Origin of the sequence: Nodosilinea sp. FACHB-141 (genome assembly GCF_014696135.1) — a bacterium.
Taxonomy (GTDB): Bacteria; Cyanobacteriota; Cyanobacteriia; order Phormidesmidales; family Phormidesmidaceae; genus Nodosilinea.
The window spans coordinates 287,895-330,150 of record NZ_JACJPP010000012.1 but is presented as its reverse complement, the minus strand read 5'-3'; the positions used below and the strand labels follow the sequence as shown (position 1 = coordinate 330,150).

Sequence of the window (42,256 nt, the reverse complement as noted above, 5' to 3'; positions counted from 1 at the left end):
ATGGCGGTGTCAGAGAACATGTCCTGGGGACGGCCCAGGGCGCGCATGGTGTCGTTGTGGACGTATAGACCAAAGCTGTGGAAGCCGAGGAAAATACACACCCAGTTGAGGTGAGAGATGATCGCATCTCGCGATCGCAGCATGCGGTCCAGAGCGTTGTTTTGGTTCACCACCGGATCGTAGTCACGCACCATAAAGATGGAGGCGTGGGCCCCAGCACCCACAATCAAGAAGGCGCCAATCCACATGTGGTGGGTAAACAGCGACAGCTGAGTGGGGTAATCGGTAGCCAGGTACGGGTAGGGAGGCATGGCGTACATGTGGTGCGCCACGATAATCGTGATCGACCCCAAGATGGCCAGGTTGACCGCCAACTGAGCGTGCCAGGAGGTGGTCAGATCTTCAAACAGACCCTGGTGACCCCGACCGCCAAACAGCAGCGGGTCGCCCTGGTGGTTGTCTAGAATCTCCTTCATGCTGTGGCCGATGCCCCAGTTGGTGCGGTACATGTGGCCCGCAACAATGAAGAGCACAGCTAGCGCCAGGTGGTGGTGAGCCGTATCCGACAGCCAGAGGCCACCGGTCACGGGGTTCAGACCACCCTTGAAGGTGAGGAAGTCAGAATAGACATTCCAGTTCAGGGTGAAGAACGGTTTTATACCCTCGACAAAGCTGGGGTATAGGTCGGCCATTAAAGCCTTGTTGAGGATCCACTCGTGGGGCAAGGGAATCGCCCCTATTGAGTCGATTACCCGACCACCAATGGTTAACGGCCGCCCCGCATCGATCGCATCCATACAGGCGTTGATGGGCAACGACACGTGGATCTGCTGACCGGCATAGCCCAAACAGCCCAGGCCCAATAGCCCGGCCAGGTGGTGGTTCATCATCGATTCCACGTTCTGGAACCACTCCAGCTTGGGAGCGCGCTTGTGGTAGTGGAACCAGCCGGCAAACAGCATCAAAGCCGCCATTACGAGCGCCCCAATGGCGGTGACGTAGAGCTGGAAGCTGTTAGTAATGCCGTTGGCCCGCCACCATTGGAATAAGCCAGAGGTGATTTGAATACCGTGGAAACCACCGCCCACATCGCCATTCAAAATTTCTTGACCAAAGATGGGCCAAACCACCTGGGCACTGGGCTTAATACCGGTGGGATTAGTTAGCCAAGCTTCATAGTTTGAGAACTTGGCACCGTGGAAGTACATGCCGCTGAGCCAGATAAAAATAACGGCTAAGTGGCCAAAGTGAGCGCTGAAGATCTTCCGTGAAATATCTTCTAGGTCACTGGTGTGAGTGTCAAAGTCATGGGCGTCAGCGTGCAGGTTCCAAATCCAGGTGGTGGTTTTGGGCCCCTTGGCTAACGTGCGGTCGAAGTGGCCGGGCTTGCCCCATCGCTCAAATGAGACGGGTACCGGATCTTTATCAACCACGACCCTGACTTTTTGTCCCGGTTCAGGGGGACTTATCGTCATGGGACTCTCCTCTCTTCTACTCGAAAATACAGAGCGGATAAAGGCGCTTCCTACTCAATAGACGGATAAACCTGAGTCTATAGAAAGCTTAAATAAGCCGTTTCAGGCATTACAAGCCCCTGAGACACAAACGCTCTCCACTGGACGGCCAAGGGAGAGGCCTAAGAATCAGGTTTACAGCGCTTAACAGCCTAGTCCCTAGAAAGTTTCAAGCCAGCCTGGGAACGACCCCATAGGGCTTTAGATTTGCAGGGCTATGACAGGTTAAGTAACAAACTACAGAATCACCGCCGCTCTTGGTAAGGGAAGTTTTCACAAGTTAATAACTCTGAGAAAATTAAATTAGACTGTCGTTCAAGCTTAGGAAAAGGGTAACTTGAGCCCCTTTATTTCTTGTATTCAGAGAATTTTTTAGGGGCGATCGCAGCCCACCTTTTTCGCTAGCCAATACATTAATGATTCAAACCAAAGTGCAGGTTAAGCGACAATCGCGCCCCAGGCCAGCTCAAACCTTTTCTGCGGCTAGCCTGCCTATGTATAAGGAAATGCCTCACTTATTAGCGATTACCTAGCGATCGCTTTGCAAGTCATCTTGGGGGTCGCCATAACCAGCTCTGGGGCCACAGCAATCTGATCATTTCGTTAACTGCGGCCAGGGACAGACACCCAAAGAGACAATGGCTGTGGAGATGCCATTGGGGCCCGACAAGGCAGCGGTTCAGGCAATCTTGACGCCCTTAAGGGGGTCAGCTTTAGTTTAGATTGAGAAATCTCTCGGCCTGCGATCGCCCCATGTGGTGTACATTATGAGAAAATTGTGACAAGTGTTTAAGTAAAACTAGTTTAGGAGGGCATGCCCTATGGATTGGCGAGTCGTTGTTGTTTTACTGCCGATTGCTGTGGCCGCAAGCTGGGCTGTGTTTAACATTGGCCGGGCTGCTCTGGGGCAACTGCAAGATTTCCTCAATCGAGAAGCTTAGGATTTGCCTGCGAGGCTAGTGCGCGATGGTCAAAGACTGGTCCCACTGGGGCGATAGTTCAAGACCCGCCCATGGGGGCGAACGCACACCAGTTTCCAATCGACCCTAGGATGACCTAACCGTGGTTGGGTCATCCTAGGGTTAACTGCTTTAAATGGGGCATTAGTTGACCAAAGGCAATGCTCCGATGGCTGTTGGCGTCTTTTTGCTCGGCCGACATTTCAGCAAAGCTTTTGTCCAGGGCAGGCATATAGAAAATTGGGTCGTAGCCGAAGCCGCCAGCGCCACGGGGGGCCCGCAAGATCTCGCCGGGGCAGATGCCTTCTGTTTCAAGCACAATGTCGCCCTGGGGGTTGGCGAGGGCCAGGGCGCAGATGAACTGGGCGCTGCGATCGCGATCGCCAGATTTTTCTAGCTCCTGAAGCAAGCGATCGATTCTGGCTGCGTCGCTGTCGGCGTAGCGGGCTGAGTAAATGCCGGGGGCACCGCCGAGGGCGTGAACCTCTAAGCCCGAGTCGTCGGCGATCGCCCACTGGCCCAGGGCTTTGGCTACCCCTGCCGCCTTGAGCCGCGCATTCTCTAAAAACGTGGTGCCGGTTTCTTCTATATCGATCGCGTCGGGCTTGAGCTGCAGCTCCCAGCCAAGATCGCCTAAATACACCTGCATCTCTTTCAGCTTGCCGGGGTTTCCGGTGGCAACAATAACCGTGGGCATCGGCAACACATCCCTCAAACATAGGCCATGGGTCAATTGTAGTGCCTTGCCCGTTAGGCAAAATGGCACGCTCCCAGCAGATTGGGCTTAAGACGGTTCCAGCTAATTCCGATTAAAAATTTCAATAGGAGGGCGTACCTGCCCTCAGCCAGGACGGTCTAGCCAAATCCCTGGATACGACATTACCTGGAACACTCCAAACCTGGTAGCGTGGTGAACAGTATGCCATTGCGAAGGTTTTGCCCTTGAACCCCGAGCGCTCCGCTGAAGGCTCCAAATATTGGACGCTTGCCCCCTACGTACGGCGCGAGTGGCCCACGATCTTGCAAGCGTTGTTTGGCACCGTCATTTTTGTCTCTTTTTGGCCCATTTTGGCCTGGCTATCAGGGAATATTTTGGAGCAGTTGGCGGCAGGCAACGTGCCTGTGGTGTCACGCTTTATTGCCATCACCATGGCCGGGTTTGCGCTGCAAAAGATTGGTCAATACATTCAAGACTCGCTGATGGCCAAGGCCGCCTTAGAGGTGGCCTTTAATCTGCGCAGAGATGTGTACACCCACATTCATCGGCTCAGCCTCACCTATTTTGAGCGCAGCCAAACCGGCGACCTGTCATACCGCCTGACTGAAGACATCGATCGCATCGGCGAGGTGGTGCAAAAGCTGTTCCACGACTTCTTGCCCTCGGTGCTGCAGCTGGTAGTGGTGCTGGGCTATATGGTCTACCTCAACTGGCAGCTAACCCTAACGGCGGTGGTCTTAGTCCCCATTCTGGCGGTGCTAGCTGGGTGGTTTGGGGAGCAAATGCTGAAGTTTTCGCGGCGCAGCCAAAACCTGGTCTCTGACCTATCGTCGCTGGTCACTGAAGTGTTTAGCGGCATTCGCCTAGTGCGAGCCTTTGCGGCTGAAGACTACGAAGTCGAGCGCTTTACTCACGAGGCCGAGAAAAACCGCCAGGCCAAGTACAAGGCGGCCTGGCTTCAGGCGGTGCAGTACCCGGTGGTGGGCTTTACCTATGCCGTGGTGGTAATGCTGATTTTGCTGGTGGGCACCTGGCAAATTTCCCAGGAGAATCTCACTGGGGCCTCCTTTGGCAGCTACGTAGTTGCCGCGCTAATGCTGATTGACCCGGTGAACCACGTCATCATCAACTATGGCGAGTTTAAGCAAGGTGAGGCTTCCGTTGACCGCGTGATCGAGCTGCTCGAGATTGAGTCAGCGGTGCGCGAGCTGCCCACAGCTGCCGAACTGCCCAAAGTCACCGGGCGGGTCGAGTACCGCAACGTCACCTTCGGCTACGAGACTGATGAGCCCGTGCTGCGCAATCTCGATCTGCTAGCTCTTCCCGGCGAAAAAATTGCTCTAGTAGGATCCTCAGGGGCGGGGAAATCGACTCTGGTCAACCTGCTGCCCCGGTTCTACGACCCTCAGTCGGGCCAGATTTTCATCGATGATGTGGATGTGGCCACCGTCACCCTGCGCAGCCTGCGGCGACAGATTGGCATTGTGCCCCAGGAAACGACGCTGTTTTCGGGCACGATCGCCCAAAATATAGCCTTTGGCCAAAAAGATTTTGACATTGAAGCGGTGGAAGCCGCCGCCCGCATTGCCAACGCCCACGACTTCATCAGCCAGTTTTCCCAGGGCTACTACACCTGGATGGGCGAGCGCGGCGTGAATCTGTCGGGGGGGCAGCGGCAGCGGGTAGCGATCGCCCGGGCCGTGCTGCTCAACCCCCGCATTCTGATTTTGGATGAAGCCACCTCTGCCCTAGATGCTGAGTCTGAGGCGTTAGTGCAGGAGGCGCTGGAGCGGCTGATGAGCGATCGCACCGTCTTCATCATTGCTCACCGGCTGGCCACCGTGCGCGACGCCGATCGCATTTTGGTGATGGAAAAGGGTCAGGTAATTGAAGCGGGCACCCACAGCGAACTATTGGCCAACCAGAGTCGCTACGCCCAGTTCTATGCCCAGCAGTTTGCCGGCAGCAGCCTGGGGTAGAGATTTTGCCCCCCGCTGTCACCTCGCCCGCTCAAGTATTAATCTGGAGTAAGTAATTATTCCTGGTTTACTATGGCATCGCCCCCGGCCACGGGCCTTGGCCCCACCTCAGAAAAAGCAACCTATCAAGATGGTGTGGGCGATCGCCTGTTCATTTGGCTGTTTAGCCGCAAGATGGCCAAAGCCGTGGGCAAAGACACCGCTCACAGCGGCTACGACGGCGTTGTCGATTTATCTACCCAGATTATGCAGGGGCGCAATGCCCAGCAGCAGCAGGCACTCGTCGCCGTAGTGCTCAAGTCTCTGGTGCCATCTCCAGTGCTGTGGCTAATTCGCAACCTGTTTTCGCCAACCCAGCTAGTCTGCGAACTCAACGCCTGGTTTGCCGCGCGGCTATTCGAGTGGCTGGTCGGCCCCTGCGAAGTCAAAACTGTAGAATTCACCGACGAACAGGGGCGAATTAGAGAGCAGCGCAGCGGCGTCCAAATCAAGAAGTGCCGCTACCTGGATGAAAGCCGCTGTGTCGGCATGTGCGTCAATATGTGCAAGCTGCCCACCCAACGCTTTTTCACCGAAGACTTCGGCATTCCCCTCACGATGGTGCCAAACTTCGAAGACTTTAGCTGCGAAATGATCTTCGGCCAGACTCCGCCGCCTTTGGAAACTGAGGATGCCTACAAACAGCCCTGCTTGATTGATCACTGCTCGATCGCGACCCGCGATCCGCAACCCTGTCCTAAAGTTAGGAACTGAGAGCTTCGTTCAGGGTCTGCTCATACTCTTCAAGCGCTGCCATTACCGATTTCAGCTCTTGTCGGTTCGACTCACCAGGGTCTAATTGGTGTCGGATTTGGGCTTTACGGTAGCGTACTTCTTGTCGATCTCTAAGAGCCGCCTGTTGATCTCTTCGAGCTTCTTCTCTCTCTCGGCGAGTCTCGCGTTCTCCTGCTTCAGCCTCGCGGTTTCCTTCTCGATTTCGACGGTTCCACTCAACGCCGAAATTAGCCAGTGCAGCCAGGAGGGCTGCCACAGTGAGTCGGTTGCTCCAGGTTTGGGGCTGGGCGACGATGCTGAGGAATTGGAAGTCTTGTTCGTCATAGAACCTCAGGAACGCGATAGCAATCACTAATATTGTGACCAAGCTGCCGGGCAACAATCCCAGAAAGTTGATCCACATCTGGCGCTTAAATAGATCCATTCTAAGCTACGGTCTCTGGTCCAATAGACCTGGCCATTGTAGTAGAGGGTAGCTAGCGAGAGATGAGGAAGGTGGGGCGATGAGGGGGTTGACCAGATTTGGCGACTTAAACGCAATGGGAGGAAAAATCGCTACTGTAATCAGCAGTACAATATCCACTGGTTTGCTGGCGGTTCTACACCCATGATTGAAGTTGAGCACCTGAGTAAGACCTACGGGTCTACCACGGCCATTCGAGACATCACCTTTGGGGCACAGCCTGGGGAAATTCTCGGTTTTTTGGGGCCGAACGGGGCAGGTAAAACTACCACCATGCGAATTTTGGCGGGGTATCTCCCAGCGTCTGAAGGTACGGCCCGAGTGGCGGGGTACGACGTGCACAGCGACTCCATGGCAGTGCGGCAGCGGATTGGTTACCTGCCCGAGTCGCCGCCGCTGTATCCCGATATGACGGTGCAGGGCTTTCTCAACTTTGTCGCCAAAATCAAGGGCGTGCCCGCTGATCTACGCCAAAAGCGAGCCGATATTGCAATGGATCACTGCGGTCTGATCGACAAGCGCAAAGTGCTGATTCGCAAGCTGTCAAAAGGTTATCGACAGCGGGTAGGCATTGCTCAAGCCATCATCCACGACCCGCCGGTGATTATTTTGGACGAGCCGACGGTAGGGTTGGATCCTCGCCAGATTAATGAAGTGCGGCAGTTGATTAAAGGGCTAGCGGGTAGCCACACCATCATTCTCTCCACCCACATTTTGCCGGAGGTGAGCATGACCTGCGATCGCGTCACCATTATCAACCGCGGCCAGGTCGTCGCCACCGACACCCCCGACAATCTCACCACTCGCCTCTCTGGCGAATCGGCCTACGAACTCGAGATCAAGGGGGATGTGGATAGAGCCCAGCGCCTGTTGCGCGAGCTGTCTCCCGTGCGCCAGGTGACCCTACTAGGACTAGAGCACCTGCCAGAGTATCATCACCGTCTGCGAGTGAGTGCCGAAGCCGATCGGGGTTTAGGGGGTGCGATCGCCGCCGCCCTCGTTAACGCCGGCCTCGAACTCCACGAGCTGCGCCGCCAGCAGGCCACCCTCGAAGACGTCTTCCTCAACCTCACCACCACCGAACCCGCTACGGGGCCAACAGCACCCCCCGAAGCCTTCGCCGAGCTCCCCACCATCGAGCCAGCGCCAGATGAATCCGAGGCTTAGCCATTTGGCTTTTATATTTTGAATTTCCCCCTCATCCTCACCCCCTACCCATCCACCCTCCCACTCACCCACCCTCCCACTCCCCGCCCATGACCCTTCTCTTCAAAAACATCCTCGCCATCTACCAGCGCGAGCTGCAAAGCTACTTCGCCTCGCCTCTGCCCTACATTATCGCCGCCGTGTTTTGGCTGCTGGGGGGCTTCTTCTTAGTGGCAATTTTGCTGGGGCCACAGGGCATTTTGGCGCAGGCGGCGATGGCCGATCAGGCGGTGCAGATGGGCATGCCTCCGTCGCCGCCCTTTGATGTGGCCTACGAGTTCAACAAAGCCTACGTGGGGCTGCTGGGGTCGCTGTCGATGTTTGTGCTGCCCATGCTGTCGATGGGGCTCTACGCCGACGAGCGCAAGCAGGGCACGCTGGAACTGCTGGCGACTTCACCGGTAACTAACTGGGCGGTGGCCCTGGGCAAGCTGCTGGCGGTGGTGAGCTTTTACATTGCGATGGTGCTGCCGCTGATGGTGTGTCAGTCGATCGCCCTGGGGGCCGCCGAACCGTCTACGGGGTCAGGGGTATTCTTGCTGTCTCACCTAGGATTGGTGCTGATGGCAGCCAGCGTATTGGCCCTGGGCATGTTCATCTCGTCGCTGACGGAGAGCACGGTGCTGGCGGCGATCATGACCTTTGCGCTGATTTTGCTGCTGTGGCTGGTCGATGCGGTGGCCCAGGGGCTGCCAGGAGTGGTGGGTAGCGCGATCGCCCATCTGTCCCTGCTCAAGCACTTCACCGACTTTACCGAAGGCATTTTCGACACCGGTGGCCTGGTGCTGTTTCTCTCCTTTATTGGGCTGGGGCTGTATCTCACTGCTCAATCCATCGAGACCCTCCGGTTCCAGCGGTCCTAGTACCCAATCAATCCATTTGACGTCAGCAGGTTAGTAGTAGCGGGTAATGGCGATGAAATCGTTTGCGGCCTACCAAAAATATTTGAAATACCTGGCGTTGCCAGGGTTGGCCCTAGTAACGGCGGGGCTTATTGCGGGCATCGTCGCCGGATGGACTCTGCTGCCTGCGGGCCTACTGGTGGGAGGCATTGGTCTGCTCTTGCTCGGGCTAGTGCTAGGCAACCAGGGGCAGGGTCGGTTTTGGGCGCAGCGCTCCACCGAGGCGGGGGCCAATGCCCTGGTCTCTACCCTGGCGGTGCTGGCTATTTTGGGCTTGGTGAACTTCTTAGCCGTGCGCTATGCCAGCCGAGTAGACCTCACCGAGAACCAAATCTTCACCCTGGCCCCTCAGTCACAGCAGGTGGTACAGACCCTAGAAAATCCCACCCGCGTCGTCGTATTCGACCCGCTGCCGAACCCCCAAGATCGCCAGCTGCTCGAAAGCTACCGCCAGGCCGGACCGCAGTTTACCTTTGACTACGTTAACCCTTACAACGACCCTCGCCAGGCCCAGGATTTTGGCGCTACCCAAACGGGCATGGTGTTTGTGGAGAGTGGCGACAATCGCCGCTTTTTGCAGAATGTCGGCCCCAGCGAGCGGCTGTCGGAGCGTACGCTGACCAATGCTCTAGATCAGGTGGTGAGCGATCGCGCCCTCACCGTCTACTTCACTCAGGGTCACCAGGAGTTCACCATCGACGGCAGCGACACCGGCTTTTTGCAGGCGGCCACCGCCCTCGAAGATAAAAGCGCTGTGGTGCAGCCCCTTGACTTGTCTAAAACCAGCACCGTACCCGAAGACGCCAGCGTCGTAGTAGTGGCTGGCCCTGCCGCCGAATTCTTTGAGCCCGAAGTTAAGGCGCTGCAAACCTACCTCAACGGCGGCGGCAGCCTCATGCTGCTGATCGATCCGCGCACTAGCCCCGGCCTCGACACCCTGCTCGACCCGTGGGGCATCACCCTCGACGATCGCATTGTGCTCGATACTTCCGGTAGCGGTCAGCTCGTCGGCCTTGGCCCCGCCGCTCCGCTAGTCACCGACTTCGGCGACCACCCGATCACCCGCGACTTCACCGGCGGGCGATCGTTCTTCCCCTTGGTGCGGCCAGTCAATGTCGAAGAAGTGCCGGGGGTAACGGCAACGCCCATTCTCCAGAGCAACCCCCAGAGTCGGGCCGAAGCCCTCTCTACCGAGGGCGAGCTGCAATACGACGAAAACGCGCCGCCCTCTGGCCCCTACACCCTGGGGGTCGCCCTCAGTCGCCCCGTTGATGGGGCCGCTGCTGCCGAAGGTGAACCACCGCCGGAGTCGCGCCTAGTCGTGATTGGCAACGCCACCTTTGCCACCGATGGCCTATTTGAGCAGCAGCTCAATGGCGATGTCTTTCTCAATGCCGTCAGCTGGCTGGGTCAGCAAACCGACGCTACCCTCTCCATTCGCCCCCGCGAAGTCACCAACCGCCGCATTACCTTAACGGTGCAGCAGCAGATTGGTTTGGGAGTATTTGCCCTGCTGGTGCTGCCGGCAATCGGTCTTGGTTTAGCCGTGCTGATGTGGTTGCGGCGGCGATAGAACAGCCTGCCCAAGTCTGTTTGAGGGCACCAGAAACCGCCTTAGGGATAATTGAACGTTTGCGCCTGGGTATGTGAAACCTGTTGGGCAAAGCAGGCCACGGCATAAAGAATGATGGTTTCACCCAGAAGTTCTGCCAGTTCCTCTAGGGTGATGCGGAGATGCTCGATTAGAAGGACGGTTGCCGATGAGGAATGAGAGGGTAGCGCTGCCGCGATCGCATCCTTGGCCATCTCGGTTCCAAACCCGCCCAGCAAGAAAATCCCCAGCCCCGCCAGCACCCCCAGTACCGTGGGCCGGTGGGTACGCCACAGCCAGACTAAATCTCGAAACCCCAACACCGCGATCGCCACCAAGAGGCTGAGGTAGACCAATTTCCAGTCCACCTGCCGCAGGGTGAGATGGAACTTGAGCAACTCATCCGCAGCACCCAAGAAGCAGAGCAGCGCCACAGCACTAGGCAGCACCCAGGAGATCGGCCTAGCCATGTGCCGCCGAGACCGCAGCACACCCACACACAGCAGCCCAATCGTGCCCAGCAGGATCGCCTGTAGCCAAGAGGGCAGCGATCGCAACCCATTAAAGTCAAATAGCCCCGCCTCGCCCCGCCGATTGACTAGGGCCAAATAGGTCAAAGCCAGCCCCACCTCAAAACCAATCAGGGCAATCGCTGCCTGTTTCAAAAACTTTGGTGTGGGCATCGCAAATATCACTAAATCGCTAGGCTCAGCTTGCCTTTTGCACAGCGACAACAGCCATCGGATTTAGTCGGGTCTAGTCGGCAATACCCGTCGGCATGGGCAAATTGACCGCGATTAGTGGCCCTACAGCCAGTGAACCTGAGGTGAAGACAGCCAAAAAAAGCCAAAAGTTGAACCTATTAGGCATTTTTTCGTTTTTAAGCCTTTCTGTGTTCCTTGTTTTGCTACACGCGCCCTAGCCAAGCCGATCGCGATCGCACATCAGCAAATAACTCCTGAATTAAGAACAGAATTTTTCAGAAGTTTTTCCCCTCGCGCAACCAGGACATTTGTTCCATGCTGTTGGGGTGTTCTCTGCTGTTGAGCGAATCCTTCAGTCTGGTTTTTGAAGCAATTCAAACCTAGTCTGAGGTTCTCCTGGTTGCCCGTTTACCCATTAGGTGTGTAGCCATGACTGTATCTACCCTCACCCCACCCAGCGTACAGTGTCCCGAATGCGGCGTTCACAGCATTGTGGAATACAAGCCCACGGTGTACCACTGTCTCAAATGCGACTTTGAAAAAGACCTGAGCCTCTCCCCAGAACCTAAAAGCGACGGCCTAGGTTCAGTTATTTTAGGCATGCTCGGCTTTGGCGTAGGGCTGCTCATCCTGCTGTAGCGCTGACCAATGGCTTGATAGTGCAAATGCACCACAGTATTATGGGGGGGCCGCCCATTAGGCTCCCCCTATGGCCATTGTTTCTTCTCACACCGCCGACGATTCAGCTAAGCCCAAGCGAGCCCAGTCTAAACCGTCAGCACAGCCCTCCGAAGCGGTTGAATTGCAGCCGCTACTCTCCCTCGTCAAAGGTGGGGAGATGCAGCCAGAAGATTTAGGGGATGAAGTTACCGAGGCGGCACCATCCACGGCCCCAGAAGACACCCTGCGGCCCCAGCGATTGCAAGACTACATTGGCCAATCTTCCCTAAAGGAAGTGCTGGGCATTGCCATTCAGGCGGCTCAGTCGCGGCAAGAGCCGCTTGACCATCTGCTGTTGTATGGGCCGCCAGGGCTGGGCAAAACCACCATGGCGCTAATTTTGGCCCAGGAGATGGGGGTGACCTGCAAAATCACCACGGCCCCTGCCCTAGAGCGCCCCCGCGACATTGCTGGCCTGCTAGTCAATCTCAAGCCGGGGGATGTGCTGTTTATTGACGAAATCCACCGGCTGCCCCGGGTGACCGAAGAAATTCTCTACCCAGCCATGGAAGACTCACGGCTGGATATCACCATTGGCAAAGGGCAGTCGGCCCGCACTCGCAGCATTCCGCTGTGCCCGTTTACGTTGGTAGGGGCAACGACCAGGGTAGGAGCGCTGAGTTCTCCGCTGCGCGATCGCTTCGGTCTCATCCAGCGGCTGCGCTTCTACGAGATCGATGAGCTTCAGCCCATCGTGTTGCGCACCGCCGACGTCCTCAAAACCCCCATTGAACCCGCCGGAGCTGAAGAAATTGCCCGCCGCGCCCGGGGCACCCCTCGCATTGCCAACCGCCTGCTGCGACGAGTGCGCGACTATGCTGAGGTTAAGAGGGCAGGCCCCATTACCGCCGCCCTAGCTGCCGAAGCGCTAGAACTATTCAACGTTGACCCCTGCGGCCTCGACTGGACCGATCGCCGCCTGCTGTCAGTGATGATCGAAAACTTTGGCGGTGGTCCCGTTGGTCTCGATACCATGGCCGCCTCCACGGGCGAAGACCCCCAAACCATTGAGGAAGTCTACGAACCTTACCTGCTGCAAATTGGCTATCTACAGCGCACTCCCCGGGGCCGAGTGGTCACCCCTGCCGCCCGCCGCCATCTGGGCTATGACGAAGCGCTACCGGGCGATGGCAGCCAGATGACACTGTTGTAAGCCGAGGGATGGGGACAAAGGCACAGGGTTCTAAATCGTTTCTTACCCCGTCAACCTTGTACCCAATCCCAGCGCCTAAGCTGGCTGGCTATCCAAAGCAACCGTCCCCGCTACGTCTCCCGGCATGTCGATGATTGCTTGCATCAGGTTGGTTTGGTTGAGATTGGCTCCAGTCAGGTCGGTCCCCAGCAGGTTTGCTCCCAGCAGGTTCGCTCCGCTGAGGTCAGCGTTGGCGAGACAAGCGCCCCACAGATCGGCGTGCATAAGGTTAGCCCCAGCTAAATTGGCCCCACTGAGGTCTATGCCAGTCAGCCTTGCCCCGCTGAGGTCAGCTCCCCACAGGGATGCGCCTGGGGCCAGGTGGTGCAGCGTTTCAGGCACCTGAAACCCTCGTGGGAAATGGGTGCTGTCAGAGTAGAGGGCACCGTCTAAGTTGGCGTGGGCTAGCTGACACCCTCGCAGGTTGGCCCCAATTAGATTGGCACGGCCCAGGTCGCTATGGCGCAGGTCGGCTCCACGCAGGTCGGCCAACATCAGCGTGGCCTGACGCAGGTCAGCGTAGCGCAGATCGCTATCGCCAATCAGAGCACTGAGCAGGTTGCTGCGTCTTAGCACCGCCCCAAACAATTGACTGTTCACCAGCAGTGCCCCGCTGAGATCGGCAGCAGTTAAGTCGGTGCCGCCCAGATCGCGCTCTCGCAAATCTTTAGTCGCGAGGGCCGCCCCTGGTGCCAGGCTCCACATGCGGGCCTGCCCAGGGTTAAATCCTTCGGGAAACTGAGTTTGGGCATTGTAGAGGGCTCCTTCCAAACGCGCATCATCGAGGTTGGCCCCGGTCAGCACGGCCTCGCGCAGATCGGCCCAGCGCAGGTCGGCCCCCACCAGTTTGGCGTTGCAGAACTGGGTCTGTTTGAGGTTAGCCCGACGAAAATTAGCTTGGGTAAGGTTTGCCCCACTAAAGTCGGCCCCCCAAAAATCAACCCTGGCTAAACTCCAGTGGTTGAGGTCGGCTCCGGCCAGATTGATGCCGGTAAAGTCTCGCTCCCCTTCTACAAAGGCCGTCCAAAGATTTTCTAGCGTTTTGAGATTCATGCCTGCATACCGCTCAACATTGCCTGGGAACATCGTTAGTGATCAACCGACTTTTGCCTACTGGGCTGGCACCCCTAGCTTGTGGCCAAACGCCCTAGCCAGGGAACGGCCTGCTGCGGCCGTTCGGGCTGATGAACCCAAACCACATAGCCGTTGTCATCTCGGGTAGCGAGGGCGCGTTTGCCTTGCTGCTGAAGCTGTTGCACCAGCATTCGAGCTTTGTCTAGATCGGGGCGGTTGCGGTAGTAGCGGTAGTACTCACCCTCAACGGCAAGGGCCAAACTGCGGCCTTGATCAGCACCTTGAATGTGGTAAAGCGCATGCTCATTCATAGGGCTAGACGTTAGCTCCACTTTGGCCTGGGCATCTGGGGCAGCGGGCAGCAGGCTAGCCCAATCAAGAGCTGTGGTCGTCTTGGTGGTAGTTGCAGTTAGCGCTGCATCGTGGCTGGCTGCGGCCAATTCAATAGAATGCGATTGGTTTATGGTGTCAGCGGTAGGCAGGCGATCGCTCTCAAAGTCCTCCTGCTGGTCGTCTGCTAGCAGCACCTGATCAAGCAAGCCCTGATGCCGTTGCACTCGGCCCTGCCGAACGCGCATGGCCTCAGCAGTACCGATACCGATCGCAACGCTCGACAGGATTGCAAAGCCAATGTAGCGAATCGAAAATTCCTTGTGCTGGTTGGTGATTAGAGCTGAGTCGACCCAGTAGCTTAGTGGTTGGGGCAGCTGCTCCGAAACTCGGACTGCGCGATCGGAAGCCATTGGCCAGGTCAGTGCCGCAAACCCAGCACTAGAGGCTAGCAGCGCTGGCAAGACAATACGACGAAAGGGAGAGTTATCCATAGCAGAGAACACACTGAGGTGAATAAATCACCCTCCAGAAGATCCCCTTCAGAATACGCAATAGACCAGCAAGGAACTGCGAATTCACCGATGGTACTCTGTGATACTTTGATGAATCCTTAGAGCTATATCCGTAGAAATACGGACACATCGGCCATCTAATAGAAAAGCTGGGATCCTTTACAAGGAAAGGTTTGACCTCTATCAGAACTTGATGCGATCGCTCCTGATTAGTGTTTGTGCCTTTGAGTATTGGAACACCAATACCCAGCAACCCAGCTCGAACTATGCGGTGGAACATCTTTATCAGTCTGCTCGTACTTTTAACCGCTGTGACCCCCACCGCGTGGCGCGTAGCGAACGAACAACTCAGTCGTCGTCAAGCTTTAGAAGCCGCAGGGGATGGCGCCACAGAGATCGTATCTACGGCCCAAGCTATGGCCACTCCGGGCGATCGCCGCTGTCAGCATTGCGATCTAGCCGATGCCGATCTCAGCAGTCAAGACCTCAGCCGCAAAAATTTTCGAGAGGCTGACATGTCCAGGGCCGACCTAACTGGCACCCAGTTAATTAACGCCGTTTTGCATAAAGCGAATCTTACCCAGGCCACACTCCATCAGGCCAACCTTCAAGGGGCAGACCTTTCTGAAACTAATCTGTTGCAAGCCGACCTCAGCCAGGCTCAAATGCTCCATGCCAGTCTTGTCAAAGCTAACCTTACCAGCGCATCTCTCACCCAAGCCGAGTTGCGCGACGCCGCCCTATGCTCAGCCCAAATGCACCAGGCTGATCTTTCAGAAGCCAGCCTCTACGGGGCGATCTTGCGCCAGGCCGATCTCTCAAACGCAGATCTGCGCGGAGCAGACCTACGCTACGCCGACCTCTACGAAGCCGACTTAACCAACGCTAATCTCACCGGGGCGCGCCTAGAGTTTGCCACCATGCCCGATGGCAGCACCTACAATCAAGGCTACGTGCAACCCATCAACCCCTCCCAGGGCTGCGACCAGAGCCATTCTGAGAGCGTCGCTGAGCAATCAGAACCCTAAAGCCGTCCCCTATTTAGACAGATAGTATTGGCTTAAACACCGTCGCAAAGCATTCTCTTCCCGGCTCTCAAAAGCGAAAGCCGCTAACAAACGGAACAAAATATAGTGCCGTTCTCATAACCACCTAGGGCTTGCATTGCTCAGACACGCTGGACAGCCGAAGGCCGCTTCACGGCCAGATCTAATCCAGCCAGTTCCTACACGTTAGCCAGCCTTTTCTCCAACGTCATAGTAAGCCTGAGAGAAATTTGCGAGCCTGGCTTGGCCTATTGTCAAAAGCTTTACGTTGCCACCACTGCTGCTGACCACCAGTACGTTCGTAGTCAACCCCCAAAGGCATAGGCAGAACAGGCCAAACTAGCCCTTTAGCCTGTTCTGCCTATGCCTTTGTCTTGGGTTGCGTTCCTGGCAGTCTGGTTTTGCCAAGATGGCTTCGGAAAATATGAGCTAAGGTCACTGAAAGTTGACGATACGGGCAAAGCTTTCGGGCTCTAGGCTGGCACCACCAACTAAGGCACCATCAATCTCGGGCTGAGCCATCAGCTCATCGACGTTGCTAGGTTTGACCGAACCACCGTACTGAATAGTGACATCGGGGTTTTTCAGCAGCTTGCGAATGCCGCCAATTACCTGGTTAGCATCGGCAGCTTCGCAGGTGTCTCCAGTGCCGATCGCCCAGATCGGTTCGTAGGCAATGACCAAATTGTTCTGATCGACATCCACCAGACCCTTCTCAATTTGGGTGGCAATCAACGATTCGGTTTCGCCAGCATCGCGCTGACTCTTGGTTTCGCCTACACACAAAATTGGGGTTAGGCCAGACTTTTGAGCCGCTTTCAGGCGCAGGTTAACCGTTTCATCAGTGTCGCCGAAGTACTGGCGGCGCTCACTGTGACCCACAATTACATAGCGCACCCCAAGCTCTCGCAGCATGTCCCCCGAGATTTCGCCAGTAAAAGCTCCCTCTGGCAGCCAGTGAATATTCTGGGCACCCACCCTGATTCTGGCTCCGTGCAGGCTTTTGGACAGGGCTCCCAGCGCAGTAAAGGGTGCACACAGAACTATTTCACGCCCGTCGGGGGTGTCGGCGAGTTGTCCAAGAAAATGGCGCAGAAAGTCCAGGGTTTCGCCCTGGGTCTTGTACATTTTCCAGTTGCCAGCGATAACGATTTTGCGCACAGTGTTTTGAGGTTAAAGGCTAGATATACAAAATTGCATCCCTGCATCGTACTAAGAAAAGAACCCCCGAATCAATTGTTGCCGCGCACAACGTTTGATTCGGGGGTGAGGGGAATGAGGAAGTTGAGGAAATGGAGAAGATGGGAAGTAGTGAGAGGACTTTGCGATCGCCTCACCCCCTCATCTCCCTTACCTTCCTCACCTTTTCACTGCTCTAGCGCAGGGCCGCTGCCTCGCGGGCTGCTGCCGCCTCGTCAGGGTGAATGTTGAGGCGGGTCAGATTAATCCGACCGCGGCCATCAATTTCACGCACCTTGATGATCACTTCGTCACCGACGTTGACTTCGTCTTCGACCTTGGCCACTCGATAGTCGGCCAGTTGCGAAATGTGAACCATGCCCTCCTGTCCGGGCATAAATTCTACAAAGGCCCCAATGGGGATGACGCGGGTCACTTTGCCCACAAACACATCACCAGCGGCAGGCTTAAAGACGATCGATTCGATTAAGGCTTTAGCCTGGAGGGCTTTTTCGCCTTCGATTGCCGAAACAGTGACGGTGCCATCGTCGTTGATGTCGACCTTAGCGCCGGTTTGCTCGGTGATCGCCTTGATCTTCTTACCGCCGGGGCCAATCACCATGCCGATCATCTCAGGATCGATCTTGAAGCTGATCAGACGCGGAGCGTAGGGCGATAGCTCTGCTCTTGGGGTATCAATGGTAGCCAGCATTTTTTCAAGGATATGCAGGCGGGCGGGCTTGGCCTGGTTGATGGCGTCAGCAATCACCGATAGGGGCAGACCGGTGATTTTCATGTCCATTTGCAGGGCGGTGATACCCGTGTCGGTACCGGCGACTTTGAAGTCCATATCGCCCAAAAAGTCTTCGATACCTTGAATATCGGTGAGAATGCGCACCTCGTCGCCTTCTTTGATCAAGCCCATAGCCGCTCCACTGACGGGCTTAGTGATGGGCACGCCGGCATCCATCAGCGACAGGGTAGAACCACACACTGACCCCATGGAGGTGGAGCCGTTGGAGGACAACACCTCCGATACCACCCGAATCACGTAGGGGAAGTCTTCCTTGGAAGGTAACACTGGCACCAGGGCACGCTCGGCGAGAGCACCGTGGCCAATTTCGCGACGACCAGGCGATCGCATGGGTCGAGTCTCACCTACCGAGTAGGGGGGGAAGTTGTAGTGGTGCAGATAGCGCTTCTCTTCGTCGGGGTGAAGGTCGTCCATCATTTGGGCATCGCCAGGAGTCCCCAGAGTGGCAACCGACATCACCTGGGTGAGGCCCCGCTGAAATAGCCCAGTGCCGTGCACTCGCTTGGGCAACAGTCCCACTCGGCAGGAGATTGGACGCACCTCATCGAGCTGGCGACCATCGACCCGCACCTTCTCACTAACGATCTGCTGGCGCATCAGCTTTTTGGTCACCGACTTATAGGTATTGCTCAGGGCTTTACCATTCTCGGCCACCGCCACCTTGATCGGGTTTCCTTCCTCCAAGGCGTCAATGGCGGCGACTAGCTCATCTTTAATGGCGTCGAGCTTTTCGTCGCGCTCGGGCTTGGTGAGGCTAAACTGCTTCAGCACGTCCTTAATGGCAGCGGCAGTTTTTTCTTCAATGAAGGTCCCCAGGGTGGGGTCGGTCTCAGGCTCTTGCTCGGTAACGATCTCAATGCCTAGCTCTTTGATCAGTTCTAGCTGGGCCTTGATCAGATCTTGTACAACTTCATAGCCAAAGTCGATGGCCTCAATCACGTCAGCCTCGGGAAGCTGGTTGGCACCAGCCTCGACCATGATCACACCGTCAGGGGAGCCCGCCACCACTAGGTCGAGATCGCCGGTTTCAACTTCTTTGTAGGTAGGGTTGATGACAAAGTCGTCGCCCACTAGACCTACCCGCACTGCCGCCATGGGGCCGTAGAAGGGAATTTTGGCTAGCAGTACCGCAATCGATGCGCCCGTGGCCGCCAGTACATCTGGGGGTACCTGCTCATCCATGGCCAAGGTAGTGGCGACAATTTGAATGTCGTCGCGCAGCCACTGGGGAAACAGAGGTCGCATGGGGCGATCGATCAGGCGACAGATTAAAGTAGCCCGCTCAGGGGGACGGCCCTCCCGCCGCAAAAATCCACCGGGGATGCGCCCAGCAGCATAAAGCCGCTCTTCGTAATCAACCAGCAGAGGCAAAAAATCGATGCCTTGACGTCCTGCTGAGCGGGTTGCGGTCACCAGAACCGCGGTCTCACCCGACTGTACCAACACCGCACCCCCCGCTTGGGGAGCCAGTAACCCACCCCTCAGGTGAATATCGCGACCACCGAAGGAGATTGTTTTTTCAAATTCTTGCATGTACGACTACGTCCTTTCTCTCTTACCATTCTTCTTGGTTTCTTTGGCCTGATCCTAGCACCGATGACGACAATGGCTTGTTGCATGGGCCGCCAGAGACAAAATTAGGCAAAAGACTTAAGGTTCTGGGGCCCCTTGGGTACTCTACGGGCGTTGATTAGGATAAAATTTCTGGCCCTAGGAGGCTACGGTCATCGCTGTACTGGTTACTGGAGTAGCAGGATTTGTGGGCTCGTTTGTCGCCCGGCGGCTGTTAGACAGTGGCCAGCAGGTCTACGGCATCGACAACCTCAACGACTACTACGACGTGGGGTTAAAGCGCGATCGCCTCGCCCAGCTCGCACCCCACGATGGCTTCACCTTCGAGCAGCTCGATCTGTTCGATCGCGCGGGAATGCTGGCGCTATTTCGCAACCACCAGTTTCAGTACGTCATTCACCTGGCGGCCCAGGCGGGGGTGCGCTACTCGCTAGAAAACCCCTTTGCCTACTCCGACAGCAACCTGTCGGGGTTTCTCAACCTGCTGGAGGGCTGCCGCATGATAGGGGTTGAGCACTTGGTGTTTGCGTCATCCAGCTCGGTGTATGGGGCCAATCGCAAGGTACCATTTTCGGTGGCCGATCGCGTTGACCACCCGGTGTCACTTTACGCCGCCACCAAAAAGGCCAACGAGTTGATGGCCCACGCCTACAGCAACCTGTATCAAATTCCCACCACAGGCCTGCGATTTTTTACGGTGTATGGCCCTTGGGGGCGGCCCGATATGGCCTACTTCAAGTTCGTGGAAGCAATTTTAGGCGATCGCCCCATCCAGGTGTTCAACCAGGGCCAGATGAAGCGCGACTTTACCTACATTGACGACGTAGTGGAGGGGGTCGTGCGGGTCATGACACACATTCCTGTCTCTAGCACAGACCCCAATAGCGACAGCCAGGCTCCCTACAAGATTTACAACATCGGCAACCACCAGCCAGTGGAGCTACTGCGCTTTATTCAGGTAATCGAATTGGCCCTTGGGAAGAAAGCCCAAACTGTCCTGTGCGGCATGCAGCCTGGAGATGTACCCGCCACTTATGCCGACGTCAGCGATCTCATGGCCGACGTAGGATTTGCCCCCAGTACCCTCATTGAAGTAGGCATCCAGCGGTTTGTGGATTGGTATAAGCAGTACTACAAGGTCCAGTAGCTTACAGGGTCTAATAAGCCAGGGTTTCTAAGGTTTCGCGTAGGTAGCGACGCACCAGCTGATCGAGCGGAGCGGCTTCAGCCTCAGCGGCGGGCAGCTCACCCTTCCAGCTTTTGAAACCGGAGCTGCTGGCGATCGCAGACTTAAGGCTGAACCAAATGCGGGCGTGTTCAGAAAGCTGCAAGGAGTTTACGGAGCGAGTTACGGCCATAGCTGCCTCTAAAAAGTTCGGATAACTGTCGAGATCTCAGGTTTTTCTACCCCTCAGGGCCACTCGCTCAGTCTGCGAGTCAGCAAAAACTCTAGTCACTAGAGGACTACTTACAAGATAGCGTAATCACCCAGTGGCGATTGTGCCAAGGACCACAGTACTCAGTACTAAAAATTAGCAAGATCTATAGTCGGTTCGTTAGAGCCCTAGCGAGAATTGGGGTAGACATCGGCGATCGCAGGCAAGGACTGTGGATAGGCGGCATCGTCTAGGTGGGCCGTGTCGTCGCTAGATTCCTCAACTTCTGGGTGGCGCAAGGGCTTGTAGCCACTCGTAGCATCACTATCTACGAAGGAATCTGCCGCAACGGAGTCTTCGGGGTTTTCAAGGTCAACAGCGCGTGCGATCGCTTCTGAGGAGGCTGACAAATTTGATGCACGGATGTGAGCTGCTAACTCGTCAGTTGCACCTGCTTCAACCGCATGCTCTAAAGGAACTTCGGTTTCAACTATCGCTTCAGCAACACCACCCTCAGGCTCGTCTAAGACCCCAACAGGCACAACCTGAGGAGGCTCAAAAGTTTCCACCATGACTGAAGTAGCAGACTCGGGCTTCGGCCGAGTGATTAAGTCGGGCAAAATCTTGCCGACCGTCAGCCCAATCCAAGTGAAGTCAGCAGCAACGTTTTCAATGGAATAAGGGGCAACCTTGGTCATCACCCGATCTGGCGTAGCTAACACTTGAAGTACGGCTATGGGTATCTGCAAGAAAAGGTTAGCCATAAAGAAGCTGAGGGCTGCGATCGCCACACCTCCTAGTCGTCCCCAATCGCTGAAGGGCGTTAAGTCACGGGCCAGAAATGCTAGAGGGTAAAGCTTTAGCAACCCCCACACCAGAGGCACCGGCACCAGCAGTGCTCCCAAACGCACTCGCCACCGCCGAAATTGACTCAGCAGACGACGCTGATTATCCTGCAACGCAGACGGCTTCAGCGCCAGCCCTGGCAAACTAAAGATGTAAAAAGGCTGCCGCAACTGCATCACCAGCACCGGCAGCACGCCTAACGCAACAATGACACCCAGCTCTAGCCCAGGCAGAACCGGGTTACCCACCGCCAGCCCAAGTAAGCACAAATCAATCCACAGTGGTACCGTCGCCAATCCGGCTAGGTGTACCCACAGATACGGATCGCAGCGCCAGGGTGCCATTGTCAACTCCGTTTTTACACTGCCGTCTCGCAGGGTCCCTCGTAGAAGGACCCTGCCCTTGCCTAGGCCATCGCCAGCGTGCGGCGCTTCGTGACCATCTTGAAGGCATCGATAATGTCGCCTTCTTTCCAGTCGCTGAAGTTGTCGATGCCGATGCCGCACTCGAACCCGGAGGCCACATCTTTGGCATCTTCTTTCATGCGCTTGAGGGAGTCGAGCTTGCCCGTGTAGACAACCTCGCCACTGCGCACCACTCGGAGGTTGCAGTTGCGAGTGACCTTGCCCGAAAGCACGTAACAACCGGCAACCGCGCCCTTGCGCACGGGGAACACTGCCCGCACTTCCACTTGCCCCAGAGGCTCTTCGACCATTTCGGGATCGAGTAGACCTTCCATAGCACCTTGAATGTCGTCAAGGAGGTTGTAAATCACCTCGTAGTCGCGCACATCTACACCTAGGCGATCGGCAGACTGCCGCGCCCCAGGAGCCAGGGTAGTGTTGAAGCCAACAATCACCGCGCCACTAGCAGCGGCCAGGTCGACGTCAGTTTCACTGATTTCGCCAGGGGCAGCCAGCAACACTCGAATCTGCACCTCGTTCTGGGGCAGCTGCTGAAGTGCCGCCAGAATGGCTTCGATAGAGCCCTGCACGTCGGCCTTGAGCAGTAGGTTGAGATCCTTGAGATCGCCCTCCTGAACCTGGGCAGAGATGGTATTGAGGGTAACGCGACGAGAGGCCATCGACTGCTGTAGACGCGACTGACGCTGCTCAAGCATACGCTTGTCGGCCACGGCTCTGGCGGTTTTCTCGTCGGAGTAGACCTCAAACTCGTCCCCGGCAGCGGGGACATCATTGAGACCCAGCACCTCAACTGCAAAGGAGGGGCCAGCAACTTTAACCCGCTTCAGGCGATCATCAAGCATGGCCTTGACCTTGCCCAAGATTGGGCCAGCCACCAGCGAATCGCCCACCCGCAGCGTACCGTTCTGAATCAGTAAGGTAGCAACCGGGCCGCGCGCCTTGTCGAGGTTGGCTTCAATCACGGTACCGCGAGCCAGACGGTCAGGGTTGGCTTGAAGATCTTCGATCTCAGCAACCAGCACAATCATCTCCAGCAAGCTGTCGAGATTTTCACCCGATAGGGCGCTAACCGGCACCATAATGGTGTCGCCGCCCCATTCCTCAGGCACTAGCCCGTGCTCCATCAGCTCTTGCTTGACGCGATCGGGGTTGGCAGTCTCTTTATCGACCTTGTTGATGGCCACAATCAGCGGCACCTCAGCTGCCTTAGCGTGGCTAATGGCCTCAATGGTCTGGGGCCGCACGCCATCATCGGCCGCCACCACCAGAATGGCAATGTCGGTCACTCGGGTACCCCGCGCTCGCATGGCGGTAAACGCCTCGTGGCCAGGGGTGTCTAGGAACACAATCTGATGGGAAGTACCCGCGTGGTCGACATCGACGTGGTAAGCACCGATGTGCTGAGTGATGCCGCCAGCCTCACCTTGGGCCACCTTGGTCTTGCGGATGGAGTCGAGCAGCGTAGTTTTACCGTGGTCAACGTGACCCATGATGGTAACCACCGGAGGCCGCCGCTTGAGGCTCTCAAAGTCGGCTTCGTCGATCATTTCAGTGACCTTTTTGGCCTCTGACTCCACTTCGCTGGTTTCAACCATGACCTCGAATTCCTCGGCCACCATCTTGGCGGTTTCGATATCAAGGGTTTGGTTGATGTTGGCAGCGATGCCCTTAAAGAACAGAGACTTGATCAGCTCTGTCTCGGGCACCATAATTTGCTCGGCCAGCTCATGGACGGTTAGCCCTTCGGAGAGCACGATAAACTCGGGGCGCTCCTGGGTGGGCTGAGACTCACCCCGGCGACCACGACGGGAGCGACCACCGCCGCTACTACTGTCGCGATGCTGAGGCTTGTGGCTCTTCATCGTCGGTGACGACGGCTTGCCACTACCGGCACTCTTGGGCTTAGGTGGGCGCGCTAGCGAGATGCTTAGATTTTGGGCATCGGTGGCTTGCTCTTCGTCTTCGTCAAGCTCATCGACCAGCACATCGAGATCTTCATCGTCTTCGCCCAGCACGCCTTGGCCTCGCCGCTTGGTCTTGCCGACCTTGCTGGCTTTTTCGCGCATCTTTTGATCGTCGTCCTCGTCTTCGCGCTCTTCGCGCTTATGGCGAGGCGGTGAAGGGCGACGCGGCTGATCGTCAAGACCACCGACTCCAAGCACGGAAATTGAGTCATTGCCGGGAGGGGTTTCGGTGCGAGCAGCCGTTTCGGCTCTGGCTGTTTCGGCATCAGCGTTGGGCCGTCGCAGTTTGGGCTTAGGCTTCAGACGAGTAACATCTTCGCCCGCATCAATTTCGCGGATAGGAATGGTGGGACGTGGTGCGCTAGGGCCGTCAGCCGAACGACCTTCAGGGCTGCGGCTTTCAGGGCTACGGCTCTCGGGGCGACGAATGACAGGGCGGGGCGGACGAGCGCCCTCTGGCACAATTACCTGGCGATCATCGCTTTCAGTACGAACCCGAGACACAGGCCCAACCAGCTCTGGCCTTGGCTTAACTGGCGGAGGAGAGACCTCTACAGCGGGCTCGACCGCAACTGCCTCAACCTCTTCGACAGGAGTTTCAGCAGGAGCGTTAGCCCCAGGACGATTAAGAGATACTGGCGGTTTGGGTTTAACCTCCTGATCGGCCCTAGGAGCTTCCCCAGGACGGCTGGGGGGCTGAGAGAGACTATCAGGACGTGTTGGTCGACTGGCGCTGGGGGCAGGAGTGCTAGGGGAGGCAGCGCTGGGAGTGGGAGCGCTTATCTCAGTGTCAGCCCTGGGGGTAACCCGATGGCGACGAATTTCTAAAATCTGCTGCTTGCGTTCGGGTCGAGCACCATTTTTGACCGGGGCCGCTGGTCGAGGCCGACTGGCAGAGCGATCTGGCGCAGCATTGGGCCGATTGGCACCGCCGCTGGCGCGAGACTGAAGAGCCGCTGAGCGAATTTGCTCAGCTTCTGACTCTGCGATGGTGCTGCTGTGACTCTTCACGGCAATGTCGAGGCGACTTGCGATCGCCAAGATGTCTTTGTTATCCAAATCCAATTCCTTCGATAACTCGTAAATTCTCACTTTGCCGTTCATCCACATCTCCCTACGCTAGTCAAGCTTGTTACTTACATAAACCAACCTGCTTCGTCCAACAAAACGACATCAAACCATTCTGACGAATACGTTAGCCCTAACATGGCATTGTAAACCAAGGCTAGGTGGACATGGGACCTCAAGCAAGTTTACTGACGCCCTAGGGGGGCCAGTCAGATACCCATACTATGAGTGTAATCAGTTGCTTCCCCAATGAACAGAATCTCAGAGGGATCGCGTCTAGAGACGATTCAGTTGCAAAAATTTTTGGTTAAGCCTCCTGACGGCACATTTTCTCGTTGACACTCTCTACTTAGACCTGCCTACCGGGCAAAGACTGTTGGCCAGCAACGGAATTAGCCGTTTTGCCCTCTAGCTGGCTCCACAGGCTTTGGTAGACTTCCTCTGGTACGTTAACTTTTAAAGCCCGCCCCAGCCGACTTTTTTTCTGAGCCTGGCGCAGGCAGTCGGCCTCGGGGCAGAGGTAGGCCGATCGCCCCATCCCATCGCCGAGATGCACTGATCGGTCGGGATAAACCCGCACCACTCGCCAAAAATCAGCTTTGGGGGCGACCCGCCGACAGCTGATACAGCGTCGATAGTTGGGTGGCATGGGAAGCTTTCTCCAGAACTTATTCTTCCTCTGCGATCGCCGCTGGGCTTTCGTCTGCCAGAGGTTCTTCCTCTAGAGCCTCCTCTTCGAAGTCGGTGGCTAATTCAGCCGCCTCAGCTGTAGGCTCTTCAGCAGACTCCGGAAAGTCGGCGTCATAATCAGCATCGGGGAGAGGTGCAGTCTCCAATTCATCATCCTCAGAGGGTGCTTCATCGACCTCTAGGCCCGCTGCTCTAGCCGCAGCCGCAGCCCGCTCAGCCGCAGCCTTCGCCTTCCATTCTGCTGCCTCAGCTTCCTCTGCTGCCAGCTCTGCGGCTTCGCGGGCGGCCTCCTCACGAGCCGCCGCTATTTCGGCAATTTTGCGGTCTTCCTCATCATAGTCATACTTGCCCGAGTCTTTGATGTCGATCTTCCAGCCGGTGAGACGGGCCGCTAGGCGAACGTTTTGGCCCTCTTTGCCGATCGCCAAACTGAGCTGGTCTTCGGGCACCAGCACGTGGGCCTGGCGATCGTCGGGGTTGACCAGACGTACCTCGTCCACACGGGCGGGGCTTAGAGCGTTGGAGATGTAGGTAGCCGGGTCAGGTGACCAGCGAATGACGTCAATTTTTTCGCCCCGCAGCTCGTTGACCACCACCTGAATGCGCGATCCCCGGGCACCAATGCAGGCACCAACTGGATCCACATCTCGCTCAAGAGTGTCTACAGCGATCTTGGTGCGGGGGCCGACGGAGCGCGAGGGGGGGTTAGCCTCCCGTGCGACGGCTACAATGCGGACGATTTCGTCTTCAATTTCGGGCACCTCGTTGGTGAATAGCTCGACCACCAGCGCCGCGTCGGCCCGCGACACCAGCAGCTGCGGACCACGGTGAGAGCCTTCGGAGACTTTTTTCAGTGCCACGCGGAAGGTGGCGTTGGCCCGGTAGTTGTCGTTGGGAAGCTGATCGCGCTTGAGCAGCTCGGCCTCAACCTCGGGCTGGCCCACGCCGCTGACGACCGCCATAATCACCGACTGGCGCTCAAACCGCAGCACCCGCGCCGAGAGAATGCTGCCTTCGAGGTCCTGGAATTCTTCTTGAACCAGCTTGCGTTGCTGGTCGCGCAGCTTTTGGGCCAACACCTGCTTGGTTTGAATGGCGGCCATGCGACCAAAGTCGCGCTGGTCGGGGGTGACATCGAGCACCACGGTGTCACCGGCCTGGGCTTCAGGGGCAACTTCGCGCACTTCAGATAAAGAAATCTCGTGGTCTTGGCTGGTAACTTCGTCAACAATGGTTTTGGTGGCCAGCACCCGGAAGCCCTGATCGTCGTAGTCGTCGACATCCAGCTCAATGTCAAAGTTATCGAAGTATTCTTCGTCGAAGTGGGTGTCGATTTCGCGGGTGCGGCGGTAGCGTTCATAGCCTTTGAGCAGAGCCTCTCGCAGGGCATTTTCAACCGCGTGCTTAGGCAGGTTGCGCTCGCGGCTAATGACATCAATCATTTCCTGCAGATTGGGCAGACTTACTAACGACATAACCACTCACCTCTGGACAATAATTCTTTTAAGCAACAAATCTGTGACGATCGCAAAACCTGAATGCAGCAAGTGTGACCCTTAGTCGGGGCTTTGGTCGCTCAACTCCACCGTCTGTACCAGGTTGCGAGGCAGGGAAAAGGATTTTCCTTTTTGGCTGAGCACCACAGCCTCTTCATCGCGGCGCACTAATTGGCCTACCCACTGTTTTTTGCCCTTGTGCGCCTCAGTTAGGGCAACTTCGACCATAAACCCCTTGAACACCACAAAGTCGCGATCGGTTTCGAGGGCAGCCGAGACGCCTGGACTTGATACCTCTAGCACGTAGGCATCGGGAATGATATCGCTGGTATCGAGTACAGCTTCGAGGGCCTGGCTCATTTTTTCGCAGTCATCCAGGCCAGTGTCTTCGTTTTCTAAACTGCGCACGTCGATGCGTAGCACTGGAGGAGACTGGTTGGTGTGAAAAACCGCCTCAACCACCTCTAGCCCTAGTTCTTGGGCAACAGGGGCCACCAGCTCAAGCACCTGGGGAATAAGGGGATGTACCATTTAACCCGCGAAAGAATGCCAATAAAAAAGTGGGCCTCGACCCACCTCCCAAAACATTGCTGCTAAAGGAGCCCAAACCCGGGGGCTTGAGCTTCACCATTCTAGCGGATTGTGGCAGCATTGAGACAAGCGCAGGCCGCGATCGGCCTAGGGAGAGGGTTGCAAGGGATTTGCCCAAACGTTTTTGACGGAGGCGGGGATCAAGATTGGGGGGAGGAACTTTGTCTATTCTGGCAGGCACTGCTCGCCATTGCCGGTGAAGGCTAAGGAATAGTCTGGGCTCAGCGGATAGCCTACTGGCCCGGCCCTAAAGCCGTAGCCTCGAACAACTTGGTAGGTTTGCAGCACCTGGCCAAATCGGCGCACTTCTAAGGTTTCTGGAGGGTCTACGCGATCGAACATGGCTAGGTGAGTGGGGCAAATAGGGTGCCAGGTTTCGCCCAGCAGCACGGCGTCGCGCCCCTCAAGGTTAGGGGCATCGTACCAAAAGTCAAACTGATCAAGCCGACCTGAGATCGCCAGTACGCTAGGGTCGTTGAGAGCGTAGGCCAGGGCCGAGGCCGAGCGGTAGTCGGTGGTGAGCAGTAGAGGATTGTCGAGATCGTCAGCTTGGGTCGCGACGGCTTGGGCAATCTGGGGCCAGCCAAAGAGCGCAGCACCATCAGGATCCACTGCGCCAAAGAACGTGCCGAGGGGGATCACGGTATAGTAGGCAACTAGAGCCGTGGCGGCGAATAGGCCCAAGGCTTGAGCGATCGCCAGTTGGCCCGCCCGCGCTGGCTTTGACCACTGGGGTCGATAAAACTGATCGCTCAGTAGCGGGAACAGCAGCGGGTAGGCCAAGATATTCCAATAAAACAGCGCGACAGAGACGGTGGAGAGGGCTGCAAAAGCCACCGTAGAGAGGCCAAAGATCCACAGCGCCAGGGCTGGATAGCAGGATTCCCGAACTGTTGCCGTCTGTCCCCGTCGCCGGAGCAGCCGAATAACGCTCCACGACTGAATGAAGCCGAGGATGAGACCACATAGGGCCAAAAACACCACGGGCTGAAGCAGGTTGAGGTTGAAGCCACCCCCGGCGGTGCGATCGCGGTAAAACCGAAACGAAAAGAAGTCGTGCTGAACATTCCACAGCAGAATCGGCGAGAGCACGAGCAGGAGTAGGCCCAGGGCCAGGTAGAGGCGGCGATCGCGCAGTACTTGCCAGCGCCGTCTATCCGCCAAAATCATCGCCAGAAACCCCAGCCCGACAAACACTGCGTTGTACTTGCACAGCCCGGCTAGGCCAAGAAAAATGGCGGCACCGTAGAGATCCCTGCCGCTGCCCTGGCTGGGATTCTCAACCGCGCTGTCCACATAGCGGACGAACAGAAAGCTGCTGACCACCGCTAAGGTCACCAGCCAGTGGTCGTGCCAGGCCAGCCCCAGATACCAAAAAAACAAGGGCGATGACAGCCCTAGCAAGATGACTAGCCAAGTGCGATCCCTAGCCTGATCGCCGTAGAGGTAGCGACAGATATGGTAGACCGTGAATCCTAAAAGCCCACTGCTGATGAGGTTAGGCAGACGCAGGACAATCACAGAGCGCCCTAGCCCTGCGGCAAATACCCCCTGCACCCAGGCGTGAAAAGGCGGGTGGTCATAGTACGAAAAGCTCGGTCGTTGCCCCCATAGCCAGTAGTAGGCTTCATCGGGGTTGGGGAAGGCCGTCAGCCAAAACACCATCCGCAGGGCCAAAAACCCCAGCAAAAACCAGCGTCCCCAAGCCCAAATTGGAGACTGCAAGAGATCCCAGCGTTTACTCATCAGGCGATTCTAAGGCGCTGGTGTCGATGTCGTCTAGCTCGGGAATATCGCCAATGTCGAGGGTGCTGGAGATCTCAGCCACGAGTTCAGCCTCAGCATCAGAGGAGAGTAGTACGGTAGGCAAACCGGCTCCTCGCAGCCCCTGGAGAATGTGCCCTGGCGTTTCAGGAAACACCACAAACAGGGGAAGGGTCTTGTCGGTGCCGTCGCTGAGCAGGTGCTCGTAGCGCTGGGGCAGTAGCCACTCGTAACCGCGATCGACCAAAATCTGCGTGTGCCGCCACCGCATCAGCAGGTCTGAAAAGTCTTCTTGGGGACGGTGAATGTAGACAAAAATTTCAACCCCGGTCTTAATCTTCCACTCGGGATCGCACATCAGCAGGGCGACATCGCAGGGCAGCGTCACTACGGATCCAGGTGCAATGCTCTGGCTGTGGGGATTGAGGTGCACCCCGTCACGGACGCGCACGTTCGGCAGCGGCAGCGTAATTACACTCTCATCAGGCCGTCGCATGCTGGGCACAGCCTCGAGGTAGGGCCGATGGTGCTTGAGCAACTCCAAGGCCCCCTCGTGATCGGTACAGACCGAGAGCAGCGTTTCGTACTGAATAGGTTTAATCGCCATGCTGCCTACAGAGAACTATGGGTTAGGGTCAGTATGCCCTGCATTTTATCCAAACTGGGCGGGCGCAATGGCAGGCTACTCGAACGCGTACCCCCAACAGCCAATCCTAAACAGCCGCGAAGAACCTCACAGCCAGGACGTCAACTTTTGGTTGCATTAACCCTGGCCACTAGCCTCGGGCTGAGCTGTGTTTAGAGTCTAAGGGGCCACGGGTAACCCCGAGCTTGCTTTGCAGATGGAGGGTACGCCAGAGCTGGCTACCGCTGATGTCTCCGGCTAAAAGCTGGCGGTATTGAGCGATCGCTCTCTCCACCTGCTCCGGGCTTTCATCCAAAAATTCCAGCCGAAAGTGCTGTGCTCCGGCCTGCATTAGCCGCTGGGCGTATTCGGCTCCGGTTTGGGCGACGCCGTTGAACACCGTATTGCGGCAGCCCGCATCGGCTAGCAGAAGGTGCTCGGTGCCAACTCGGTCGCGCAGCTTGACCTGCTGACTCTCACAAGGACGGCCGCAGTCGCGAAAGTCTTTGCCATCGGACAGAAAGGCGCAGAAGACGCAGTGCTCCATGTGAAACATGGGCATGTGCTGGTGCAGGGTAATCTCGAACCATTGAGAAGGGGCTGACTCCAGCAGCTCTACCAGCTGGTCGGCATTCAGATCGTAGGAGGCCGTTACTCGCTTTAGCCCGTAACGGTTCAGCAGATAGTCTGCTGTTAGAGCGTTAGCCACGTTCAGCGAAAAATCTCCCACACAGCGCTGGTCGGCAAAATAGGCCAGGTGGTCGTAGTTGCGCACCAGGTAGCCGTCAGCTTCAGACCGCTTTACCTGGTCGAGAATATAGGTTTCTAGCGGCTTGGTGATGCGAGGTGGGGCAACCCAGATGGTCTGTTCGGCATGGGCGCGGTTGGCTCGGAACCACCCCACGGCGTCGCGGTAGGTGGCAGGGTTTTCGAACTCACAGTAGATGGTCTCAATGCCTGCCTCGGTAGCCGCAGCAACCTGAGCACGGGTGCGGACAAGGGTAGAGAGATGTGGGTGAGTTGATGGAGAGGAACTACAGCCTGGTGAATTTAGGTCAGAGTTCGGGATCAGATTGGACAGAGAGGCATTGAAGTTGAGGTGCCAAGGGTTGGGGCGTAAGCGCAGCTCCTCTAACCCTTCTACGAGCTCTCGCCGCAGCCGATTTAGCTCACTGACGGGGATCATCACATTCCCCTGGAGATGATTGCTCAAGGAGTTGAGATGGAACGGGGTGTTGCCCAGACGGCCCAACTGCTGCTCCAGGCGATCGCCCGTCAGCGGCTTTGAATGGGCTTCTACTAGGGCCATAGTGGAGGTTGCTTGAGCAATATGGCCCTGGGCATCGCGGGCGATCGCCACCATCTCTTGCCCTACCGCGCCATGCACCTCAACGGTGATGGGCCGCGTGAATTTGGGGCGATCGCCGCTGTAGGTCTGCTGAAGCTCTTTATCTAGGGCCGGATCACTGGTTTTCCACAGCTTGTCGCCGGGGTGGATGCGGCGCAGATTAAGTGCGTCTCGGCCAAACGTTAGCCGGGTTTCTGGGCCAACCTCATCCACTTGATAAACGCGCCCCCCCTGCTCCTTTTCGGCGGGGTGGCCATCGTCAAACACCACCCCATCCCCCGCCTTGATCGGAGCCTGGGCTTTCAGAAACACAGCATCGTTGGTGACGCGGGTGATGTCGCCCAGATACACTCCGCGCTTTTTGCCAAACCGGGCGTGGACGAGGGTTTGGTTGTCGATGCCCTCGAACCAACCGGTGTAGAGGCCGCGGGAGAAGGCCATTTCGAGTTGGTAGCGGGCTTGGGTGGGTGGATGGGTGGATGGGTGGATGGGTGGATGGGTGGATGCTTCGGTAGCGTGGGTCAGGGCTGCAGCCTCAGACTCCGCTACTAACTGATTCCCCGGCCCACGTTCTCTCGCCACCAGCTGATCTAGCGCCTGCCGGTACACCCGCGTCACGTTGGCGACGTACTCCGGCGACTTCAACCGCCCCTCAATCTTCAGGCAGCTCACCCCAGTTTTTACCAGTTCAGGGAGAACAGCTAGACCGGAGAGATCCTGGGGGCTGAGCAGGTAGGCGCGATCGCCCAAATCTACTTTTTCCCCATCGGCAATCAACTCGTAGGGCATGCGGCAAGCCTGGGCACATTCGCCTCGGTTGGCCGACCTGCCGCCCAGGGCTTCGCTAGTGAGGCACTGGCCTGAGTAGGCCACACATAGCGCCCCGTGGACGAAGACCTCGAGGGGTAGGGCGATATTGCGATCGCCCATCTGAGCCTGAATTTTGGAGAGGTCTTTAATTGAGCACTCCCGCGCCAGCACCACCAGCTGACAGCCCAGATCGCGGGCAAACTCGACCCCAGCGGTACTGGTCACCGTCATCTGCGTCGAGCCGTGGATGGGAAAATCAGGCGAAAGATGGCGAATTAGCCGACACACCCCGATGTCTTGAACGATTGCAGCATCGACACCAGCTGCAATCATCGTTTTGAGGTACTGCGCGGCCTCTGCTAGCTCTGAGGGAAATACCAGCGTGTTGAGCGTGACGTAGCCCTTCACACCGCGCCGATGGAGAAAGGCCATTAGCTCAGGCAGATCGGCCTCTGTAAAGTTCTCAGCTCGCATGCGGGCGTTGAAGCGATCGAGGCCAAAGTAAATGGCATCGGCCCCGTTTTCAACCGCTGCTTTGGCACAGTCCCAGTTACCTGCTGGGGCTAGCAGCTCTGGCAGCATAGGCGATGTGACGGGGGCATTAAGACTGGCGGCGGGGTCGAGGGCAGGCATGGGTTTAGGCTCGCAGAGCTAAATAGTGGCCCCCAAAGGCGGCCAGAGGCACCATTCTATTCTGAACAGATTCCAGACGATTGAAAGCTTGGTTGGGCTATGAGTTGCCGGAGGGGCGATCGCACAATTGTTCCAAGGCCATTACACAGAGCAATAAATATTTGGTGATGATCCCGCTGGTTCCTACAATGGGGTAACTAACTATTGGTTGCAAAACCCTGGAGAAATCTATGAGTCGTCCGATAATCCTCGGCATTGTGGGTGACAGCGCAGCGGGTAAGACCACTCTGTCGCGGGGTATTGCGCAGATTTTAGGCGAAGACGACGTTACCATCATCTGCACGGACGACTACCACCGCTACGATCGCAAACAGCGCAAAGAAATGGGTATTTCGGCCCTGCACCCCGACTGCAACTACATCGATATCATTCAGCAGCACCTGGGCCTGCTGCGCACTGGGCAACCCATTCTCAAGCCCATCTACAACCACACCACTGGCGAGTTTGACGCTCCCGAATATATTGAGCCCAAGCGCTTTGTAATTGCCGAAGGGCTGCTAGGCTACTCGACCCGCGCCTGCCGCGACGCCTACGACGTCAAAGTCTATCTGGCCCCTCCCGAAGACCTGCGCGCCAACTGGAAAATTAAGCGCGACACCCGCAAGCGCGGCTATACCCCAGAAGAAGTAGTTGAGCAGATCAAAGCTCGGGAAGAGGACTCCGAGGCGTTCATTCGTCCCCAGCGTCAGTGGGCTGATGTGGTGGTTAGCTTTTACCCTCCGGATGGCAACAGCAGCGGTGACGAACTGCTGCTCAATGTACGTCTGGTAATGCGGCCCACTATTCCCCACCCCGACTTTACCCACCTGTTAGAGGACAAAAACGGTGGTTCTCTGAGTGACGCAGTGCGCATGGGCCTCGATCGCGACATGGGCAAACCCGTAGACGTGCTCGAAATCGACGGCCACGCCACTGAAAAACCGGTACAGGAGCTAGAGCGCACCCTATGCAGCGAAGTTCCCTACCTGGGCAAGTTTTGCAGCATTGAGGGCAACACCGACATTGGCAAGGTGGTAGGCACCACGGGCGAAACCCTGCAAAGCTATCCCCTAGCGCTGACCCAGCTGCTCATTACTTACCACATGCTCAAGGCCGCCAGAGTCCCCGAGTAGGAGAAAACGGAGGCAAAGGGCAGTTTGCCCTCCTCGCAATCTCTAATCACCGCATGGGCGATCGCCCTAAAAATAGCCGGCAGCTCCGCCTCTGTGCAGCTGCCGGCTATTTTTGGCTTCTGTGGCCTATTGTTGCGACAGCGATTCGCCCTGGGACAGCTCGGTCAGCATCATTTGAATAAAGTTAGCGGCCACCTCCGCCGACTGGTCGTGAGTGGCGAATACGATCGCCAGGCTGTTTGTGTCTCCCGCTCCATAGCAGAGCACCCGAAAGGAGCCATCTTCGAAGTAGCCAGTGCGGTCAATGCCGCCCTGGTCAGACTCCACCCCCAGGTTGTCAATCAGCTGGTCGGCCCGCGTCAGACAGCCCGCCACATCGGTGTCGAGCAGCTGGTCGCCGCTAGCAATTTCAGGGCGAGCGTTGGCGGGTTGAATTAGAGCGGCCAAGCCGAGGCCAGTGAGGGCGATCGCATATAGATGCCGTTTCATAGGAATTAAAACTAGGGTTAAGTACAGCTGCCGCCCCATTTAAGGGTGCCCAGCCACCGGCACGGGTGGCAAAGGATTGTTTCACGGCCTGATCAGTTAATACAGGTTGCCCCCTAGCTTTCCGGATGCCACAAAGCAAAAAAGCGCCGGAGCTAGTAGCTCCGGCGCTTGGGGTGTTGAGGAGTGAACGATTAATAAACAATATAGGAGCCCGATATGTCACCGAGGTAGCTGAGGTATGACAACCCTGTGACATTTCTGATTCCCCTTTTTTAACAGCATGGTCTAGGCTAATCTTTCCAGAGTCTTCTGACCTTTGCCCATTTACCTGTCTCTGCTCCCTCCGTGACCCAGCCCGACGCTCTACGCAGTCTACTCAACGCCGTCTCCCAGGGGCAGCTTAGCCCCGATGCTGCCTTTGACCGGCTCAAATATCTCGACTTTGAGCCGGTCGACGACTTTGCTAAAGTCGATCACCACCGCACCCTGCGCACCGGCTTTCCAGAAGTTATCTGGGGGCCAGGCAAAACTCCCCACCAGATTGTGCAGATCATGCACAGCCTGCATCAGCACAATCCAGTGGTCATGGCCACTCGTATCGAGCCCGAGGTTTACGCCCAGGTGCAGCAGCAAATTCCGGCGGCGCGGTACTACGACATAGCCCGCATTTGCGCCCTAGTGCCCGCAGACTGGGCAGCTCAGCACCCGGGCACCATTGGCGTGCTGACGGCAGGCACCGCCGACCTACCGGTGGCCGAAGAGGCTGCCATTACCGCCGAACTGAGCGGGTTTACGGTCAAGCGCCTATGGGATGTCGGAGTAGCCGGGCTACACCGCTTGCTGCACCACCGCCACCTGATTCGCGACATGGATGTGCTAATTGTCGTAGCGGGCATGGAGGGCGCGCTTCCTAGCGTCGTAGCTGGCTTAGCCGATTGCCCTATCATCGCGGTACCCACCAGCATTGGCTACGGAGCTAGCTTTAATGGCCTCTCGGCCCTGCTCACCATGCTCAACTCATGCGCAGCGGGCATTGGTGTTGTCAACATCGACAATGGCTTTGGCAGCGCGGTGCTGGCCGGCCAGATTTTGCGCACCGGAGTGCGGCTGAGGAGTAAGGGGGTGGATAAGTAGGGGGTGGATGAGTGGAGGGTTTTGAGTTTTGAGCTTAACCTTCAGCCATCGACTCAAAACTTAAAGCTGAGCATTTAAAGCTCTTTCACCGACTAACGCAGGTCAGCGGGCATGGCTGCGGGTTTGACGTCGATGGTTTGGTCACGGCCATCGCGGTGAATATCAAGTTTGAGGGTACCGCCGAGTTTAGTAGCTTCTACCCGAGCCTGCACATCGGGCGGGCTATCGACGGGGTCGCCTTCAATCGCGCGGATCACATCCCCGATCTTCAAACCTGCGGCTTGGGCCGGGCTATCAGGCAGCACCCCGACAATGAGAACGCCGGGCTCATCGTCGTTGTCGATTTTGAGATTTAGCTGCTCTTCCTCGTTGAGGCGATCGACCATCTCGGCGGAGAGTTCGACCATTTGAATGCCGAGGAATGGATGCAGCACTTCACCGTTGGCAAAGAGCTGATCGGCGATGCGCTTGGCAGTTTCAATGGGAATAGCAAACCCCAAACCCTGGGCGTTGGCGCGAATGGCGGTGTTCATGCCGATCACCTCGCCCCTGTCATTGAGCAGGGGGCCACCGGAATTGCCGGGGTTGATGGCGGCATCGGTCTGAATAAACTGCACCCGCTTGTCGGGAATGCCCACCTGGTTGCTGCTGCGCCCTAGGGCGCTGATGATGCCGGCGGTGACGGTGTTGTCGAGACCGAGGGGGTTGCCAATGGCGATCGCCCACTGCCCTGGGGCCAAGTCTTGGGTGCTACCAATCTGCACGGTGGGCAAGTTGGCGGCCTCAATTTTGACTACCGCCACATCGGTTACCGAGTCGACTCCAACCACTTTTCCCTCAAAGTCACGCCCATCGCGGAGGGTGACCTGCACCGTTTTGGCGCCCTCAACTACGTGGGCATTGGTCAAAATCTGACCATTGGCGCTGAGAATGAACCCCGACCCAGTCCCCTGCTCTAGGCGATCGGGCAGCTCAGAGGGGGGCATTTCTTGCTCGTCAAAGAAGCGGCGAAAGAAGGGGTTATTAAAAGCATCGGGAGAAATTTCGGGCACGGTGCGCTCGGCATCAATGCGCACCACCGCTGGCCCCACCTGCTCTACCGCTAAAGCAATAAAGTTTTGGTTTTCCCCCATCGGGTCGATGGTTAGGGGGTTGGGGGCAGCCTGGGCCGCGGTAGTCAATGAAGTCTTGACCGCTGGAGGAGGTTCGGCAGCGGCATCCTCTGCTGGAGCTGAACTTGCCTGGCTGACGTAGTAATGACCAGCCCAACCTGCGCCACCCCCTACGGCCAGAGCTACTGCCACCAACGCGAGCTGCTGAGAAAACTGCTTTGGTAACGAGTCCATGCTGAGTGCCCTCTGCTACTGTGCCTGGTGTGCCTTACCTACTGCGCCGGATTGGCTTTGCGATCGCGACTGCGAGCAAACCCGAAGCCACTTAGCGCTGCCGATAATTTGACTGATCTGGCTCTACTCTACCGAATATTTTGCGGAGCAAATAATTTCCGGACGGGGCCGTCTGGGGCTAGAAAACCCAGGTATGCCCCCTGAGCAATTGGGGTTGTCCTGCCTATTATAGAGCTGTACTCCTGAGAGATTGTTGGGTTCGCTAGGGGAGCCACAATCAAAATCGGCTAGGTCGCTAAGTTTCCACGATGTTTTACGATTCGCTTCAGCATTGGGCCACCCGTCGGTTGGGCGCTACTAGTTCTACCCAGCGATTGGGACACAAAGGCTTAGTTTGGCTGCTTGGTCTGGCCGTCACCCTACCGTTGGGGGGGCTGGCCACGCCAGGCGCGAGCGCCCAGACTGGCCCAGCCGCTTGCTCTCAACCCGCCCTGTCGCGCTTGACTCGTCACCGCGTGGCCCAGGGCGAAACGCTGGCCGCCATTGCCCAGCGCTATAGTCTGTTACCGGCCACTATCATGGGGCTCAACCCTGCCGTTCAAGGGGGTGCCGTCAGCCCGGGGCAAGAGCTGATCATTCCGCCCTTCAACGGCATTCGGGTCAGCGTCCCCCCAGGTAGAACCTGGCAGCAAGTCGCCCAGACCTACAACAGTCGGCCCGATGTGCTGTTTGAGGTCAATGGCTGCGTGAGCACTGTACCGGCCACCATTTTTCTGCCTGGGGTGAACTGGTTCCCAGGCGTGACGACCACAGCGGCCACAGCGGCCACAGCGGCCCCGTCCACACCGCTTCAAGGATATCCCCTACCCCAGCGAGCGCAGGTAATTGTCAACTACGGCTGGCAGCCCGATCCAGCCCAGGGCAAGCTGGTATTTAACACTGGGGTCGCCCTGGCTAGCTCAGCCAGCACTCCAGCGCTGGCGGTAGGGGCAGGCACTGTAGCCTTTGCCGGCACCGACGCCACCTATGGCAATCTGGTGGTCGTCAACCACGCCCAGGGGCTGCAAACCCGCTACGCCAACCTGGCAGCGCTGAATGTGCGAGCTGGGCAAACGGTGCGCCAGGGCGATCGCCTGGGAGCGATCGCCACCTCAGAGGGAGACGACGCGTTCCTATTCTTTGAAGTGCGGCTTAATTCCACCGCAGGTTGGGTTGCCCAGGACCCCCAAGACTACGTGCCCGCCATGGTGCTGCGCTAGAAAACTGCCTGGTTTGGGCGGCTTGGGGGGTTAACATGACGCCAAGCCCGCCCAAACCCTAGCGCCCACTGGCAAGAGCACCTACAATTGGCCTTAAGGGTGTACAGCAACGCTGAGGTTTGTGCACCGATGGCCACCAGGTAACCTATGGCACAGCATTTTTCTGGACAGCCCTCGCCCCGTCCTCCCCAACCTTTTTCTGAAGACCGCGACCCTGCCGTCACGTCGGGGCTGTTTTGGGCCAGGTTGCTAACCTACCGCCCCTTGTTTTTGCTGGGAGGGCTTTGGTTAACCCTGGTATGCGTGTCTGCGATCGCCTACCACGGCCTCATGTTCAACGAACCCATAGAAGATGCCGTTCCTGAAACGCCTCTAACGGTTTTGCCACTTCCAGCCGACGATGCCGCCTCTGCCCCAGAGATTGTGCCTGAGCAGGAAGCTTCGCCCCGTTCTGGGGTTGCCCTTTGGGGTCTGCTGAGCCTGGTGGGTCTATGTGCCTTTGGCTCCTTTGTGCTCACCCAGCAGATCAAGGTCTCATCTCGGGCCACTAAGCGCAAAAAAACCCGTCCGCGCCCAGTCGCTAAAGCGCCTGCGCCGATGCAACCATCCCATCCTAGGCGTTTGGCTCCCTACTCGCCTCAGCGCGATGGAGTCGTAGCTCCCGGGGTCAGACTAGTGGAAACCCCCATGGTTGAGCCGCACCCAGCACCAGTACCAGCGCGGCCTAGGGCTGGCACTGTGCCGCAGTTCAGGGCGGTGCCTCAGCCAGGGCGTTGGCGCGACCTCCCTCGAGGGGAATCGCCCCCGGTCTCGGCTTCTAGCACTGCGCCTGGGCCAGCCGCCACTCCGGCCGTGGTGCCCCCTGAAGCAGACCTGCCCCTTGACTGGGCTGAGGGTAGCGTGGCTCACGCTCTGGATATGCGGCAGCGGCGATCGCTGTCGTCACTGATGTAAGCATTGTTTACCTTGGGGCTTTGAGTCAGCTTCCGGTTATCTATCACTCCGACTACGTCGCCCCCCTGCCCGACGGGCATCGCTTTCCGATGCCCAAATTTCGGCTACTGCGCGATCGCCTGCTGCACGATGGTGTGATCACCCCAGGCCAGATTTACCAGCCCGGCGAACCTCTCCAGACTTGGCTGGAGCTTGTGCACCAGACCGCCTACGTCAACGCTTACCGCCAGGGAACGCTGGATGCCAAAGCCCAACGGCGCATTGGGTTGCCCTGGAGCGCCGCCTTGGTTAAGCGCACCTGCACGGCAGTAGGGGGCACTATTCTCACCGCTAAGCTGGCCTTGGAGCATGGGCTGGCCTGCAATACGGCGGGGGGCACCCACCACGCCTTTCCCGACTACGGATCGGGGTTTTGCATTTTCAATGATCTGGCGATCGCCACTCGAGTGCTGCAAGCGCAGGGCCGCGTCAATCGCGTGCTGATCCTCGACTTAGACGTGCACCAGGGTGACGGCACCGCTTGGATCTTCCGCGACGACTCCAGCGTTTTCACCTTTTCCATGCACTGCCAGGAGAACTTTCCGGCCCGCAAACAGAGCAGCGATTTGGATGTGCCCTTGGCCTTGGGCATGGAAGATGATGCCTACCTAAACTGCCTGGCGCGGTACGTTCCAGATTTGCTGGCCCAGGTGAAGCCTGACCTTGTGTTTTACGATGCCGGGGCCGACCCGCACAAAGACGACCTGCTGGGCAAGCTGGCGCTGACCAACACCGGGATTTATCAGCGCGATCGCTTCGTGCTCGACAGCTGTGTGCAAGCGGGCTATCCCGTCGCCTGTGTCATTGGCGGTGGCTACGGCCAATCGATGGAGGATCTGATCTTTCGCCACTCGCTGCTGCATAGAGCCGCCGTCGAGGTATACCAGGCCCACCGCTTATAATTGAAACTTTGTAGCTCTGTCAGACCATGGATTGGGCGATCGCCACCTTCTACAAATTTGTCACCCTAAGTGAACCAGCGGCGCTGCGCCGGGAGCTTTTAGAACTGTGTCAGAGCTGGGGGCTGCGGGGCACAATTTTGCTGGCTTCAGAAGGGCTGAACGCTACTGTAGCGGGCGATCGCCAGAACATTGACACCCTGTTGACCTGGCTGCACAACCACCCCGAAATTGGCCCCTTCTCCCACCAAGAATCCATCACCGCTGCGCCCCCCTTCGAGCGGATGAAGGTGAAGCTGAAGCGGGAAATTGTCACTCTCGGACACCCTGATGTGAACCCCGCCAAGCAAGAGGTGGGAACATACATTGAGCCACAGGCTTGGAACCAGCTCATTACCGACCCTGACGTGGTGCTGATCGATGCTCGCAACAACTTTGAGGTCGAGCTGGGCACCTTTAAGGGCGCGGTGAACCCTCAAACCCACGCTTTTAGAGAACTGCCGAGTTACGTAGACAACCACCTCGACCCCGCTCAGCACAAAAAAGTGGCAATGTTCTGCACGGGCGGCATTCGCTGCGAAAAAGCCACTGCCTACCTGCTAGAGCAGGGCTTTGAGCAGGTTTATCACCTCCAGGGCGGCATTCTCAACTACCTCAAATCAGTACCGACGGCTGACAGCCTGTGGCAGGGCGATTGCTTTGTGTTTGACGAACGGGTGGCCGTTGACCACCGCCTGCAACCTAGCGAATACGATCTCTGCCTGGGCTGTGGCCACCCGGTGGGCGCGGCTGAAAAAGCCTCACCTCACTACGAAGCAGGCATCAGCTGCCCTCACTGCTATGCTGCTCTTACCCCCGCCAAACGGGCTCGGCTAGAGGCTCGTCAACGCGATCGCTAGCTTTAAGGAAATCCATGCTGCCCACCGAACAACCGCTTCAAGCCCTGACCTATGGCCCCACCGATGGCACCGCTGATTGGTGCCTAGTGGCTCTCCACGGCTGGGGGGCCAACGCCGCCGACCTAATCGGCTTAGCCCCCTATTTAGAAATAGCCAACTTCTCAATGGTCTTTCCCGATGCGCCCTGGCCCCATCCCCAGGCCCCAGGGGGCCGCATGTGGTACAACTTCCCCAACAGCTATGATTTTCGCCGTCCCTACGATTTTGAGACCCACACCGACCTCCAGATCAGTCGAGAGCGGCTCAAGCTCTGGATGTCAATGCTGCCTCAAACCACCAAAATTCCCCTAGAGCGCACCATTTTGGCTGGGTTTTCCCAAGGGGGGGCGATGGCGCTAGACGTGGGGTCGCAGCTGCCTCTGGCCGGGCAGATCATTCTCAGCGGCTACCTGCACAGCCCTGCACAGGCTCCGGTGAGCCCCCGCTCAGTAATGATGGTGCACGGCACCTTCGATGCAGTGGTGCCGATCGGCAAGGCCCAGCAGGCCAACGACGCCCTCACCGCCATTGGCCAACCCGTGACCTGGCAGGAAATGGCCATGGGGCATGAAATTCCACCTCAGGTAATGGGGCTAATTGCCGGGTTTTGCGAAGATTTGCGGCAGGCCAGCGGGAATCCCTGACCAAACCTTTATCCTAAAGGGAGAGTGAATTGACCCTGGCTGCACCCGTGCGGCTCTGAGGCAAACGTCACCAAGGGGGAAAAGACTATGCTGAGCCTACACGTTTCACCGCAAACCGTCTCAGATATGACACCGGACACGGTGGCTGAGCTGGCTACTCGCCTAGAGACCGATGCCTACGAGAATGCCTTTGAGGGACTGCAAGACTGGCACCTGCTTCGGGCGATCGCCTTTCAGCGACCCGAGTTAGTTGAATCCTACGTCTATTTGCTCGACCTCGAAGCCTACGATGAGTCGTAGACCGTTGGCGGCTAAATCCTGCCTAGATACCCCCGCTTCTGCCGGGGCAAACGGTTGTTTGCCCCGGCAGAAGTGTCGTTCTTAAAATTGAGATGACCGGCGTCGGGTTTGGGATGGCAAGTAGTTCTACAGCCGTGGACGCTCCCCGTCGAGTGCTGATAGGCATTAGCGGCGGTATTGCAGCCTATAAGATC

38 protein-coding genes (1 of these 38 running past the window's edge) are annotated in these 42,256 nt (G+C 57.3%); 19 read left to right on the top strand and 19 right to left on the bottom strand.

Translation table 11 applies throughout. The annotated features are described in order from the left end of the window. Positions 1-1,475, bottom strand: a 1,475-nt coding sequence (gene psaA / locus H6F59_RS13855; protein ID WP_190700764.1) for a photosystem I core protein PsaA, incomplete at its 3' end; no start/stop codon positions are given. 860 nt (positions 1,476-2,335) lie between these two features. On the opposite strand from psaA, the gene H6F59_RS13850 reads away from it, so the two are divergent. Further along, the gene (locus tag H6F59_RS13850) at positions 2,336-2,455 is read left to right on the top strand and encodes a photosystem II protein Y (protein WP_106871929.1); all 120 of its coding nucleotides are present in this window, start codon (positions 2,336-2,338) and stop codon (positions 2,453-2,455) included. 130 nt (positions 2,456-2,585) lie between these two features. Here the strand turns inward: H6F59_RS13850 and rdgB are convergent, their stop codons facing one another. Further along, positions 2,586-3,170, bottom strand: a complete 585-nt coding sequence (rdgB, locus tag H6F59_RS13845; RefSeq protein ID WP_190700759.1) for an RdgB/HAM1 family non-canonical purine NTP pyrophosphatase — start codon at positions 3,168-3,170, stop codon at positions 2,586-2,588. A 245-nt stretch (positions 3,171-3,415) separates the two neighbouring features. On the opposite strand from rdgB, the gene H6F59_RS13840 reads away from it, so the two are divergent. Together H6F59_RS13840 and H6F59_RS13835 are read left to right on the top strand one after the other, a co-directional pair. Next, positions 3,416-5,170: an ABC transporter ATP-binding protein gene (locus H6F59_RS13840; protein WP_190700754.1), complete on the top strand. Its 1,755-nt coding sequence runs from the start codon at positions 3,416-3,418 to the stop codon at positions 5,168-5,170. Between the two features lie 72 nt (positions 5,171-5,242). Beyond that, on the top strand, positions 5,243-5,923 hold the full coding sequence (locus H6F59_RS13835) for a DUF4033 domain-containing protein (RefSeq protein ID WP_190700751.1): 681 nt from the start codon (positions 5,243-5,245) through the stop codon (positions 5,921-5,923). 81 nt (positions 5,924-6,004) lie between these two features. On the opposite strand, the gene H6F59_RS27335 is transcribed toward H6F59_RS13835, so the two are convergent. Continuing rightward, complete coding sequence (locus tag H6F59_RS27335) at positions 6,005-6,268, bottom strand: hypothetical protein (protein WP_190700747.1); 264 nt, start codon at positions 6,266-6,268, stop codon at positions 6,005-6,007. 283 nt (positions 6,269-6,551) lie between these two features. Between H6F59_RS27335 and H6F59_RS13825 the strand changes: the two genes are divergently transcribed. The 3 genes from H6F59_RS13825 (at position 6,552) to H6F59_RS13815 (ending at position 10,088) form a co-directional block, all read left to right on the top strand. Continuing rightward, positions 6,552-7,574 carry an ABC transporter ATP-binding protein gene (locus H6F59_RS13825; protein WP_190700743.1) on the top strand — a complete coding sequence of 341 codons (1,023 nt, stop codon included), beginning with the start codon at positions 6,552-6,554 and terminating at the stop codon, positions 7,572-7,574. 89 nt (positions 7,575-7,663) lie between these two features. Beyond that, positions 7,664-8,476, top strand: a complete 813-nt coding sequence (locus H6F59_RS13820) for an ABC transporter permease (RefSeq protein WP_190516893.1) — start codon at positions 7,664-7,666, stop codon at positions 8,474-8,476. 46 nt (positions 8,477-8,522) lie between these two features. Then, positions 8,523-10,088 (top strand): Gldg family protein, encoded by a 1,566-nt coding sequence (locus tag H6F59_RS13815; RefSeq protein WP_190516890.1) that lies wholly within the window; start codon positions 8,523-8,525, stop codon positions 10,086-10,088. A 41-nt stretch (positions 10,089-10,129) separates the two neighbouring features. Here the strand turns inward: H6F59_RS13815 and H6F59_RS13810 are convergent, their stop codons facing one another. Beyond that, positions 10,130-10,789 (bottom strand): hypothetical protein, encoded by a 660-nt coding sequence (locus H6F59_RS13810; RefSeq protein ID WP_190700741.1) that lies wholly within the window; start codon positions 10,787-10,789, stop codon positions 10,130-10,132. Positions 10,790-11,239: 450 nt separating this feature from the next. On the opposite strand from H6F59_RS13810, the gene H6F59_RS13805 reads away from it, so the two are divergent. Beyond that, entirely contained in the window at positions 11,240-11,449 is a 210-nt protein-coding gene (locus H6F59_RS13805) for a hypothetical protein (protein WP_190700738.1), read from the top strand. Positions 11,450-11,519: 70 nt separating this feature from the next. Continuing rightward, the gene (gene ruvB / locus H6F59_RS13800) at positions 11,520-12,683 is read left to right on the top strand and encodes a Holliday junction branch migration DNA helicase RuvB (RefSeq protein WP_190700734.1); all 1,164 of its coding nucleotides are present in this window, start codon (positions 11,520-11,522) and stop codon (positions 12,681-12,683) included. Between the two features lie 75 nt (positions 12,684-12,758). On the opposite strand, the gene H6F59_RS13795 is transcribed toward ruvB, so the two are convergent. Together H6F59_RS13795 and H6F59_RS13790 are read right to left on the bottom strand one after the other, a co-directional pair. Next, positions 12,759-13,775 (bottom strand): pentapeptide repeat-containing protein, encoded by a 1,017-nt coding sequence (locus H6F59_RS13795; RefSeq protein ID WP_190700731.1) that lies wholly within the window; start codon positions 13,773-13,775, stop codon positions 12,759-12,761. Between the two features lie 74 nt (positions 13,776-13,849). Next, the gene (locus tag H6F59_RS13790; protein WP_190700728.1) at positions 13,850-14,620 is read right to left on the bottom strand and encodes a hypothetical protein; all 771 of its coding nucleotides are present in this window, start codon (positions 14,618-14,620) and stop codon (positions 13,850-13,852) included. Positions 14,621-14,952: 332 nt separating this feature from the next. On the opposite strand from H6F59_RS13790, the gene H6F59_RS13785 reads away from it, so the two are divergent. Beyond that, on the top strand, positions 14,953-15,669 hold the full coding sequence (locus H6F59_RS13785) for a pentapeptide repeat-containing protein (protein WP_206755211.1): 717 nt from the start codon (positions 14,953-14,955) through the stop codon (positions 15,667-15,669). 453 nt (positions 15,670-16,122) lie between these two features. Here H6F59_RS13785 and tpiA read toward each other — a convergent pair whose 3' ends face one another. Together tpiA and H6F59_RS13775 are read right to left on the bottom strand one after the other, a co-directional pair. Continuing rightward, positions 16,123-16,848, bottom strand: coding sequence for a triose-phosphate isomerase (gene tpiA, locus H6F59_RS13780; protein ID WP_190700720.1), 726 nt, complete (start codon positions 16,846-16,848; stop codon positions 16,123-16,125). 214 nt (positions 16,849-17,062) lie between these two features. Further along, on the bottom strand, positions 17,063-19,213 hold the full coding sequence (locus tag H6F59_RS13775; protein ID WP_190516870.1) for a polyribonucleotide nucleotidyltransferase: 2,151 nt from the start codon (positions 19,211-19,213) through the stop codon (positions 17,063-17,065). A gap of 193 nt (positions 19,214-19,406) precedes the next feature. Between H6F59_RS13775 and H6F59_RS13770 the strand changes: the two genes are divergently transcribed. Then, a complete protein-coding gene (locus H6F59_RS13770) occupies positions 19,407-20,399 on the top strand; it encodes an NAD-dependent epimerase (RefSeq protein WP_190700859.1) in 993 nt (330 codons plus the stop codon). A gap of 10 nt (positions 20,400-20,409) precedes the next feature. On the opposite strand, the gene H6F59_RS13765 is transcribed toward H6F59_RS13770, so the two are convergent. The 9 genes from H6F59_RS13765 to H6F59_RS13725 form a co-directional block, all read right to left on the bottom strand. Next, on the bottom strand, positions 20,410-20,610 hold the full coding sequence (locus H6F59_RS13765) for a hypothetical protein (protein ID WP_190516868.1): 201 nt from the start codon (positions 20,608-20,610) through the stop codon (positions 20,410-20,412). A gap of 206 nt (positions 20,611-20,816) precedes the next feature. Beyond that, a complete protein-coding gene (locus H6F59_RS13760; protein WP_190700716.1) occupies positions 20,817-21,818 on the bottom strand; it encodes a low-complexity tail membrane protein in 1,002 nt (333 codons plus the stop codon). Between the two features lie 62 nt (positions 21,819-21,880). Then, on the bottom strand, positions 21,881-24,967 hold the full coding sequence (gene infB / locus H6F59_RS13755; RefSeq protein WP_190700713.1) for a translation initiation factor IF-2: 3,087 nt from the start codon (positions 24,965-24,967) through the stop codon (positions 21,881-21,883). A 313-nt stretch (positions 24,968-25,280) separates the two neighbouring features. Continuing rightward, complete coding sequence (locus H6F59_RS13750; RefSeq protein WP_190700710.1) at positions 25,281-25,580, bottom strand: YlxR family protein; 300 nt, start codon at positions 25,578-25,580, stop codon at positions 25,281-25,283. A gap of 19 nt (positions 25,581-25,599) precedes the next feature. Then, complete coding sequence (gene nusA / locus H6F59_RS13745; RefSeq protein ID WP_190700706.1) at positions 25,600-27,096, bottom strand: transcription termination factor NusA; 1,497 nt, start codon at positions 27,094-27,096, stop codon at positions 25,600-25,602. Positions 27,097-27,177: 81 nt separating this feature from the next. Continuing rightward, entirely contained in the window at positions 27,178-27,648 is a 471-nt protein-coding gene (gene rimP / locus H6F59_RS13740) for a ribosome maturation factor RimP (RefSeq protein WP_190700703.1), read from the bottom strand. A 225-nt stretch (positions 27,649-27,873) separates the two neighbouring features. Beyond that, positions 27,874-29,454 carry a glycosyltransferase family 39 protein gene (locus H6F59_RS13735; protein WP_190700698.1) on the bottom strand — a complete coding sequence of 527 codons (1,581 nt, stop codon included), beginning with the start codon at positions 29,452-29,454 and terminating at the stop codon, positions 27,874-27,876. Continuing rightward, on the bottom strand, positions 29,447-30,079 hold the full coding sequence (locus H6F59_RS13730; protein ID WP_190700695.1) for a hypothetical protein: 633 nt from the start codon (positions 30,077-30,079) through the stop codon (positions 29,447-29,449). The genes H6F59_RS13735 and H6F59_RS13730 overlap by 8 nt, the downstream gene beginning before the upstream one ends. Before the next feature lie 169 nt (positions 30,080-30,248). Next, positions 30,249-32,888: a U32 family peptidase gene (locus H6F59_RS13725; protein ID WP_190700692.1), complete on the bottom strand. Its 2,640-nt coding sequence runs from the start codon at positions 32,886-32,888 to the stop codon at positions 30,249-30,251. Positions 32,889-33,118: 230 nt separating this feature from the next. Here H6F59_RS13725 and H6F59_RS13720 point away from each other — a divergent pair, with 230 nt between their 5' ends. After that, positions 33,119-34,060: a phosphoribulokinase gene (locus tag H6F59_RS13720; protein WP_190516849.1), complete on the top strand. Its 942-nt coding sequence runs from the start codon at positions 33,119-33,121 to the stop codon at positions 34,058-34,060. 126 nt (positions 34,061-34,186) lie between these two features. Here the strand turns inward: H6F59_RS13720 and H6F59_RS13715 are convergent, their stop codons facing one another. Next, entirely contained in the window at positions 34,187-34,549 is a 363-nt protein-coding gene (locus tag H6F59_RS13715; protein WP_190700689.1) for a hypothetical protein, read from the bottom strand. Between the two features lie 345 nt (positions 34,550-34,894). On the opposite strand from H6F59_RS13715, the gene larB reads away from it, so the two are divergent. Beyond that, positions 34,895-35,683, top strand: coding sequence for a nickel pincer cofactor biosynthesis protein LarB (larB, locus tag H6F59_RS13710; protein ID WP_190700686.1), 789 nt, complete (start codon positions 34,895-34,897; stop codon positions 35,681-35,683). Between the two features lie 92 nt (positions 35,684-35,775). Here the strand turns inward: larB and H6F59_RS13705 are convergent, their stop codons facing one another. After that, the gene (locus H6F59_RS13705) at positions 35,776-37,029 is read right to left on the bottom strand and encodes an HhoA/HhoB/HtrA family serine endopeptidase (protein WP_190700675.1); all 1,254 of its coding nucleotides are present in this window, start codon (positions 37,027-37,029) and stop codon (positions 35,776-35,778) included. A 308-nt stretch (positions 37,030-37,337) separates the two neighbouring features. On the opposite strand from H6F59_RS13705, the gene H6F59_RS13700 reads away from it, so the two are divergent. From H6F59_RS13700 to coaBC, 7 genes are all read left to right on the top strand, one after another. Further along, entirely contained in the window at positions 37,338-38,288 is a 951-nt protein-coding gene (locus tag H6F59_RS13700) for a M23 family metallopeptidase (RefSeq protein WP_190700671.1), read from the top strand. A 147-nt stretch (positions 38,289-38,435) separates the two neighbouring features. Next, positions 38,436-39,242 (top strand): hypothetical protein, encoded by an 807-nt coding sequence (locus H6F59_RS13695; RefSeq protein WP_190700668.1) that lies wholly within the window; start codon positions 38,436-38,438, stop codon positions 39,240-39,242. An 89-nt stretch (positions 39,243-39,331) separates the two neighbouring features. Beyond that, entirely contained in the window at positions 39,332-40,183 is an 852-nt protein-coding gene (locus H6F59_RS13690) for a histone deacetylase (RefSeq protein WP_190700856.1), read from the top strand. Positions 40,184-40,209: 26 nt separating this feature from the next. Beyond that, a complete protein-coding gene (locus H6F59_RS13685) occupies positions 40,210-41,079 on the top strand; it encodes a rhodanese-related sulfurtransferase (RefSeq protein WP_190700665.1) in 870 nt (289 codons plus the stop codon). Positions 41,080-41,093: 14 nt separating this feature from the next. Then, on the top strand, positions 41,094-41,762 hold the full coding sequence (locus H6F59_RS13680; protein ID WP_190700662.1) for an alpha/beta hydrolase: 669 nt from the start codon (positions 41,094-41,096) through the stop codon (positions 41,760-41,762). Between the two features lie 87 nt (positions 41,763-41,849). Beyond that, complete coding sequence (locus H6F59_RS13675) at positions 41,850-42,062, top strand: DUF2555 domain-containing protein (RefSeq protein ID WP_073610190.1); 213 nt, start codon at positions 41,850-41,852, stop codon at positions 42,060-42,062. Between the two features lie 134 nt (positions 42,063-42,196). After that, on the top strand, positions 42,197-42,256 hold the beginning of the coding sequence (coaBC, locus tag H6F59_RS13670; protein ID WP_313887208.1) for a bifunctional phosphopantothenoylcysteine decarboxylase/phosphopantothenate--cysteine ligase CoaBC. Its footprint extends 1,158 nt past the window's final position; only the first 60 of its 1,218 coding nucleotides appear in the window; the start codon lies at positions 42,197-42,199; the stop codon falls past the right edge of the window.

Coding starts and splice junctions, on each gene's coding strand:
- H6F59_RS13850 (WP_106871929.1), top strand. CDS start 2,336: ATGGATTGGCGAGTCGTTGTTGTTTTACTGCCGATTGCTGTGGCCGCA.
- rdgB (WP_190700759.1), bottom strand. CDS start 3,170: ATGCCCACGGTTATTGTTGCCACCGGAAACCCCGGCAAGCTGAAAGAG.
- H6F59_RS13835 (WP_190700751.1), top strand. CDS start 5,243: ATGGCATCGCCCCCGGCCACGGGCCTTGGCCCCACCTCAGAAAAAGCA.
- H6F59_RS27335 (WP_190700747.1), bottom strand. CDS start 6,268: ATGACGAACAAGACTTCCAATTCCTCAGCATCGTCGCCCAGCCCCAAA.
- H6F59_RS13825 (WP_190700743.1), top strand. CDS start 6,552: ATGATTGAAGTTGAGCACCTGAGTAAGACCTACGGGTCTACCACGGCC.
- H6F59_RS13820 (WP_190516893.1), top strand. CDS start 7,664: ATGACCCTTCTCTTCAAAAACATCCTCGCCATCTACCAGCGCGAGCTG.
- H6F59_RS13815 (WP_190516890.1), top strand. CDS start 8,523: ATGGCGATGAAATCGTTTGCGGCCTACCAAAAATATTTGAAATACCTG.
- H6F59_RS13810 (WP_190700741.1), bottom strand. CDS start 10,789: ATGCCCACACCAAAGTTTTTGAAACAGGCAGCGATTGCCCTGATTGGT.
- H6F59_RS13805 (WP_190700738.1), top strand. CDS start 11,240: ATGACTGTATCTACCCTCACCCCACCCAGCGTACAGTGTCCCGAATGC.
- ruvB (WP_190700734.1), top strand. CDS start 11,520: ATGGCCATTGTTTCTTCTCACACCGCCGACGATTCAGCTAAGCCCAAG.
- H6F59_RS13795 (WP_190700731.1), bottom strand. CDS start 13,775: ATGAATCTCAAAACGCTAGAAAATCTTTGGACGGCCTTTGTAGAAGGG.
- H6F59_RS13790 (WP_190700728.1), bottom strand. CDS start 14,620: ATGGATAACTCTCCCTTTCGTCGTATTGTCTTGCCAGCGCTGCTAGCC.
- H6F59_RS13775 (WP_190516870.1), bottom strand. CDS start 19,213: ATGCAAGAATTTGAAAAAACAATCTCCTTCGGTGGTCGCGATATTCAC.
- H6F59_RS13765 (WP_190516868.1), bottom strand. CDS start 20,610: ATGGCCGTAACTCGCTCCGTAAACTCCTTGCAGCTTTCTGAACACGCC.
- H6F59_RS13760 (WP_190700716.1), bottom strand. CDS start 21,818: ATGGCACCCTGGCGCTGCGATCCGTATCTGTGGGTACACCTAGCCGGA.
- infB (WP_190700713.1), bottom strand. CDS start 24,967: ATGAACGGCAAAGTGAGAATTTACGAGTTATCGAAGGAATTGGATTTG.
- H6F59_RS13750 (WP_190700710.1), bottom strand. CDS start 25,580: ATGCCACCCAACTATCGACGCTGTATCAGCTGTCGGCGGGTCGCCCCC.
- nusA (WP_190700706.1), bottom strand. CDS start 27,096: ATGTCGTTAGTAAGTCTGCCCAATCTGCAGGAAATGATTGATGTCATT.
- rimP (WP_190700703.1), bottom strand. CDS start 27,648: ATGGTACATCCCCTTATTCCCCAGGTGCTTGAGCTGGTGGCCCCTGTT.
- H6F59_RS13735 (WP_190700698.1), bottom strand. CDS start 29,454: ATGAGTAAACGCTGGGATCTCTTGCAGTCTCCAATTTGGGCTTGGGGA.
- H6F59_RS13730 (WP_190700695.1), bottom strand. CDS start 30,079: ATGGCGATTAAACCTATTCAGTACGAAACGCTGCTCTCGGTCTGTACC.
- H6F59_RS13725 (WP_190700692.1), bottom strand. CDS start 32,888: ATGCCTGCCCTCGACCCCGCCGCCAGTCTTAATGCCCCCGTCACATCG.
- H6F59_RS13720 (WP_190516849.1), top strand. CDS start 33,119: ATGAGTCGTCCGATAATCCTCGGCATTGTGGGTGACAGCGCAGCGGGT.
- H6F59_RS13715 (WP_190700689.1), bottom strand. CDS start 34,549: ATGAAACGGCATCTATATGCGATCGCCCTCACTGGCCTCGGCTTGGCC.
- H6F59_RS13705 (WP_190700675.1), bottom strand. CDS start 37,029: ATGGACTCGTTACCAAAGCAGTTTTCTCAGCAGCTCGCGTTGGTGGCA.
- H6F59_RS13700 (WP_190700671.1), top strand. CDS start 37,338: ATGTTTTACGATTCGCTTCAGCATTGGGCCACCCGTCGGTTGGGCGCT.
- H6F59_RS13695 (WP_190700668.1), top strand. CDS start 38,436: ATGGCACAGCATTTTTCTGGACAGCCCTCGCCCCGTCCTCCCCAACCT.
- H6F59_RS13690 (WP_190700856.1), top strand. CDS start 39,332: ATGCCCAAATTTCGGCTACTGCGCGATCGCCTGCTGCACGATGGTGTG.
- H6F59_RS13685 (WP_190700665.1), top strand. CDS start 40,210: ATGGATTGGGCGATCGCCACCTTCTACAAATTTGTCACCCTAAGTGAA.
- H6F59_RS13680 (WP_190700662.1), top strand. CDS start 41,094: ATGCTGCCCACCGAACAACCGCTTCAAGCCCTGACCTATGGCCCCACC.
- H6F59_RS13675 (WP_073610190.1), top strand. CDS start 41,850: ATGCTGAGCCTACACGTTTCACCGCAAACCGTCTCAGATATGACACCG.